Here is a 57671-nt window from a genome sequence, read left to right as displayed (position 1 = left end):
GCTCCTGCTTGCCGGGGAGCGTGGCCATGCAGGCGGCTCCCGGGGGACCCACGCGCCCATCGCCCGTCGGGGGCTTTCCGCCGCCGTCGGTGACGGCCGGGCCGCCGTCGGTGGGGACCGCCGCGCCTCCGTCGGTGACGGGGGTGATCGGCCCGCCCGCCTCGCTCCGCCGGATCGGCTCCTGCTGCGTGCCCGTCTCGGCGCTCCCGCCGTCCGAGCGGCCCGCGCTCGAGGGGAGCGTGCCGCCACAGCCGGCAGCGAGCAACGCGAGGACGAGGCCCGAGGTGACGCGTCTGAACATGCATTCCTCCGGTTTTGGGCCGGGGAGTGCACTGGTCGTGCCGCGCACAGCAGGTGGCTCGCGACCGGTCCGGTCGAGCGCTTACGGCCGGTTGCAGGTCCGACCGAGGCCGGCCCGGTCCGGGGTGACTTCCCGGGCCACCGGAGGGCTCGCGCACCTTCGGACCAATGGATGTTGGAGGGGGGCTAGATCGTGAGGAGGAACGAGGCCACCGCCGTCACGCCGCCGGACACGTAGTTCGGCGTCAGCGGGAACACGAGCTCGAGCTTCGCCCCGAGGCCCACCCGCCGACCCGGACCTCGGTAAAGCCAGGAGAACGAGGGGGCGAGGTTGAAGATCTGAGCGCTGGGGCCCCCGTAGCCGGTGAAAATCTCGTACTTCGCTCCAAGGCCGGGAAGGAGACACGACCGAGCCAGGTAGATGGGCAGCGCTATCTCGGGCCCGAGGCGCAGCGCGAAGGCCGGGTTCTGGCTGGCGATCAGCACGCCGAAGTTTGCCGTGAGGATCGTCAGCGCGAACCAGCGCCAGCGGAGCAGAAAGAAGCTCGTGCCTATGTCGGCGGTACCGAAGGCCGCCCCGCCGAAACTGCCGCCGCCCCCTCCAAGCCCGAGGAGAAAGTAGATCGTTCCCATGTCGGGCTCGTCGGGTGACGGCGAGGGGGCGGGGGACCGCGTCCGTTCGGCCTCGCCGGTAATCTGTACCTGCGGTGTCGCGCTGGCGACGGAGGGCGATGTCGGAGGCGACGCGACCGGCGCAGGTGCCGGCGTTGGGGCGGGCGCTGGCGCGGGCGCTTGGGCAGGTGCCGGTGAGCGCGCCGCGCTCGCGGGGGTGAGCTGCTTGACGGCCGTCTCCAGCGCGGTGACCAGCGCGTCCTCGGTGCACTCGGCGCTCCCCGTGGCGGCGCTCTCGGCGGTGGAGGTCTTCAGATCGTAGAGCGTGAGGCTGATGCGGCAGCTCGTGCCCAGCTTGATGAGCTGCGTGGTGAGCGCCTTCTGCGCCGCCAGCTCGCGTCCGATGTCGATCTGGCAGGATTGCTCGTAGCACTTCTTGTAGGAGTCCTGCTTCTGCTGCCCGAGCCGCGACTTGATCTGGCTGCGCGGCACGATCTGATAGCGCCCGGTGGCGACGAGCGTGGAGCCGAGGTAGTCGCTCAGCCGATCCAGCGTCTCATCCGCGAGCGCCACGCCCTTGGCCTCGACGTTGAACACGGCCACGATCGGTTGCCGCGCCTCTGCGGCTCTCGTCGCGCACAGGACGAACCCGGCGGCGGCCATCGTCGCGAATGCAGTCCTCATGGAGTCCTCGGATGGTGAGTGCGAAGGAGAGCCCAGCATGCGGGTAGCCACGGACCGGGAACAAGCACGTGAGTCGGGCAGATCGTGGGTCGGGCAGGTGGCGTCAGACGCAGCGCCCTCGACGACGACGCCCTAGCGCGCGACGACGAAGGAGACCAGCCCCTCGAGACCGTCCCCGGCCGCACCCGTCGACGCGACCGGGACCACGAAGTCGAGCTTCACCCCGAGGCCGGCGCGCCACCCGGGTCCGCGATGGATCCAGGACACCGAGGGCACCAGAGGGAAGAGCCCGAGGCTTTCGTGTCTGAAGCCGGAGAGGAGCTCGTACTTCAGGCCGAGGCCGAGCAGCAGACACGAACACCCGAGGTAGATCGGAAAGGCGGCCTCGGGACCCAGGCGGACGACGAAGCCGAGGTTTCCGCCGCCCGCCGCCGCATCGACGTGCACGCCAAAGGCTGTGAAGGCGAACCACCGCCAGCGGACCTGATAGAAGCCGAGGCCGGGGCTCATGGCCACGAAGTTGGTTCGCTCGAAGCGCCCCACGCCAGGGCCTACGGCGAACAGTACGTAGATCGTGTCCAGGTCGGGCTCGGCGGTCGTGGCCGGCGGGATCGTGGAGCCCGTGGTAGCGGTGTTCTTCGCCGCGGCCGGTGCGGAGCAGAGCAGGAGTCCGGCGAGAACGAGCGCGACGACGGCCTTCGACGCCGCCGTCATGGCGTGGAGACGAGCGGGTTCGCGCCCCGCCCTCAGGGGAGTTTCCGATGAACGATGGTTCCCACGTCACCGACCGCGAAGAGCTCCGTGGAGAAGGGGAACATCGCGCGGACGGGGGCCTGCGTGGCGGTGCGCATTGGGGCCGGGTCCATCGGGTAGCGCCGAGGTCCCCACCAGATCTCGTTCGGGCCGAGGGTCACGCAGGTCTTCGGCCCCGTGCCGAACGGGGATGGCAAGAGTGAGCGCGTGCTCCACGTGGTCCCGTCAAAGACGAGAATCCGCCCGTTGTCGCCGACCACGGCCAGGGTCGCTGCACCGTCGCTGCACACGGCGGTCAGCGGGTTGCGCGTTCCCGCGAAGCCGCTCACGCGGTCGTACGGATTGACGTCCGACCAGGATGTTCCATCGAAGGTCACGATGCGACCGTTGCGACTGAGCAGCACGAGCTTCTGGGGCGCGAGCCCCGTGACACTCACGAAGTCGTAGCTGTAGTAGTGCGGGATACGCGTCCAGCTCTGCCCATCGAAGCGCGCCAGGAACCCCGCGTCGCCCACGGCGTAGGCCTCGTTCGGGCTCCGGGCGAAGAGGTCGTTGATCGGGACCCCCGGGGAAGGCAGGGCCCGGGCCGAGCTGCTGTCGGAGAAGAACACGTGGGCGGCGCTGCCAGGTCCTGCGTGCCCCCAGGCGAAGGCGGAAGACGGCCCGCTCCCCCTCACGCGGTCGAAGGTCGCGGTCGTCCCCGACGGGATCAGCCGCCAGGTCTTGCCGTCGAAGCGTGCGAGGGTGCCGCTCGTACCGGCCGCGTACACGCTGCTCGCGCTGGCGCCCCAGACGTCGTGGAAATCCTCGAGCGTGATCCCTGAGCGGAGCCACGTCCACCGCGTCCCGTCGTACCGATAGAGCCCGCTGCGGTTCACGTTCCCGCCGGCGGCGAGGAGATCTTTGGTGCCCTTCCCCCAGACGAAGCTGCACGGCATCGGTGCGTCGAGATAGGTCCAGCCCGTTCCATCGAAGACGCTCGGAGTACTCGGAACCGCACTGAGCAACGTCGACGAACCTAGCATCCAGAGGCGCTGGCCTGGCGGACGTGCGCTGGCACGGACAGTCCACGAGACCCCATCGTAGTGCCACAGACGAACACCGCTATCGGCGTAGATGTCGGTGGGAGAGGTGCCCGCAATCGATTGGAAGAGATCCGACGTAGGCACCGTGACGAGCTGCCAGGCCTGGCCGTCGAAGCGTCGGAACTGCCCCGCAGGCTGGACGAACGGGTTCTGAGGAGACGGAGACGGGCCCCCACTGACCCACAGGTTCGTTCCGGAGGTCCCCCAGATCCCTCTCAGGTTCCAGTCACGGGTATCGGGCATGGGCAACCAACTCGTGCCGTCGAAGCGGTGGACGGCGGCCGTGCCGTTGGCGCATCCGGGAGTCGAACACAGGGCATACACCTCCGATGGCGAAAAGCCGAATACGCGGCTCGGGCCTGTGCCGGCGGCGGCGGCGCTGAACGTGGACCCGTCGTAGTGAAGGACGGCGTTGGACGCATAGTCCGGGACAAATATGTGACCTGCGGCGCCCCAGATGTCGCCGTACGAGCCTGGCCGTTCGTAAGCTACGCTCCACGTCGTGCCATACCGGAGGAAGGAGTGGGTTTCCTGGCCTTGGGCGTCCGTTGCCCCGGAGGCGACGACGAGGACCTCCGAGCCCGAGAGACCCCACACCAACCTGTAGTTCCACGCCGGGGGAGTAGGGCTCATCCAGCACCAGCCACTCCCCTCGCAGATCTCGCCCTGGGCCGGCGGCAGCGAGCCGTCGGCGGAGACGCCGGCCTCGTGTGGTGCGGCGTCGTGCGCACTGGCGTCGAGGGGCGAAGCAGCGTCGAGGCGCGAAACGTCAGGGATCGCGAGATCGCGGGGCGGGGCGTCGGTAGGCACGGTCTCGCGCCAGAGTGCGTCGCGTGGACCGCCGTCCAAGGCGCGCACGTCGGGCGCCTTCGCGTCGTCGACGCGGCCATCGTGTATGGACTGATCAGCCGGTGTCCCATCGCCCAGGCGGCCATCGGGGCGCTGCCCGTCTCCGGGGTTTCCGTCGGCGCGCGGCCCATCGCCCGGCGTGAGGTCCGCGGCCGCGATGGCGTCGCGACCCGGCGACCCGTCTCTCGAATCGCAACCGCCGCCAAGGAGCGCGAGGCCGAGCACCACGAGCGCACGTGTCGCTGCTCCGTGGCGACGCAGGTTGGGGGCGAACTTGTGTGCCATGTTGATTTCTCGCCTATGGTCCCTTGCCCGGCTATTGACCCTCGATCGCGGCCCATGCCCGAGGCGCAGGGCCGCCCCTGCCGCGAGGTGCCACCCGCTACGCGGGGACACCGTTCACCCAGCGCTCGAAGAGCTCGCGTGCGAGCTCGCGCCAGACGATCAGGTTGTCCGCGCCTCCCGGCCAGAGTCCGGACGCTGCCCAGCCGATGATGTGCGAGACGTGTCCGTTATGGGATCCAACGCCGTCCGCGCTCGTGCCGTACGCGGGATCGACCTGTTCATTCGCACCGCCATTGTAGCACTATGATGGTCATATTCAATGCATGACAATCCCGATGAGGGTCTACTCTGAGTGCCGGACGTGATGCTCCATGCAGGGGCGTTGGCGTTCGACACAGTGGTCGAGCCTCGCAGCTCCGCGAGAGGTTTCGATGGCGGATGCCGCCGTCAGCCCGAGGAGATGAGCGGGTTCGCGCAGCTCGGTCGGGGGAGCGTGGGCTTGCCGCCGACCCACCAGTTCCTGGTGTAGCCGCAGCGATAGATCACAAGCCCGTCTTGACCCGGGGTGACGATGTCCAGCTCGGACCGCTCGAAGGTGAGATCGAAGCGGGCAGGGGTGCCACCCGGGAGCTGATACAAGCCGTCGAGCGGCTGACCGCCCGGGGTCGCCACGCTGCTCGCGAGGGTCAGTCGCAGCCGCTGCGAGGGGTCCCAGAGGGGCAGGGTGTGGAGCATGAGGCCCGTCGAGCGAACGGCGGGGCCGCCCGGGTAGAGCGCCGGCGCGATGCTCTGCCCGGTCCCGAGGTTGGTCAGCGTCAAAGCCCCCGCGAGCGACAGCGAGGAGACCGCCTCGGTGAACTCGATGGCCACCGTCGTTTGACCCGGGCCCGCCTTGCCCGAGCTGCCTCCGCCCCCCGACTTGAGGATGATCTCGCGCACCCGCAGCCGCGAGCCGACGTAGAAGTGCGTCAGCTCGCCGTTCGCGGCCCCGTAGACCTCGTAGTCCGGGTGCGGTGCGAGGCGGACCCCGTACTCGTGCTCCCTCACGAGCGGCGCGGCCGGGGAGAGCTTGAGCATCGTCCATCCCCTGTCGCCGTCCGGCGTGCCCACGCCGAGGCTCGTGGCGACGGCCTGCCCGGTGGTGAGGTCCCAGAGCTCGAGGTGCTTGGCCAGGGCGGTAGCGGCCTGGGTGGGAATGCTCGCGTTGCCCAGGCCGCCGGCCAGGGTCACGAAGAGCTGGAGCTCAGGTGCCTGATCCGAGGCACCAGCGACCGGCCCCCACACGCCGACCATCGCCTTCCCCGAGGAGCTGCTGCTGCCGCCGCTCCCGCAGCCGGAGCCGCACGCGACAAGCAGCATGGCCGCCAGGGCGCTTTGCCGCAGCCAGGACCGCGAGAGCAAAGGAATGGGGCGAGCGCCGTTGAGTGTGCGACCCATCGCATGGCTCCAGAGCTGAAGAGGAAGCGTGGCGGAGTGGACCCCCAGATCCGCCAGACGAGACTCTTTCACCATAGCGGGCTATGGGAGAGCGTTCAACGCGATATCGCCCTGGACCGAGTGATCCCGCCCGTCACAAAGCGATCCAAACGCCGCCGCACGCCTACTGCGGCTCCGGCGTGGCGCAATTGCTAGCGCCGTAGGAGCTTGAGGGCACGCAGCGCGTCTCGGGCTGGACGGGGCCGGTCGGTGTCCACCACCTGTTCGAGATGCAGAGGTAGGCGACCATGGCGCAGGGCTGCTCTCCGAACATCGCGCGTGCATCGGCCTTCGAGAAGCGCAGCACGAAGTCCGAGGGCGGTTGGCCTTCGCCGCGGTAGGCGCCGTCGAGGCGGTGGCCGGTCACGGACCTCGCGGTCGACGCCACCCGCAGGGTGAGGGGATGTTCGGGACTCCACGCGCCCTGGAGCGGCGGGCCGATCTCGACTCCAGCTATCGCGCCGCCGCGCGCCCGGACCGCGGCGGGCCCGCTCTTGCCGGTGACGTCGTCCACGAGGGTGATGGCTCCGAGAGTCGTGGTGATCTCCATGGGCTCGGAAAAGACGATGTTGGCTTGCCGTTTCTGATCCTCGAGTGGTGGTACCGGGATGAGCATCGCCTCCACGACCCGTGGTCGCGCTCCGACGTAGAAATGGGTCATCTCCGTAGGCTGGTCCGGCCCGTAGAAGTACTCCGGGTTGGGCTCGATGCGGAGGCCGTAGGCATGTCCCGTGACGAACGGACCGTCTTTGGGCCGGAACGACACTTCCCCCTCGTGGTACTCCTCGTCGTACCAGAGGAGCTCGGCTGTAAGCGCGAGCTTCATCCCGGTCGTGAGGTCCCAGAGCTCGAGATAGCGCAGCAGGTCGGCAACCAGCAGCCGGGCGCGCGGATCGACCCTCTTGTAGAAGCTGAAGCTCACGCGGAGGTCGGCCTCCGGACGCACGGCGGAAGCCGCAAACCCCGGCACCTCGATGCTGAGCCACGCCTTCGTGGGCGAGGGTGGCACTGGGACCTCGGGGCTACCGCAGCTAACGACGCCGCATACACCGCCGCAAACAACCCCGACGAGTAGCAACCGGTCTAGGCGCTCCGATCCACCACGGCGCACGCTTGAAGGACTCCCCCCCGAGGGAAACAACGACAGTTCCACGATAGCTGGGCTGCCGGAGGCGTCAAGGGCGAGCGCTGCGGGTGCGATCAGAGTGAGAGGCAGGTCCGGCAGCTTCGCGTGGGTCGTAGCGGCTCGGATTTCATTTTGGCGCTCCGGGGTGCAGCCAAGTGAAACTGGCGATTGCCGGCATCGCAGTGCCCCATCAAGGCTCCGGCGTGGGGCAGTTCCCGCCGCCCGGCCCCTGGTTGGCTAGTACGCAGCCCGTCTCGGGGACCGTCGGACCGTTGGGAGTCCACCAATCCGTCGAGATGCAGTAGTACCGGACCGTGGAGCAGGGTTGTTCACCGAAGATCGCGTGCGCGTCGGCCTTCGAGAAGCGCAGCACGAAGTCCGAGGGCGGCTCGCCTTCGCCGCGGTAGGTCCCGTCGAGGCGACGGCCACTGGCAGAGGTTGCCGTGGAGGCTACCCGCAGCGTGTGCGGATGCTCGGGGCTCCACGCGCCCGTGATAGGTGGGCCGAGCTCCACCGCGAACATTTCGGTCCCACGTGGGACTACCTTGCCTGGCCCACTCTTGCCGGTGACGTCGTCCACTAGCGTGATCGCCCCGAGGGTCGTGGTGATCTCCATGGGCTCGCTAAAGAAGATGTTCGCCTGTCTCTTCTGACTCCCGAATTGCGGGACAACGTTGATCATCGCCTCTACGACCCGAGGGCGCGCCCCGACGTAGAAATGGATCATCTCCGTAGGCTGGCCCGGCCCGCTAAAGTACTCGGGGTTGGGCACGATGCGGAGGCCGTAGGCGTGTCCCGTCGCGAACGGACCGTCCTTCGGACGCATCGACACCTCCCCTTTTCGGTACTCCTCGTCGTACCAGACGAGCTCCGCCGTCAGCGCAAGCTTGGCGCGGGTCGTCAGGTCCCAGAGCTCGAGGTAGCGCAGGAGGTCGGCGACCAGCATTCGGGCGCGCGGGTCGACCCTCTTGTAGAAGCTGAAGCTTACTAGGATGTCGGTATCCGGTGTTACGGCGGAGGCTGCAAATCCCGGTCTTTCGACGCTGAGCCAGGCCTTCGTGGGCTCGGGTGGCACTGGGACCTCAGGGCTGCTGCAGCTCACTAAGGCACTGGCGGCTGTGAAGATTAGGGCGCTTGCTGCTCGGAACGATGGAGCCGCTCGGTGGATCATCTGGCTCGCTCACGGTGTGGCGGAGACACAGACGGGGCTCCGCGCGACGGGCGCGTTGCCCGTCCACCAGCCGAAGCGGCTGCAGTGAAACAGGGCCGTGCCGGTGGACGGAAGAACCTTCTTCAGGGTTCCAGTTGAAAGAACATACTCGAAGGCCTGAGGGGTACCCGCCGGCTGCTGCGCTTTGCCGTCGAGACCCGCGCCCTTCGCCGAGGTTGCGGAGGCCTCGACACGAAGGCGGTGATCTTGGCCCGTATCCCAGCCGACCGAGGCGCCGAGCACGACCGTGAAGCGCGGCGAGGGGTCTGCCCCTTCGTTCGACGGTACGAGGGTCAGCCGCGTCCCGGTTAGCGTGTTCGTGATGCTCATGGCAGTCCGCACCGCCGTGCTGCGCATCGGCTCGGAGAAGCGCACGCTCAGGGTCGCCTGAACCTGAGGCAGGTAGGTCGGCGGCCGTCGAACGGCGCCGCGTTTGAGGATGACCTCGGCCACACGGGGACGCGAGCCCACGTAGAAATGGGTCAGCGTGCCATCGCTCGCGGCTGTGCTGTACTTCGGGTGGGTGGCCAGCCGAACGCCGTACTCGTGACTGACCTGCAGCGGCGCGGAGGGCTTCAGAGCGATGACCCACCAGCCCGAGTCGTGGGACAGCGTCGCGGCACCGAGCACGTGGCCGAGCTTCGTGCCGGAGGTGATGTCCCAGAGCTCGAGCGACGCGCCGAGGTCGGCCGCGGCCTGCGTGACGCGTTGGCGGTTGCGGAACGCTCCCACCGTCAGGAGAACCTGAGTGTCGGGTTCTAGCCCGGAGGCCCCCGGCGACGGGCTCATGATGCCGAGTCCAACCACATCCGCCGGGATAGGCGTCGTCGCGTGGGCGTGCTGCACCAATCCGGTCGTGGCGATCAGAAACAGGGCAGCACCGTAGGCTCGCAGCACGGTCGTTCTCCTTGACGGGGTCGCGTTGGCCGAGTCGTTCATGGCGTCGATCTCCCGCTCACTGTCCCATGGTCGTGTCATCGGGCCACTGGGAGGGGCTGCAGCTACTCATCTCCTGATTCGTGCACTCATAGAGTTCTACGTGGCGGTTGAAGGGGTACCCTCCGGCGCGGGGTATGCCGCTGAGATGGGCTGGCCAGTAGCGGGCGGGCGAGGCCGGCGCATCGAGCCCAAAGTAGAGCTCAAGGTTCGCATCGTTCAGCAGTCGCGACCAGGAGGAGACGAGGTGCTCGCCCCAGAACAACTGCCGGGGGTGGTCCCAGTTGCGCTCGCTGCCACCGTTCCAGTCACCCGCCGAGCTATAGCCCCAGTTGTAGCTCGTGCACGCGACGGCCAGGTAGTCGTTGTGGTCGTTCGACACGAAGACGGCGCTGTGCATGAGGGAGTGGCCGCAGGTGGGTGACCCATCGCTCGATCGGAACTCGTCCTGCAACCACAAGAGGCAATGACCCCATTCGTGGGCCATGACGGTGCCGGCGTGTTGAAGCTGCTTCTTCGTCGCGTCGTCGTAGAGATATTGCCCGTTGTAGTACTGCCCGTTGCAGCCGAAATTCGATTCGGCGATGGCTGTCCGGTTGGCCCGGTGTCCAAGCACCCGGCAGTAGCCCTCGGCGTTCGCCGGTAAGACCGCGCCCCCTGGGTTGTCCACGACGAGCGAGTCCTTGTGGGCGGTGCTGAAGGCGCCCACGTCCTGGACGTTCCAGTGCAGGTAGAAGCGCGGGATGAGCGACGTGCCGTTCGTGAAGCCGTAGTAGGCCTGCGCGGCCGCGAGGAGGCTCCTCCGCACGTTCTTCACTCGCATCTGGTTGCAGGCGTTGTTGACGTCGGTGAAGTTCGTCGGTGGCACGGCCACGCGGATGGCGCCGCTGGCAGGCAGCGGGGGATTGGTGGTCGTCTGGCGGTTAATGCGCAGCCGGAAGTGGCCCGCGCCGCCCGCCGGGAAGGCGTTCGGGGAGGACCGGATCGTCACGTAGACCCACCGGTCGTAGCCCGAGGGGTCGACGCGGCGCATCACATCACAACCGCCGGGTCGCTCCTCGATGGGGCAGTCTGTGAATGGGGTGTGGGTGCCCAGCAGCGCGTGGCCCGCGTCGGCCTCCTGAACCGGGTCGATGTACACCTCCGGCGCGAAGCCGCGCGTCAAATCCGTGGGCGTGGTGCGCAGGACGTGCACGTAGTAAGCCGAGTCTGCTCGTTGCCAGAACTTCACGTAGATGGCGTCGGTCGGTCCGATGAGCACGCCCTGATAGGGCTCGTTGGCCAGGACCTCCACGGCGCGGGGCTGCTGCACGTCCTGTACGCAGGTAGCGGTCACGTTCTCGAGGGTCCACCCCTGGAAACCACTGACGCTCGTATCGGTAGTGAAGATCAAGCGATAGCGGCCCGTGGCGCCGCTCTGCGAACGGAGGGGCGCGTAGGGGCCGAGTCCCCACGGCCCGAAATATCCGGTGAACTCCGAATAGCCCGGGCCCGTCGCATGCTCCAAGGTCAGATTGTCCCAAAGAACCTCGATGTAGTTCAGCACCGGCATGCCGAAGGTCATTGTGGCGACGGCCGGGCTCACCAGGATGTCCGTGCGCGCGACCTGGTTATTCTGGTACCAGCCGCCGTTGCCCTGGTACGGATGCCGCGTCTCGAACTCGCGGTGGGTCAGCCTGAAGGGGATGCCGTCCGTGGGCGTACAGGTGGTGAGATGCCAGGTGGCGGCCTTCTTGCTGCTAATGGCGAGAGGCGCGTCACCGCAGCCGGAAAGCGCCAGCAGGAGCAGGGACACGCCAGGGAGCGTAGCCCTTACCGCACGACGGGCCGCGTAAACACGCGAAAATCCCGAGGGGGGGGGATAGGTTAGCTTCATCTGGATTCTCCCCAAGGCAAGAATAACGACAAACTCATGATACACGGCGTAACACGTAGGTCAAGCGTTTTCCTACGAGCATACGGTGACCTGCGGCGCCGTTAATCGCGCAATGTTTGCGTGATAGCCGCTGCGCTATGGCCATATGGCACTGCCGGCCGCGTGCACTACCCCGATTTGCCGCTCCCCCCCACGCCCCCATCCCGGCTCCCGCCTCCGTCGGCCCCGCCACTCACGCCCCCTACGCCGCCGTCGGACTCCATCTCCTTGTCGAGCTCCTTATCGATCGCGGAGTCGTCGCAGTCGGGGTCGTTCGGGACCTTCTCGTCGCAGAGGCCGTCGGACTTGGCCCCCGCGCCGGGCTTCTTGCCGTCCGTCGACTTGCCGTCGGCGGGCTTGCCGGCCTTGTCGGGCGTGGCCTTGCCCTTGGCGGGGGTCGCGGCGGGCCCACCCTTTGGCGTCGTGGCCTGATCCTTGGGCACGCCGAAGAGCGAGAGGGGTTCGACGTAGGTGATGACGGCGAGCGCGACGATCGACAGGAGGAGATAGATCTGCACCGCCTTGTAGAGCCGCATGATGGGCTGGCGGAAGCGGAAGCTGGAGATGAAGAGGTTCATTCCGACGGGGGGGGTGTTGAAGCCGATCTCCAGGTTGATGAGGAAGATGATCGCCAGGTGGATCGGGTGCACGCCGAAGTCGGCGGCGAGCGGCATGATGAGCGGCACGACGATCACGATGGCCGAGAAGATGTCCATCATGCAGCCGACGATCAGCAGCAGCACGTTCAGCGCGAGCAGGAAGACCACCTTGCTGGTGATGAACTTGCGGAAGAACTCCACGATGAGCTGCGGGATCCCCTGGTCGACGAGGAAGTTCGTCAGGCCGAGCGACGCGCCGACGATCACCAGGATCGCGCCGCAGAGGACCATGCTCTCCTTCGTGATGCGCGGCAGGTCGCGGAGGGGGTGCACGTCGCGGTAGATCAGCACCTCCACGATCAGCACGTAGAGCGCGGTCATGGCCGCCGCCTCGGGGACCTTCAAGATACCGGTCAGGATGAAGATCGTGAGCAGGATAGGCAGCAGCACCTCGGGGAGGGCCTTCCAGAGGGCGACGAGGGCCCCGGGCCCGTCGAAGGGGACGCGCGGCACCTTGTACTTGATCCCGACGTAGACGCAGAAGAGGGCCACGATCCCGACGTCGATGAAGCCCGGCACGAGTCCCGCGATGTAGAGGCGCGTGATATCCACGCCGGCCACGTAGCCGTAGACGATGACCGGCAGGCTAGGCGGAAAGATGAGGCCGCGGCTGCCGCCCGTCGTGATGAGGCCGAGCGCGATATCCCGCGGGTACTTCTGCTGCAGGAGCACCGGCAGGAGGAGGCCACCGAGCGCCACGATGGTGATCCCCGAGGCGCCCGTGAAGGTGGTGAAGAAGGCGCAGGCGAAGAGGGCCACGATGGCCATGCCGCCGGGCATCCAGCCGAGGAGCGCGCGACTCACCGCCACGAGCCGCCGCGGCGCCCCGCTTTCGGCCAGCAGATAGCCGGCGAAGGTGAAGAAGGGGATCGTGATCAGCGTGTCCATCTGGACCAGCTTGCTGATCTCGCCCGTCACGTCGGCGGGGGGGCGCCCGTGCGTGAGAAAGCCGTAGAGCGCGACCCCCGAGATGACGAGGAAGAGCGGCGCGCCGAGGAGTCCGAACAGCGCGAGGAGCGGATAGCCCAGGATCATCGCTTCTCCCCTCCGTGCCCGTCACCGCCGGCCTGCCGCTCCATCTCGTCGAGCGCGTCGTCTCCCTCGAGGATCGTCTCGTCCTTCAGCTCCCAGGGGCGGTTGGTGACCAGGCTCCCCGCGTCCCGCACCAGCCGGAGCAAAAAGTGAAACCCGACCAGGCCGAAGCCGATGGGGAGCGCGAGCTGCGCGAGCCACGGGGGAAAGGTCCCTTCCGTGAGCTGCTGGCCGAGCTGCCGGCCGGACGTCCAGCCGGTGGGGATGGTGTCCTTCCACGAACCGAGGGTGGCCTGGTAGGCCTGCCAGCCGCCGCGCACGAGAAATCCGCAGGCGACCACGGAGAAGAGGTTGAGCAGGACGCGCAGGCCGTACTGCGCGCGCCCCTTCAGCGCCCGCGAGAAGAGGTCGATGTTCAGGTGGCGGCCTTCGCTCGTGGCGATCGCCGCGCCGAGGAGGCCGAGAAGGAGCGTCAGGTGCTGCAGCGAGATGTCGGCCCAGTCGAGGCCCGTATCCCAGACGTTGCGCAGCAGCACCTGGAGCGAGGCGAGCAGCACCATGCCCACGAGGAGGAGCGCGAGGATCACCTCCTCGGTCTTGGCGAGCGCACGGTCCAACCGGGTCAATAGGTGCACGGTTCACCTCGGACGAGCGGGAGGGCGGGCTGGAACGCCGAACGGTGTTCCAGGCGTGGGGACTACTTGGCCAGCTTGAGCACCTTGTCGTAGAGCTCCTTCGGGTAGTAGCGCGGCACGAAGGAGAGTCCGACGGCGGTGGCCGCCTTCCGGAAGGCCTGCTTGTCCGCCTCGGAGACCTGCACCACCTCGAGCCCCTCGGCCTTGAGGGTCTCGAGCGCCTTGTCGTTGTCCTGGCGGATGCGCTTGATGAGCACGCGGTGGGCCTTGTCGGCGAGGGTCCTGAGGATCTTCTGCTGCTCGGGGGTGAGCTTGTCGAAGACGGCCTTGGTGATCACCGTGGCGCCGTTGGCCACGCCGAAGGACGCGTCGAGCATGTACTTGACCTTGGTGTGCCACTGCAGGGCCATGCAGCCGTAGGGCGAGGTGTAGACCGTGTCGATGATGCCGGTGTTCAGCCCGGGGAGGACCTGCGGCACGCCGAGGAGCCGCGGCGAGACGCCGAGCGCGCGCAGCATGGCCTTGGGGAGCGGGTCGTCGGTCCAGGCCCAGACCTTCTGCTTCGCGATCTCCTTCAGGCTGCCGATCTTATTCTTGGAGAAGAGGTAGATCTTGCCGATCTCCCCCCAGCCGAGGAGCACGTAGCCCTTCTCGAGGAAGGTGGCCTCGAGCTCCGCCCGCAGCTGGTCGCGCACGCGGTCGAGCAGGGCGTAGTCCACGAAGAGGGTCGGGATCTGCAGCACCAGCACCTTCGGGTTGAGCTGCTGGAGCCCGACGGTGGTGAAGGCGCCGCCGTGGACCTGCCCCGTGCGCATCTTGCGCACCACGTCCACCTCGTCCCCCTGCACCTGCCCCGGGTAGAAGTGGAGCTTCACCTCGCCCTTGGTCTGCTGGGCCACCATGGCCTTCATCTTGTTCAGGACCTGCATCCAGACCGAGCCGCGAGGCGCGAGCGTGGCGATCTTGATCTCGGTCTCCGCGCGAGCGGCGGGGGCGAGCGCGAGGCACAGCGCCAGCGTCGCGCCGAGGGGGGACAGGGTGCGCATGATCATTCTCCCAGTGCGGCTAGAACATCTCGTCGATCTTGGCCAAGGCCCGGCGGGCCCGGCGCTGGGCGACGACGTTCGCGAGTTTCTGGTCGGGGTCGATGGAGAGGTCCGCGTGCACGACCTCGTCGAGGAGCTTCTTGTAGAGGGCCTTGTCCTGGAGCTGCACGGCGAGGGTCGTCGCGTACATCACGTGGATGAGGAGAAAGCGCCGCCCGGTGAGCGAGAGCGCGCGCTCGAAGTGCTTGCGCGCCTCCTCGGGCTCGCCCCCGAGCATCTTGGCCGTGCTGCCCTTCATCGCGCCGAGCACCATGTGGCTGCCCGCGTGGTAGTAGGCCTCGTCGAGCTCGACCGCGCGCCGGACGAGGGCCTTGACCTTGGGGAGCCGCGAGATGAGCTGCACGTCGTCGCGCCCGAGGTTGATCGCGCTGCCGAGGGGCATCCCGGTCCAGAAAAGGCCCACCGCGTCCTCGGGCTCCATCTTCGCGAGCGCCGCCAGCAGCTCCGGCTCGCGCCCCTTCTCGACGACCTGGGTGATGCCGGGGTGGCGCAGCTCGAGGAGCTGCAGGCCGTAGCGGTAGCCGCGGAGGTAGGTGTTCTTGGCGCGCAGGCGCAGCTCCTCGGCGGCGGGGCTGTCCTCCTCGGCGGACTCCCAGCGGTCCTCGAGGACCACCATGGCGTAGGAGGTGAAGGCCTGGGCGGCCATGAGCAGCAGGTCCTCGCTGTCGGGCCCGGTCTGAAGGAAGCCTTCGATCATCTTGACGTTGGGGGGGAGCGCCGCGGCGGCGAGCTCGTAGTCCCCTTCGCGCTCGAAGGCCGGCATCCCCTTCTTGAGGATGGTGGCCGTCTGATCGAGGGCCATGCGTTGAAAGCTGCAGCCGGCACTGCCGGCGAGCCCGAGGAGGGCGAGGGTCGCGACGCGTTTCATGGTTCAACCAGGCTGGTGGCGGCGCGCATCATGGGCCGACCGAAAGCGGGACGTCAAGGGCCGAGGGGGCCTTCCGCAGGGCGGACGGGGCGTTCGTGGGCGGGGACGCCGAAAATCGGTCGCGAGCCGCTCGAACCGTGGCGAAGGCACCGGCGCGGGCCGACGCGGACGCGCGTGGCCGAGGAACAGTCTCCGCGGCTTACGGCCGTGGGCGCGGGGGGAATGACCTTTGCACAGTGGGCCCGACGCAAGCCACGTTCGTGTGGAGGAGGTAAGCGTCATGGGACTCGTGCGCCGTCGCGTGGTCGTGTGGACGGGAGCGCTCGCGCTTTTGGCCGTGGGGCAGCCCGCCTCGGCGAGGCGGGTCGTCTCGCGGGCGTCGTCAGTCGAGGCGCGGGAGCTCGCGCGCTTCGTCGTGCGAAACCTCGCCGGGCTGCAGCTGCCGGAGGCGGCCCCTGGAGGCGTGCACCTGACCTCGCGGGCGATCGAAGACATGGTTCGCGGCGTGAACCCCGCCGGACAGCCGATCCGGTTCAAGTTCAACGACCACGGCCGGGTCGCCTCGTACCGGGTGGGCGATGTGATCTTCGACCCGCGGCCGCAGGACGTCTGGCAGCTGGCGGCGCAGCGGCTCTTCGACTTCAGCCTGCGGGCTCCCGGGGAGACGGTGGAGCTTTCGGCCAGCAAGCACGGCGCTGCCTGGCGCGTGACCATGACCGACGGCCTGGCCGCCGTCGCGCGGGACATCGACGCTCGCGGGCGCGTGGTGCGCACCCGGACGCTGTCGCTCCCCTGAGGGCCCGCGGTCCTCGCTCTCCGATTCGACGTCAGCCCCATCGACCCGCGGAGACTCTCGGGTGGCCACCCTGCGGCCAGGTGTGCGGATCCTCCGACACATGTTGGGGCCTCCGACTGGCACCTCGATTGCTATGGCGCTCGTTGAACGGCGGGATAGAGGTCGGTTCACGGCGACCGCCGGCACGGGAGAGGACAATGCGAAAGCAAGCGAAGATCGTGATGGTGGTGGTGCTGGGCTGGGCGAGCGGCTGCGGAGACGCGGCGTTCGAGGCGACGGGGGAGCTGACCCGACGGCGCATGGACACGTCGACCTACCCCTGTGTGATCAAGGGGAGCGGCTGCACCTGCGCCGCCCCGGCGTGGGATGCCAATCCGTCGCGCGAGCCGGGCGGCTACTGCGCCTACAACGCGATCTGGTCCAAGCTCTGCGACGGGAACTGCGTCGGTCAGACGATCCCCGCCTGGGCTCCGCAAGGGACCCCGGTGGCTCCGGCCTACGTGCCGCCTCCCGCGCAGGCCAACGGTTGCGTGCTGGACTCGGCCGGCTTCGTGAAGCACACCTGCCGCGACCCGTACTTCTGCTACGAGAACGAGTGCTGCGGGAACCGCGACGCGAACTGGTGCTTCTGCGTGGCGAATCAGACGGGACTCGCTCCGGCCGGCCGCTGCGTCGCGGGAGCCGTCGCTCCTGCGCCCGCCACGGCGACCTGCGATTCGCTCCTCGGGGGACCGGGGCTGAGCTGCTCCACCGGCTTCATCAGCGGCGCCACGAACTGCCCGGTTGGTAACGGGGCCTGGTCGTACTGCTGCCCGAAGGGGGCGCGCATCGAGAACGGCGCCTGCACCTTCGGGCCTTCGCAGCCGACGCCGCAGCCGATCATTCCGCCCTACACGCCGCCCGGTAGCTCGGTGGGCGCGAGCTGGGTTCAGTGGGTCGAGTGCCAGGGCACGAACTGCCCCGTGTACCGCTCCTTCGATTTCTCGGCCCCCGGCAACAACTTCACCATGACGGTGCAGGAGCAGGCGACCTACGGCAAGGTCATCCCGGCCTACGTGCGCAAGAGCCTCGGCGGCGGCGCTTACCGCTACGCCGTGTCGTGGGCCAACCAGGGCCCGGCGGGCAACGAGTTCCTCTTCCTCGACATCGGCGCGGGCTACGGGCAGTGGGCCTTCCGCCCCGACCTGGCCCGCTCGCAGGTCCAGGTTCCGAGCACGCTCCCCGCGCAGACCAAGCGCCACTGCCGCGTGCAGGGCGGCTGCCAGGTCGGCTACACCAACGACCTCGCCGACACCACGACCCGCGTCCTCGACAGCAAGGTGGACTGCGGCAAGTGGGTGAACGTGCTCTACCAGGATTCGCAGCTCCAGAAGTTCGTCGTCTCCGGACCGCAGGACATGCGCGAGCTGCAGGCGGCCGTGATGACCATCCCGATGAACTCCAGCGACTGGTCCACGGACCAGCCGACCGCGCAGCAGTGCGACCCGCTCGGCCAGACGGCTTTCGGCAAGTGCATCTACACCGGTGGCGTGTGGACCAATTGCCCCTGCGCGCCGTCGCGCTGCCCGGCCGAGGATGCGGCCTACGAGAAGTGCCGGACCGACAACCTGCACGTCTGCGGGCAGGGAACGGCCAAGGACAGCTACAACGGCCGCTGCGTGTGCTTCCAGCCCAAGCAGTACTGGAGCGAGGCCACGGGGTGCGTCGGCTCCAACGTGGCGAGCTGCACCGCGCCGGCTCCGAGCACCGGCCCCGGCGGCAACCCGCCCGCCGGTGGCAATCCGCCGAGTGGCAGCAACGGCAGCGGCGGAAACTGCGCCAGCCGCGGCGGGACCTGCGTGGCGGCAGAGTATGCGATCTGGTTCTGGCCCACCTGCCCCTCCACCATGTCGCACGTCGACTTCGGCACCTGCGACAACGTGGGCGGCAAGACCATGAAGTGCTGCAAGTAGCGCCTGCTCGTCGAGGGTCGGCGGTCTGCTGACCCTCGTTCTTCCTCCCCTCCGTCTACGAAGGTCCTCACGCGCCGCGCGTCGGCGGCTCGCCGGGCTTCTGCTGCGACACCGTGAGGTGCGCGAGATCCGCCGCTCCGAGCGCCGCGTAGCGGGCGGCGTCCGCCTCGCCGAGCAGCCTGTGCGCCTCGGAGACGGCTCCTTCGCGGGGGGCGCCGAGCTCGAGCGGAGTGCCCGCGCGTTCGCGAGCCACGCGCACCACGTCCTCGAGGTGGAGCGTCTCGGCGGCTCGCGCGAGCACGTAGCCTTCGGGCTGCACCTCCGTCAGGACGTGCTGTTCCACCAGCAGGTCGAGGGCCGGCAGCACCACCGACAGCATGGTTCCGGCGCGGTCGGCGAGCTCGGCGGCGGTGGGGGCGGGCTTGCCGGCGGCGAAGTCGTCGGCCACCTCGACGGTCAGCCGCACGAGGAGCTGCTCGCGGAAGGCGGCGGTGGGCGTGACGCCGTAGGGCTGGAGCGGCGCGTCGCTGTTGATCATCTGGTTGGCGAAGGTGAAGGTCACGCCGAAGAGGGTGATGACCCAGCTGTAGTAGAGCCAGAGGATGAGGAGCGGCAGGGCGCTCAGCGCGCCGTAGACGGCGCTCTGCTTGGCCGAGCCGGCGGAGGCCCAGACGAAGAGCACCTTGCAGCCGCTCCAGAGCAGCCCGGCTACGAGGCCGCCGACGAGGGCGCTGCGCCAGCGCACGCGAATGTTCGGCACGATGAGGAAGATGAGGAAGTAGGCCAGGCAGACGGAGACGAGCCCGGCCCCCGAGACGAGCCAGCGTCCGAGGCCGAAGGGGAGCCAGTGGGTCACGGCGGTGACGAAGGACGAGCGCTGGAGCTGGGCCGAGATGGAGAGCGACACGCCGATGAGCGGCGGCGCGAGCGTGATCAGGCACCAGTAGATGGCGAAGCGGATGGGCAGCGCGCGCACGCGCTGGATGCCCCAGATGCGGTTGAAGGACTGCTCCACGCTCGAGAGCAGTCCCACGGCCGAGTAGAAGAGGATCAGCACGCCGACCCCCGCGATGGCCCCGGCGTTGATGCTGGTGAGGAAGCGATCGAGCCAGAGCCCCACCTCGGCCTGCTGCGCCGGAGCGAGGTTGTCGACCACGAACTGGCGCAAGGGGCCCTCGAGCGCGCGCAGGCCGCCGAAGGCCTTGAAGAGGGCGAAGCCCACGGCGAGGAGCGGGACGAGCGAGAGGAGCGTGTAGTAGGTCAGGGCGGCCGCCTGCCGCGAGATCTCGTCGTCGCGCAGCCGCCGCACGGTGAGCAAGAAGATCGCGAGCTGCCGTCGCCCGTAGATCGCCGCGCCGTGCTGGCCGCGGCTCTCGCGCAGCCAGAGCTGTAGCTGCACCGGGTCCCAGAGCCTGCGGAGGTGATCGAGGGCGGTCGGGCCCTTGTGCGTCGTGGAGGTGGTCATTGCGGCCATGGTAGCGCATCTGCGGGCGCTCTCGGCGGAGAGCCCTGGACGACGACGGCTAGCGGCCCCGGGGGTCCCGGGGACAGCGCGCGTCAGCGACGGGCGTTCTTGCAGGCCAGATACTTCTTCGTGCCGAGGCCCACGCCTCCCACGGCCAGCGCGCCGTAGCGGCCGCCGCCCAGGTGCGGCTGCGTGAAGCGGATGGTCTGGTAGTAGCACTTGTCGGCGCTCTCCTGCTGCGCCACCGCCGCAAAGATGTTCTTCTCGATCGGCTTCCCCGTCACCTTGTGGTGCTCGACCGTCCAGCCGTCGGTGATCACCACGCTCAGGATCTTGTCCTTGGAGAGGTGAGAGGACTTCTTCGCCAGGCCGAGCATCTTCCCCTCGAGCGCCTTGTTGCGCATGGCGGGCTTGGGAAGGGTCTCGGTCCCCATCGTCGAGGCCTCGGCGGCCTTCGCCAGCTTCTCGAGCTTGTCCTTGCCGTCGGCACCGAGGGTGATCTTGAAGGTGGACTTCCCCCAGTTGCCCATGTCCACGGCCACCTCGTGGGTCCCCTCGGAGAGCTGCGAGGTCAGCACCTCGGCCAGCACCGCACGCTTCTTGGTCTGCGTCTGGACCATCTGCGGCGGTGTGCCGGCCTTCGGGAAGAGGTGCAGGTCGGCGAAGGGACGGCCGAGCTCCTCCTTGGTCAGCTCGAGCGCGTAGTAGTTGATGCGGTTGCCGTCCACGGAGAGGGAGAAGCCGACCGGGTTCCCCTTGATGTTCTGATGGCTGAGGATGCTCTGGCCGCTGGTCGTGTAGATCCGGGCGTAGATCGGGTCACCGGCCTCGAAGGTGGTCGTTCCTCCCGCACCTTCGGGCTTGGGGCTCTTGATCGGCTGTTTCGAGAATACGACGGTCATGGTGGGCGCGGCCTCAGCGGGCGCTGCGTAGAGCAGTCCGAGGCCGAGCAGGGCGAGCGTGCGGGCGAGGGGGCGAATCATCGGCGTCTCCTTGGGTGCGGGATGCGCGGACGATACTCCGGTGCAGGGCGCGGCACCAACAATCGGTGGCCCGCACGACCTCGTGATATACCAGGGACCCATGGAGCGCGACCGACGGACGGACTCGCCGTTGCCTCTGGCGCTGGTGGCCGTGTGCTTCTTCGGCTCGGGGCTGACCGGGCTCGTCTACGAGCTGATCTGGACGCGGCGGCTCTACGCCGTCTTCGGCAGCACGACCTATTCGGTCACGACGGTGCTCGCGGCCTTCATGGCGGGGCTGGGTATCGGGAGCTACGTCGTCGGACGGCGCGTCGACGCGGTGCGCTCGGGCTTCCGGACCTACGCCTGGCTCGAGCTCGGAGTGGCGGCCTTCGCGCTCGTCTCGCTCCCGCTCCTGGACCTGGTCGAGACGCTCTACGGCGGGCTCCAGCGCGCGTTCGAGCTCGGCCCCGTGGCGTCGGCCGTGCTGAAGCTCGTCCTGGCCTTCCCCGTGCTGGCCTTCCCCGCCGGGATGATGGGGGGCACGCTCCCCGCGCTCGCCCGGGCCATCGTGCAGCGCCGCGCCGAGCTGCACCGGGACGTGGGCCGGCTCTACGGCATCAACACCATCGGCGCCGCGGCCGGCACGCTCCTCGCGGGGACGCTCCTCATCGAGCGACTGGGCCTCTATCGCTCGATCCTCCTCGCGGCCACCGTGAACGCGCTCATCGGCGCGGCCGTGCTCTGGGCCCTGCGTCGCGCCGGGGAGGAGCGCGAGCCCTCCGCGCCGCCCGCGCCCACCGCCGCGGCGGGCCCCGAGGTGGGGCTGCGGGCCCATCTACGCCGTCCGACCGTGCTCTTCTGCGCCGTGGCGGTCTTTCTCACGGGCCTCCTCTCGATGTCCTACGAGGTGGTCTGGACCCGCCTCCTCTCGCTGCTCATGGGCAGCTCGACCTACGCCTTCACGCTGGTCCTCGGCATCTTCCTCGTCGGGATCGCGCTCGGCTCGCTGCTCTATAGTTACTTCGCCCGCGGGCGCCTCCCCACGGTCTTCAACCTGGCGCTGGTCCTGCTCGCGCTCGTGATGTGGGCGGCCGTCTCGCTGGCGGTGATCCCCGAGTTTCCCGGCGCGCTCGTGCGCCTCGCGCAGGTGCCGGGCCTCACCTTCTACCGCGTCCTCTCCTTCGAGTGCCTCTTCGCGGCCGTGCTGCTCTTCGTTCCGACGCTCCTCCTCGGCGCCGCGCTCCCCATGGCCATGGGGATCATCTCGCGCGCCCTCGGGCAGGTGGGGCGCGACGTCGGCGGGGTCTACCTCGTCAACACCGGCGGGGCCATCCTCGGGAGCGTGCTCACGGGCTTCGTGCTCATCCCGTGGCTCGGCACGCGCACCACCCTGCTCGTGGGCTTCTGGATCAATCTCTTCCTCGCGGCGGTGGGCCTCTTCGCCTTCGCCGGGACACCCGCCCGCCGCACCGGCGCCCTCGTGCTCGTGCTGCTCGTCGGCGGCGCGGCGCTTTCCCAGCCCCCGTGGCCGAGCCAGGTGTACGACGCGGGGCTGGCCTACCGCCTGGACCGCGTCGCGGCCAAGAACCCGCTCGAGCTCGAACAGCGCCTGCTCCGCGCCCCCAGCAAGGCGCTCTTTCTGCGCGAGGGGGTGAACGCCACCATCTCGGTGCGGCAGTTCCGGCAGTCGCTCTCGCTGCTCATCAACGGCAAGCCCGACGCTTCGAGCTCGCTCGACATGCCGACGCAGGTGGTCCTCGGCGCGGTGGCGATGCTGGCCCACCCGCGGCCCGAGCAGGTGGCCATCGTGGGCTGGGGCTCGGGGGTGACCGCCTACACCACCACCTTCTTCCCCGAGCTGAAGCGCGTGGACGTGATGGAGATCGAGCGCGCCGTGATCGAGGCCGCGCCCTTCTTCCACCCCGTGAACGGCAAGGTGGACCAGCACCCGAAGCTGCGCGTGATCTACGACGACGCCCGCAGCCGGCTGCTCACCAGCAAGCAGCAGTACGACGTGATCGTCTCGGAGCCGTCGAACCCGTGGATGACCGGCGTGAGCGGCCTCTTCTCGCGCGACTACTACCGCCTGGTGAAGAGGCGCCTCAAGCCCGGCGGCGTCTTCGGCCAGTGGCTGCAGCTCTACCGCATCGACGCGGCCTCGGTGGCGCTCGTGCTGCGCACGCTCCTCGACTCCTTTCCGCACGCGCAGCTCTGGTTCAGCGACCTGCACGACGTGCTCCTCCTCGGCTCGGAGCAGCCCTTCCGCCTCTCCCTCGATCGGGTCCGCCGGGCCTTCGAGGCCGACGCGCGCCTCGGCGTGCACCTGGCGGCCTACGGACCGGGGGCGCAGCCCGAGCACGTCTTCGGCTGCTTCCTGCTCGACCGTCCCGCGATCGAGGCGCTCCTGGCGCGCTTTCCCACGGAGGTGATGCACGACGATCGGCCGACCCTCGAGTACCGCGCGGTGCGGAACCTCTACGGCGCGCACCCCGACCACATCGACGCCCTGCTGAAGCTGAAGATGGAGCGCGGCAACTTCCTCCCCCCCCTCGAGGGGAGCCCGCCCCCGGTGGGGCTCGCGCTCTCGGGTACGGCGCGCCTCGTGCACCTCAAGAACGACCTCTCGGACCGGTTCACCTCCTGGGCGCTCCAGCGCTTCGGCGACGAGCCGCAGCTCCGGCTCGAGCGCGCGCGCACGCTCCTGCGGCACCGCAAGTTCGGCGAGGCCATCGCGCTCGCGCAGGCGCTGCCCAAGGAGCCGGGTTTTCTCGCCGAAGGGGCGCTGGTCGAGGGGCGGGCGCTCCTCCGGAGCGAGCGGGCGGGCGAGGCGCTCGCGAAGCTCTCGGCGATGGGACGCTTCCGGCCCACGGCGCGGCGCTACTACCAGCTCGAGGCGGCCACGACGGTCGGGAACTATCCGCTCGGCTGGCAGCTCGCCGAGGAACTCCTCGGCACGATCGACGACCGCACCGACCCGGACGCGCTGCTGCTCGACCGGCGCATGATTTACGAGCGGATCTTCGAGCTCGCACGCCGCAGCAAGGAGTTCGACCGCTCGGTGCGGCTGCTCACGCGCCGCAAGGAGACGACGGGGGGCGAGGTGGAGCGTCTCGCCGCGCTCCTCGAGGCGTATCGCGGCGCCGGGATGCCCAAGCAGGCCGCGCGGACCTTCGATGCGCTGCTGGAGTTCGACATCCTCGACGAGCGGCACCTGAAGAGCTGCGAGGCGATCTACCGCGAGGCGGGCGAGCCCGATCGCGCGAGCGCGTGCCGCGAACGGCGCGAGCGGCTCCTCGGTCCGAGCGAGCCGGAGACGCTCTGGAAGTAGGCTGCGTCGGCGTCGGCCGTGGATGGCTCGAGGGCACCGCTACGGCGGCGTGTCGCACTTCGCCGTGCCCCAGGTTCCCACCTCGCGGCAGTTCGAGCGGCACGCCTCCTCGTTCGACCAGAAGCCCGGACCCGCCTTGTAGTAGGTCGCGTAGGCGGCGACCTTGCAGCGCTCGTCGCGAGCTTCTTTGGTCGTCTTCTCGAAGGCCGCGGCGTCGCCCGGGTAGCTCACGCAGGCCACGTGGCCCTCGACGAAGCAGATCATCCAGACTCCATCTCCCGTGGGAGGAGGAGGCGTCGTCGGCGCGGCGGGCGGCGGCAGCTCGAGGGGCGCTGCCTGGTTCTCGCTCACGGCCACGGGCTTGGGGCTCGCGGCGACGGCCTTTCCTTCGCCCAGGCTCACGGCGCGCACCTCCTCGCCGCTCGGCACGAGCACCTTCTTCCCGGCGGGCACCTCGCCGTTGCGCACCCGAAGGTGGCCCGCCTGGCGTGCCGTGTCCTTGCTCACGAGGATCGTTCCGCTGACCTTGCCCTGCGGCTTGAGCTCCACCGCGCCCGTGCCGGACCCCTCGCCGAAGGCCTTGGCGGTAGGGTCGGCCTGCCCCGCAGACCCCGTGTGCTGCGCGAAGGTACGCACGGCCTTCGCGAGGTCCTTGCCCGTTTGTTCCACCTCGGCGGGTGGAGTCTCGGGCGCCTTCTTGGCGAAGAAGTCGCGTACGCGGCCGATCACCTTCTGCTCGGCCTGGGTCTTGAGCCAGGAGATCGCGTCCTTCGCCTTCTCCTCGGCCTTGACCACGACCTCGACGGCCTGTGCGGCCTTCTCGACCGATGCGTGCACCACGTTCCCCACCGTTTCCTTGAGCAGGTCCACGCCGGCGGCGACGGCGGAAGCGCCGGTCTTGTAGGCGTTGTCGAGCGAGGGGCGCCGCTTCTCCTGGGCTGCGATGGCGCCGTACTCCGTGGATGCGTCCTGCGTGAGGTCCTTGTGCAGGTTGAGCATGGAGATCTTGCCGTCGAGCTCCCCGGCCTTCAGCTTGCTGAAGAACTCCTCCTTGGTCGCGCCGAGGCTCACGGAGGGCTGGTCCGTCTGGCGCGACGTCGTCAGATCCAGGCGCCCGGCGGCCTGCAGGTTCTTGGTGGCGTCGTAGACCTCGGTGGCCACGTTGTCGCCCCCTTTCTCGACGATGGCGAGCACGTTGTCCCGAGCCTCCTTGGCCGCGCCGCGCGTCGTGTCCCAGAAGAGGCCCTTCAGGCTATTGAAGAAGGGGATGCGGTCCCCGAAATCGGCCTTCGCCTCGGCGGGCAGCTTGGCGCCGAGGGAGGCGAGCGCGCGGTCGGCGAGCCAGTACGCGCTCGCCGCCTGCTCGAGGAGCTCGAGGACCCTGGCGGCGCTCTGCTCGTACTTCGCGCTGCCCTTCTCCCCGAGGTCCAGGCTCGGATCGAGGAGCGGCTTGGCGCCGTTCTCGGTGAAGAGCTGCAGGAGTCCCGCGTAGGCCTCCATCTGCAGGTCCGCCGCCTGCTCGAGGGCGGCCAGGTCCGCGGTGTTCTCTCTCGCGCCGGCGGGGGGTGGCGTGCTCGAGGTCGAGTTGCTCGAGCAGCCCGCGGCGACGAGCACGAGACCGAGCGTGGCGGGCGCGAACGAGATGGTGTGGCCGATGGTCCTCAGTCGCGACATAGGTACCTTTTCTGGCTGTGGGTCGAAACCGCGTCTGCTTGGAATGCAGGATTTTTGCACCCAGTGACGCGCGGGTAAAGAAACGCGCCGTCGCGCCGTCGGGGAGAACGGCAGGGGGGATCAGCGGGGGAAGGGCGGAGGGGAGGACGGCCGCGCGGCTACGCGGCCTCGATCTTGACCGCCGAGCGGTAACGCTGACTCTGGCGCCGCTCGGAGCGGCGGTTGAGCTGCACGCGCAGACGCTCGGCGGCGATGTGCACGGCCGAGACTACCTCGTGGCCCGAGGACTGGGCCGTGAGCTCCACATCGCGGTAGGCGAGGACCAGAGTGACCTTGCACTCGGGAGGTCCACCCTCGACCACCGCACGCAACGTTGCCGGCTCCTCGGCGAGGCGCTCGAGGCGCCCCATGCTGCGCTCGAGGGCACGTGTCGCGGTCTTGACCTCGGCGCGCTCGAGAGCCCGGAACGTAGTTGCTAGCTGCATCGCTGACTCCTTTCGGCGTAGAAACCCATCCCAACGCAAAACGACCTACCCACTCTCAAGCTAGCTAGGGCTTAGGCAGAAGGAGATAGAAGGCAGAACCTTGCCGATAGACGAGCACCAACACCCGACCCCTCGCCGCCGCATAGAGCTGCTGAAAGCGGCTCACCGAGTTGATGGTAACGCGATTGAGCTCCAAGATCACGTCCCCCGGTTGCAGGCCGGCCATGGCCGCGGCGCTGTTCGCGTCCACCCGCTCGATGATCACGCCCTGCGTCAGACGCTCGGGGAGACTGAACTTTTTGCGGTGCAGGGGGTTGATGGGAGCAAGACTCATGCCGCCCGATTGCCCGGTCCCGCCCACCACCGCGCCGGTGCCGCCCAGGTTCGAGGGCAGCTCGCCCAGGGTGAGCGGCAGGTTCTTGAGCGCGTTGCCGCGGTAGTACTCCACGGTGACCTTGGCCCCGGCTCCCGACGCGGCCACGAGGTTTCGCAGCGCGCCCGTGCTGTCCACCGTCTGCCCGTTGATCTTCACCACCAGATCTCCGCGCTGCAGCCCCGCCTTGTGCGCCGGGCCGCGCGGGTCCACGTCGGAGATCAGCACGCCGCGGGTGGTGGGGAGCTTCATCGCCTTGGCCAGCTCCTGGTCCACCTCCTGGATGATCACGCCGGCCCAGCCGCGCACCACCTTGCCGCTCTTCAGCAGGCTCGTCACGATCGGACGCACCATGTTGGTCGGGATGGCGAAGCCGATCCCCTGATAGCCGCCGCTGCGCGAGAGGATCGCCGTGTTGATCCCCACCAGCTCGCCGCGCAGGTTCACGAGCGCGCCGCCCGAGTTGCCGGGGTTGATCGCCGCGTCGGTCTGGATGAAGTCCTCGTAGTCGACGATGCCCACGTTCGCGCGCCCCTTGGCCGAGACGATCCCCATGGTCACCGTCTGCCCCACGCCGAAGGGATTGCCCACCGCCAGGACCAGGTCGCCGAGGCGGAGCTTGCCGCTGTCGCCGAACTCGAAGGGCTTGAGCCCCTTGGCCCCCTTCAGGCGAATCACGGCCAGGTCGCTCTTCGCGTCGGTGCCGACCACCTTGCCCTCGAACTCCCGCTTGTCCGACGTGGTCACCCGGATCACGTCCGCGTTCGCCACCACATGGTTGTTCGTGACCACGATGCCGTCGGCGCTGAAGATGATCCCCGAGCCCATGCCGCGCTCCTGGCGTTCGCGCGGTCCGTGGGGGCCGTGCCCCCGGAAGAAGTCGCGAAAGACCGGGTCCTGACCAAAGGGCGAGTCTGAGACGGGCACCTTGCGCGAGGAGGAGATGTTCACCACGCTTGGGACGACCTTCTCCGCCACATCGGCCACGGAGGTCACGACCCCGCCGCTGGCCGCGAAGGCCGGGTGCGGGGTGAGCGTGACCGAGACGGCCTCCGGGTGGGTGAGCCGCACGAGGGTGAAGGCGGCGGTGAGCACGAGCGTGATCCCCGCCACAAGTAGGCCGGCGCGAAGTCGAGAAGCTGCCACGATGATCCTCCTGAGCGAGTCACCCCGAAGGTGTGTCGGGGGCTCGTGGGGTCAACCCCATCCTGGGGCGGGTCATTCCCGCCCATCGGTGTAGAGTCTAGGGACGGCCGGGTCACGGTTGCCCGGCCTGCGGCCCGGTCTGCGGGCGAAGGCGATCATATAGATGGATCGAGGCGCGCCAGGGGGACGAATCGCCGGGCTCGTGCCGGCGGCCGGGGCCTCGCGCCGGCTGGGGCAGGACAAGCGCCGGCTGCCGTGCGGGGAGAGCACCGTCCTCGAGGCCACGGTGGCTTCGCTCCGCGACGGAGGGCTGGAGCGCGTGGTGCTGGTGCTGGAGCCGGACTCGCCGTGCGTGGGCCTACCGGGGCTCGCTGCCGTGGAGCGGGTGGTGAACCCACGGCCGGAGCGCGGGATGCTCTCGTCGGTACGCGAGGGGCTGCGGGCGCTGTCCGACTCGGTGCTGGGGGTGGCGGTGCTGCCGGGGGATCACCCCTTCGTGCCGGCCTCCGTCGTGGCCACCCTCGTGGCGCGCTTTCTCGAGGCCGAACCGGACCTGCTGGCCCCGCGCTACGGGCTGCGGCGCGGGCACCCCCTATTCGTGCACCAGAGGCTCTTTGCCGAGGCGATGGCGTGCGACGACGCCGTCGGCTTGCGCGAGCTCGTCTGGCGGCACGAGGCGCGGCTCCTGGCGGTGCCTATCGAGGCTCCGGGGGCCGAAGACGACCTGGACCTGCCGGAACACCTCGCGCGCCTGCGCCACTGAACGGGCCGCGCGCACCGCTCGTGCGTCACCTCGCGCGCTCTTTTCTACGCCGCCTAATCCCTTCTGCGTGCGTGTCAAGGCCTTGCTATGAGCCGGGGCAGCTCCACATTGACGGGCGTACGAGGTAACCAACACCGTCTCTGGAGGTGATGTCATGTTGATCCGTTGGAATCCGTTCAGGGCCATGCCGCTCTCTTCCGAGTTACAGGAGCTCCTGCGCCCCGCGACGGGAAATGGCGGGACGTTCAGCTTCGCGCCGGCTCTCGATCTCGAGGAGCATCCGGACAGGTTCGTGCTCAAGGCCGACCTGCCAGGGATGAGCGAAAAAGAGATCGAGGTGAAGCTGGACGAGGGCCGGCTGGTGCTGACCGGAAAGCGCGAGTTCGCCCAGGAAGAGAAGCACGAGGGGATGCTGTATCGCGAACGTCGCTCCGGGAGCTTCTGCCGGACCGTGACGCTCGGCGAGGCCGTGGACGTGACCGGCATCGAGGCCACGTACAAGGACGGCGTGCTCACCGTGGTGCTTCCCAAGCGGCCGGAGGTGCAGCCGCGGACCATCCCGGTGAAGGCGTAGCCAGAGGGGCCTCGCGGCGGGGGCCCGCTCAGTCGAGCAGTCCATCGGCGCGGGCGGCGCTCTCGACGGTGGCGTAGTCGGCGGGGCGCACGGGCACGAACCGGTTGACCCGGTAGATGTGTCCGAGGGTCTTGCGGCCGAGTTCTCGCTGGGGGTCGAGGGTGAGCAGCGCTGCGCGGAGCGCTCGAGTCACGTCGGAAGACAGGCGCGTCGAAGCGCAGATCACGTCGTAAGGCAGCCGACCGGTGACCGAGAGCACGCGCACGCGCGAGCCCGCGATCCCCAGCGAGGTGACGCTCAGCAGCGCACCGGAGTAGACCGCACCCGCGTCGCAGTGGCCGGCGATCACGTCCTCGAGCACGCGCGAGTGCGTGCCGCTGAAGCGCACGGCCGAGAAGGCCTTATCGGGGTCCAGCCCCTGACCGCGCAGGAAGTGCCGCGGCAAGAGGTAGCCGCTGGCCGAGCCGCGTTCCACGTAACAGAAGCGCTTCCCCTTGAGGTCCGCCGGGGCGCTGGCCGCGCTGTCGTCGCGCACCACGAGGTAGCCCTGATAGGTCTCGGCCCCCTCGTAGCTGTGCGCGGCGACGGGGGTGAGGCCCGGAGCCTTGCGCTGCGCCTGGACGAACTGCAGCGGGCCGAGGTCGCCGAAGTCCAGCTCGCCGCGGAGAAGCTGCTCGGTGACGGTGCGGTAGTCGCGGGGCACGCTGACGGTGATCGGACGCCCGAGCTTGCGCTCGAGGTAACCGACGAGGCCCGCCACCTCGCTGCGCACGACGTCGGCGGAGAAGGAGGGGACGACGCCGAAACGCAAGGGCGGTCCCACGAGCGGCGCGGGGCGAGTCCAGCGGCGGTAGGCCACGCCGGCCGCGGCGCCGGCGAGGACGATGCTCAGGCAGGCCCAGACCAGGGGCCCGCCGAAGAGGCTTCGGGGTCGAGGGGACGGCGCGCGACGGCCGAGCCGCACGCCGGGTCGCGTCTCCGCGGGGTCGGCGTCGGGCCTGTCGGCGGGGTCGGGAGTGGCGCGGGTCTCGAAGCCCGCGAGCAACGGGACCTCCGCGCTCGCGCGGGGAGGTCGCGTTCCGAGGCGGCGCACGGCGCTCGTGCGCAGGGCCACGAGGTCCTGGCACCCGTCGCGCACGTACTGGTCGAGGAGCTCCGGCGAGGAGGGGCGACCGAGGTCGGCCATGGCGGCGCGGAGGTCGATCCCCAGCTCGCCGGCGGTGGCGTAGCGCTCCTCGGGCTCGCGCGCGAGGGCGCGCAGCAGGATGCGCTCGAAGACCTCGGGGAGGCCGGGCTCGAGGCTGCGCGGGTCGGGGAGGGGTTCCTCGGTGATGGCCTTCAGCGTCAAGAGGTCGCTCGAGCGCTCGAAGAGGCGGCGCGCGACGAGCAGCTCGCAGAGCACGATGCCGAGCGAGAAGAGATCGGAGCGTCGGTCGAGGGGCTCGCCCTGGCACTGCTCGGGGGACATGTAGGGGAACTTGCCCTTGATGTTCCCCGTATGAGTGCGCACGGCGGTGTCGTGCGCCTTGGCGATGCCGAAGTCCACGAGCTTGACCCGCCCCTCCTCGGCGAGCACGAGGTTGTGCGGGCTCACGTCCCGATGCACGAGGCCGAGGAGGTGCCCGGCGTCGTCCCGGAGCTCGTGCGCCGCGTGCAGCCCGTCGCAGGCCTGCGCCGCGATCTCCGCCGCCACGGCCCAGGGGACCGGCGTCTCGGAGAGGCGTGCCCGGCGATTGATCGCCGCCACGCCGGGGCCCGCGAGGTACTCCATGGCCATGAAGTACTCGCCCCCCTCGCTCGACACGTCGAGGACGCGCACCACGTTCGGGTGGTCGATGCGCGCCGCGAGCCGCGCCTCCTCGAGGAACATCTGCACGAACTCCGCCTCCTCGGCGAGGTGCGGGAGCACGCGCTTGACGACCACCAGATGCTCGAGTCCCGACGTCCCCTCGGGGCGGGCGAGATAGATCTCCGCCATGCCGCCCTTGGCGAGACGGGCGAGGAGCTCGAAGCGGCCGAGCCGATGGGGCCTGGCGGGGAGCATGAAGGCGCGGAAATGATGGCACGGTCGCGCCGCGCGCCGCAAACCGGCGGCAATTCCTTGCCACCCGGCGTGGCGGCCGCGTAGCCTCGAGGCCTCGACCCACAACTGGAGATGTCGCGCTCGGTCACGAGCACGGTGGGTTCGGGTCCATCACGCGGCGGGAGAACATGCGACGACACACGAGATGGCTCTGCGCGCTGGCCGTCCTGGGCGGCTGCGCCACGACCGGGGAGCGACGCGCCGACGATCTGAAGGTCACACGGGCGGTGCTCTATCAGAACGGCATCGGCTACTTCGAACGGCAAGGGACCGTCGAGGGGCAGGAGATCCGGCTGCGCATCTTGCCGGCGCAGATCGCGGACGTGCTCAAGTCGCTGACGGTCGTGGACCTGGGCACGGGCCGGGCGGTGAACATCGCGCTGCCGGTGGAGAAGACGCGGGCGCGGCTCCTCGCGGCGCTCCCCGAGCAGGTGCGCGAGAGCGGCGGGCTCGTGGGCATCGCGCGGGCCTTTCGCGGGGCGCGGGCCACCGTGCGGGGCAAGGAGGGGAAGGCCACGGGCCGCCTCGTGGGCGTCGAGCAGCTCGGCGACGAGGAGCACGCGACCTGGCGCCTGACGGTGCTGACCGACGACGGTACGCTGCACAGCTTCGACGCCACGGGCGTGACCGAGCTGCAGGTGCAGGACCGGACGCTCGAGGTCGGCCTGCGCAAGGCGCTCGACGTCTCGCTCGACGAGGGGAGCTGGAAGCCGGTCGAGCTGGTGGTGCACCTCACGGGCCCGACGCCGCACCAGCTCCTCGTGAGCTACGTGGTGGAGATGCCGACCTGGAAGCCGGCCTACCGCGTGGTCCTGAGCAAGGGGCAGGCGAACGGGCTGCTGCAGGGCTGGGCCGTGGTGGACAACGTCTCGGGCGAGGACTGGAACCGCGTCTGGCTCTCGCTCACCGCCGGGACGCCGCTCACCTTCGCCTACGATCTCTACACGCCGCGCTTCGTGCGCCGCTCCGACCTCTCGCCGCAGCAGGAGGCGGTGGCCGAGGCGCCCCCTCCCGCGACGGGGAGCGCGGGTCCCGCCGACCAGCCGGCGGCCGAGCCCGAGGCCGAGTCCAAGGTGGCCGAGGCCGACGAGGGTCGCAAAGAAGAGGGGGACTACCGGCGGTACAAGAAGAAGGCCAAGGGGGCGATGCGCTCGCCGGCCCGCCCGAGGGGCGCGGGTTCCGGCGCCGGGATGCGAGGCGACATGATGGCGCGCGCCGAGGCTCAGGAGAAGCCCGCTGCCCCGCCGCCGCCGCGCATGAGCTCGGAGCTGCTCGAGAAGAGCTTCTCGGCGCTCGTGGCGGGGGCGCAGGTGGGGAGCCTCTTTCGCTACGACATCGAGGCGCCGGTGACGATCAAGGACCGCCAGAGCGCGCTCGTGTCGATCCTCAACAAGCGCGTTCCCGCCGAGGACGTGCTGCTCTTTCGCGTGGACAGCTCGGCGAACACGCCCTACCGCGCGGTCCGGCTGACCAACACGACGGGCTACGTGCTCGAGAAGGGGCCGGTCGCGATCTACCGCGACGGGAGCTTCGTCGGAGAGGCCGTGGGGGGCCAGGTCGAGGCCTCGAGCTCCACCTTCATCCCGTACTCGGTGGACGGGCGCGTGCTCGTCACGCTCGACGACCAGGTGCGGGACGAGAGCGCGCGCCTCGTGCGCATCGTGAACGGGCAGCTCACCGTCGAGGCCAAGCAGGTCGCGGTGCACAAGTACACCGTGCACAACCGCACCGGCGAAGCGGCGACGCTCTTCGTGCAGCGCCAGCACCGCGTGGGGTGGAAGCTCACGCAGCCCGACAAGGGGGTCCTGATCGAGAAGGACTACTACTTCGCGCCGGTGCGCCTGGCCGAGAAGGGGAAGACCACCTTCGAGGTGCGCGAGGAGACGCCCGTCCGACGGTGGGCCGAGATCTTCTCGCACGAGGGGCAGCAGGCGATCCGCCTCTATCTGAAGGACCCGAGCGCCGACCCCAAGCTCACCGAGCAGCTCAAGCAGGCGCTGAAGCTTCAGGAGGAGCTCTCGAAGCTCGAGGACGAGCTCGAGCGGCTGCGGCGCGAGAAGAACGCCTTCAGCGAGCGGCAGACCCAGGTGCGCGAGAACCTCAAGCTCCTCGGCAAGGCGCTCCGCAACCAGGACCTGGCGAAGAAGCTCACGGCGACGCTCCTCGAGCTGGAGGGCAAGCTCAACGACGTGACGCGCAAGCTGGTGGCCAAGGACATGCAGCGGGCCACGCTCCGGGACCGGGTGACGGTGATCCTGAAGTCGGTCACGCTCGAGACGAAGTAGGCCCCGCCCGCTCGAGGCGCAACGCTCGGGGCGCAACGCGCTTGCCAGGCTGCGCGGGATTTGCCATAGCTCTGCCCGTGAGCCACCCCGCGATCAATTCGATCTTCTCTCTGACGAACCACGAGGTCTGGGCGGTGAGCGCGCACCATCGCGGGCTCGACAACGCCATGATCGCCACCTGGATCGTGCCGGCCACGCTGGTCTACGACGAGCTGCGCCTGGTGGCCGTGCTCTCGGTCGAGAACTACACGGTGGAGCTCCTGCGCGAGAGCGGGCGCTTCGCCGTGCAGATGCTCGCCGAGGGGCAGCACGAGCTCCTGCCGCGGCTCGGGCTCCATTCGGGGCGCGCGAAGGACAAGCTCGCGGGCCTGCCGCTCGCGCGTAGCCCCGGCGGACTCGCGCTGCTCGAGGGGACCTGCGGCTGGGCCGAGTGCGTCGTGGTGAACGCGATGGACAGCGGCGACCGGCTCGTCTTTCTCGCCGACGTGGTCGCGCAGGGGATTCATCCCGGGCGCAAGCCGCTGCACAAGCGCGACGCGTTCGAGCGGCTCTCACCGGGGCAGGCCCTCTCGCTGGTCGAGAAGGCGCTCCTCGACGCGCAGCGCGATCGCAAGCTGCTCAAGCGCTTTCGCTAGCGCACGGCACCGCACGGCGCACGGCACCGCACCGCACGGCGTACCAGACACCCCATTCGAGCAGCTGGAGACACGCATGACCCCTGTCGAACCGAAGGACGCCGCGACCGTGCTCCTCGCCCGCGACGCGCCGGGAGGAGCCCAGCTCTTCATGGTGCGCCGGCACAAGGGCAATCGCTTCATGGCCAACGCCCACGTCTTCGTCGGGGGGCGCGTGGACGAGGCGGATGCCGATCCGGCCACGCTCGCCCGCTGCACCGGGCTTCGGCCCGAGGAGGCCGCGGCGCGGCTCGGTCTCGAGGAGGGTGCGCGCGCGCTGGCCTTCTACGTGGCCGCCGTGCGCGAGGCCTTCGAGGAGGCGGGGGTGCTCCTGGCCGAGGACGAGCCGGGGTACTCGCGCTCCGCGCCGCTACGCCTCGACGAGCTCCGAGAGCAGCTCAACGCGGGGAGCCTGGCCTTCGGCGATTTTCTCGCGCGCGAGCGCCTGGTGATCCCCGCCGACCGGCTGCGCTACCTGGCCCACTGGATCACGCCCACCTTCGAGCCCAAGCGCTTCAGCGCCCGCTTCTTCATCTGTCAGGTGCCGGCCGACCAGCAGGCGCGCTTCGACCCGCGCGAGACGAGCGCCGGCGAGTGGCTGACGGTGCGCGAGATCCTCGACGGCAACCGCGAGAAGCGGCTGCAGCTCGCGCCCCCCACGCTCTGCATCCTGGAAGCGCTCCTTCCGTCGTCGGCGACCGCGGGCGCGCTCGTGGCGGCGGCTGGGGATCGACCGCTGCCCAGCGTCCGCCCCGAGCCGCTCATGCAGTCCACCGCGCTGACCCTCATCCTCCCCGAGGACCGTCGCTACGGCGGAGGCGCCGCCGAGGCCGGTCCCGAGCACTATCTCGTCCTCGAGGACGGGGTCTGGGTCCGCTACCGCCGCGACTGAGCCCGGGGATCTCGGCTCGGGGAACGGGCTCCCCCTCCGGCCACTTCCCGAGCCGGGGCCTCTTCGAAAGCGAGAGGCCGGGGCAGGCAGGTGTCTCGCCGCCGGAGAGGGGGGGCGACCAAGACCCCACGATCTTCGCTACTTCGCCTCGGCACTGGCGTTGCTTTCCTCCCTGCCCGCGCGACATCTCATGGCCAGGGGCGGCGCCAGCCGGCCCGCGGAGGAACGAACGATGCGTCAGGCTCACCTTACCCTCGCCCGCTGGCTCGGCACCGCCGCGGGTCTTCTGCTCCTCGGCGTGAGCAGCGGTGCCGGCGCGCAGCGAGCCCTGCAGGACGTGCAGGCGTACGCGCGCGCCAACGGCTTTCCGACCAAGGTCGTGCAGTGCGGCTCGCCCAACCGGCCGGTGCAGCGGGTCTTCGTGCCGATCACGCCGCAGAGCTGGAACGACTTCATGACCCGCTTCACGTCGGGGCGAGGCTACGCGGCGCTCAACTTCGACGGGGGTAGCCACCTGGCGATGGCCCTGCAGCCGAACGACTGCTACCTCTGGGCCCGCAACTACAACGGGACCGTGCCGGGGCTCGGCGACTATCGCGCCAACTACATGGCCCATCGCGGCCTCGGGTATGTCTTTCCCATCGATCTGCAGGGCGGGCGACTCGAGCACCTTTCGGCATGGCTCGGCGCGCGCGCCAACCCGAACGACGGCCTCTACCGCGGCGGCAACTGCATGGAGTGGCTGCCCAACGCCGAGGTAGGGCCCGGACAGGCGCTCTTCCACCTCCTCGGGCTGAAGCGCTCGCGCGACGGGCGCAACATGAAGGCCAAGCTCCTCCACGCCGCGAACGCGAACGTGCAGGTGGTCGGTTACCACGTCTACGACCTCGCCTCCTTCAACAACCTGGGGGTGAACGAGCTCCTCGGTCCGCCGCCGGCCGGCGGGGCCCTGGACGCGGCGCGCTGATGGCGATGAGCGCGCGGCGCGGACGAGCTGGGTTTCTGACCGGGGCGGGGGTGCTCTGTGCGCTGCTCGGCCTGCGTGCGGCAGCGTTCGCCGAGGAGAGCCGTATGGTGCGCGAGGCGCGGGCCTACGCGCGGCAGCACGGCTTCCAGGTGCGCGCGGTGCAGGCGGGAGACGCCGCGCAGCCGGTGCAGCGCCTCTTCGTGCCCGTGACGGCGCAGACCCAGGACGACTTCCTGCGGCGCTTCACGGCGCCGCACGGCTACGCCTGCCTGCGCTTCGACGGCGGCTCGCACATGGTAATGGCGCTCCAGCCGAACGATTGCTACCTCTGGGGGCGCAACTACAACGGCACCGAAGGGCGCTTCAACGACTGCCGGCACATGTACATGCGGCACAACGGCGCGGGGTACTTCTTTCCGCTCGACCTGCAGGGCGGGCGGCTTCAGCACCTGACGGGCTGGCTGGAGGGCAGGAACGCTCCCAACGACCCGCTCTATCGCGGGGGCAATTGCATGGAGTGGCTGCCGAACGCGGAGGTGCGCCCCGGGCAGCCGCTCTTCTACGAGCTCGGCCTGAAGCGCTCGCGCGACGGCCGGAACATGAAGGCCAAGCTCCTGCACGCCGCCAACCACGAGGTGCAGGTGGTCGGCTACTGCACGAACGACGCGAATGCCTTCATCGGGGCCGGGGTGCAAACTCTGCTCGGACCTCCCCCGGCGGGCGGCATCCCTGACGCGCGGCGTTAAGTTCGCCAGACTAAGAACCGCTTAGAAGTGGTCGATGGATCGCGGGGGGGTCACTATCCCGGAAGGACCTCCCGGGTGGAGGGCGGCGCGCTGATGAACCGACGGATCCTCGTCATCGACGACAACCCGGCGATCCACGACGACATCCGCAAGGTGCTGATGCCGGCGACGCCGCGCCTCGCCGAGCTCTCCGCCCTCGAGGCCGAGCTCTTCGGCGGCGAGCAGGTCGCCGGACCCGAGGCGAGCTTCGAGCTGGAGTCGGCGTTTCAGGGGCAGCAAGGACTCACGCTCCTCGAGGACGCGGTGGCCGCACATCGCCCGTACGCGATGGCCATCGTGGACGTGCGCATGCCACCGGGCTGGGACGGCGTGGAGACCACGGGCCACCTCTGGAAGGCGGACCCGCGCCTCTACGTGGTGCTCTGCACCGCCTACTCGGACTACAGCTGGGACGAGACGGTGCGCGCGCTCGGCCAGACCGAGCGGCTGCTGATCCTGAAGAAGCCCTTCGACACGGTGGAGCTGCTCCAGCTCGCCCACGCGCTGACGGAGAAGTGGAACCAGAAGCAAGAGAGCGAGGCCCAGCTCGCGAGCCTCAAGGCCGAAGCCACGGAGCACGAGGAGCGGCTGCAGTCGCTGAGCACGCAGCTCCAGGCCGCGGCGATCAGCCACCTCGAGCAGGAGCTCTCGATCGCCACGCGCATCCAGACGCAGATCCTGCCGCGCGTGCTGCAGGCCCCGGGCCTCGAGGTCGCGGCGCGCATGGCGCCGGTGAGCGAGGTGGGCGGCGACTACTACGACTTCGTGCCGACGGTAGACGGGGCCTGGATCGGCATCGGGGACGTCGCGGGGCACGGGCTGACGGCCGGGCTCGTGATGCTGATGCTCCAGAGCAGCATCTCGGCGCTCGTCAGGCGTCAGCCCACCGCGATGCCCGACGAGCTCCTTGCGGTGGTCAACGAGGTGCTCTACGACAACGTGCGCCAGCGGCTGAAGAAGGACGACCACGCCACGCTCACGCTGCTCCGCTACACGCGGGACGGGACGGTCTGCTTCGCCGGCGCGCACGAGGAGCTCATCGTCTGCCGGCGCGAGACGGGCGCGTGCGAGCAGCTCGAGACCCCCGGAGCCTGGGTAGGAGTGCGCCGCGACATCCGCAAGGTGACCACGAGCCAGACGCTCACCCTCACGCCCGGCGACATCCTGCTGCTCCACACCGACGGGATCTCCGAGGCCCGCTCGGCCGGCGGCGAGGAGCTGGGCGTGGAGCGCCTGTCCCGCGAGGTCTCGCACGTGAGGCACCTGCCGGTGACCGAGATCCTGGACCACCTCTTCGACGTGACCGACCGCTTCACCAAGCAGCACAAGGACGACCGCAGCCTGATGATCCTGCGGTACGTGGGATAGAGCGAAGCGGAAGGGGAGAGGGGGCAACGGGGGCACGAGGCGACCCGGCGGAATGCGCGGGCCTGCCCCGCCGTTCTGACAGACGGGCAGATCCTTCGGGGGGAATCACATGCAGAGCACGAGGCACGGGTGCGGCGTGGCCGTTGTCGCGGTGGCCGTCGCGGTCGCCGCCGCGCTGGGCGGCTGCGACGCGGGCGGCGGTGGCGCGCAGGAGGCGTGCGCACCGGTGCGCGACCGGGGGGTCACCCCGCAGGTGGATGCGGCGCGAACGAGCGATCTGGGCGCGTGCGTGGCCGACCCGGGCAGCCTCGCGGGCTGCTACGTGGGAGAGCGGTGGGCCGAGTGCCCGGGGGCGGGGCCGCCCGGGGCCTACTGCGGCCGGGAGGGGGGCTGCAAGTGGCTGAGCGGGGGTCAGCCGCGCGGAGGCCTGCAAACGCCCCTCGCCTTCGACTGCCGGTGCGCCTGGCCGAGCTGGGGGGCCGAGGACGAGGCGAGCATGGCCTCGTTTCTCCTCGGCTGGGGCAGCGAGCCATGGACGCGCGAGCGGGCCCTGGCCCTGCCCGTGACCTTCGACGCCAGCCTGGCGGCCGGGACACCCAAGGTGAGCTGCACGGGATGTGCGGGGAGCTGCGCGCTTCCTCCGGGCCTCTGCGAGGCGACGACGTTGCGGGTGAGCAGGAACTATCCTGGGACCCTGGTCGTCGTGCTCGGGGAGGAGCTGGCCATGGCCGGCTGGAACCTCCACCTCGAGTTCGACGTCGCGCGCAGCCCGCCCCGCGCGCGGGCCTGCCGCATCCCCTTCACCGACGCGCCGAGGTGCCAGGCGGCGGAGCCGGTCTGCGCGACCGAGGGGAGGGCCACGCTCTCAGCGAGGCCCTGCCGCGAGCGGCTCGGCGAGCTGCACGGGCGCTTCGAGGCGAAGTTCCCCGATGGGGTGACGATGAAGGGCGCGTTCTAGAACGATCTATCTAGAATGGCGAGGTCCCGAGGCGCCTTCCCGGCGTCGTCGGCGGTCAGCCGGCCTTCGCGCCCATGGCCTGCTTGAGCGGCTTGTTGAAGGCCCAGATCGCGACCCCCGCGGCCACTCCGAGGGCGAGCAGGAGCAGGAAGAAGTAGTCCTTGGGCATGCGCGTGTAGAGCGCCCCGATGTAGCCCGAGAGCAGGTTGCCGAAGAAGCTGGAGAGGAACCAGGTGCCCATCATCATCGACACGATGCGGGCGGGGGCCACCTTGGTCACGAGCGACAGGCCGACCGGGGAGAGGTAGAGCTCGCCGACGGTGAGCAGGAGCGTGCAGAAGACCGGCCAGAAGACGCTCCCCTTGCCGGTGCCGACGACGCGCGAGCCGACCACCATCACGATGAAGGAGAGCCCCAGGATGAAGCAGCCGATGGCCATCTTGGCCACGCTCGAGGGCTCGCTCCCGCGGCGCGCCTGCCAGGCCCAGATGATCGTCGAGAGGGGGGCCATGATGAAGATGAAGAGCGGGTTGAAGGACTGGAACCAGGTGGACGGGACCTGGAAGCTGCCGAGGGTGGGCCACACGGTCTGCTCGTCGGCCCAGGTCTGCATGGTGTTGCCCTGCTGCTCGTAGACGGCCCAGAAGATGACGTTCAGCCCGCAGAGGATGATGAGCGCGAAGATGCGGCGCCACTCCTCCTTGGTGAAGCCCTCGGGCGGGGCGGCGGTCGCGGCGGCGGCGGCGGCCCGGCGGTGGGCGAGGGTGTCGGGGGCGAGGTGCTTCACGCCGACGAGCTGCACGGCGAGCCCGACCAGCATGCCGATGCCGGCGGCCAGATAGCCGTAGCGCCAGCCGTAGAGCGCGGCGAGCGTGCCGCAGACCAGGTTGCAGATGAAGGCGCCCAGGTTGATCCCCATGTAGAAGATCGTGAAGGCGCCATCCCGGCGCGGGTCGCCTGGCGGATAGAGGCTCCCGACCTGCGTCGAGATGTTGGGCTTGAAGAGCCCGTTGCCGAGGATGAGCAGGAGCAGCCCGACGAAGAACATGTTCTCGGCGCCGAAGAGCACGAACTGGCCGCAGGCCATCAGGATGGCCCCGAGGTAGACCGCCTTCCGCTGACCGAAGTAGCGGTCGGCCAGAATCCCGCCGAGGAGCGGCGTGAGGTAGACGAGCCCGCTGTACCAGCCGTAGACGACCGAGGCCTGCTCGTTCACCCCGCTCGGCAGGAGGTTCCGGATCACGCTCCAGCCGAGGACCGCGTCGGGGTCGCCGGGGGCCCGCGTCGTGCCGCCCTGGAGCACCTGCCGCGTGGTGACGAACAGGTAGTTGGCCATGTAGAGCTTCAGCAGCCCGCGCATGCCGTAGTAGGAGAAGCGCTCCCACATCTCCGTGAAGAAGAGGACGAAGAGCCCGACCGGGTGGCCGAGGAAGGTCTTCTTCGTGCGAGGTCCGGACCAATCTGCGTGCGTGGTTTCCGTCGACATGGCGCGTCCCGTGTTGGCGGCCGCAGCCTAGCCGCCCGGAGGGGCGCAAGTCAAAGGGGGGCGCAGGTCAAAAGGCGTCGAGGGGGGCGCTACTTCCGGGCGAGGAGGGCGGCGAGGCCGAGGCAGCCGAGCGCGTTGCCGGCGAGCCAGAGCGATTCGAGGCCCAGGTGGTTCGGGATCCAGGTCAGGTCCGCCGTCGGGAAGAGCGCGGCGAAGGCCAGGTGCGCGCCCACGCCGACGCTGAGCCCGAAGAGCAGCCCGCGCAGCCGGGGGACGCCGTAGAAGAGCCCCGCCAGAAGGAGCGGCACCCCCATGCTGTAGAAGATCGGGTTGCCGTGGCCGGCGGCGCCGAGGAGGGCGCTGTCCCAGGCCGGCAGGCCTTGCGTGGCGAGCGTCCCGAGCGCCCCGGAGGCGCTGACCCCGAGGACGGGCAGGAAGAAGAGCCCCGCCGAACCGAAGAGCAGGCCGAGGAGGACCGTGGGGCCGAAGCGGAGCACCTGCGCTCCGCCCGAGCGCGCTCCGAGGAGGAGGAGGAGGCCGAAGAGCCCCGCGAGGCCCACGCGGTAGCCGCCCCAGGTGGTGCTGGTCTTGGTGAGCGCGGCCCCCGCGTCCACGATCCCCGCGCCGTAGTGCTCGTCGCTCGCCACCTTCTTCGGGTGACGCGCGGTGCTCTTCAGGAGCTTCAGCACCGCCTTCGGGTCGGTCACGCCGCTTTGCATGACCAGCGCCGCCACGCCGGCCACGTGCGGGCTGGCCATCGAGGTCCCCATGAACATCAGGTAGTCGTTCTCGTCGGGGTGTCCGGGGACGATCGTGTTCTGCAGCACGCCGTCGGGGAGCCCGTCGCCGTTCTGGTCCACGCGTGTGTTCCCCCCCGGCGCGGCGAGGGCGATCTCCTTGCCCCAGTTCGAGTAGAAGGTGGTGCTCTCGTCGAACTGCGTGGCGGCCACGGCCACGGCGCCCGGGTAGGCGGCCGGATACGAGACGTGCCCTCGGCCGTCGTTCCCGGCGGCGCAGACCACGAGCACGCCCTTGCCCGCGGCGTACTTCACCGCGTCGGCGAGCACCTTGCTCGAGCGACCGCCGCCGAGGCTCATGTTGATGATCTTCGCCCCGTGGTCGGTGGCGAAGCGGATCGCCTCCGCGATGTCGGCCACCGAGCCGAAGCCGCGCGAGGAGAGCACCTTGAGCGGCATGATCTTGGCCCCGAAGGCCACACCCGCCACGCCTACGCCGTTGTTCGTGGCCTGCGCGATGGTCCCCGCCACGTGCGTGCCGTGTCCGTGGTCGTCGAGCGCCAGCTCGTTGTCGTTGACGAAGTCGTAGCCCGGGACGATCTCGGTGCCGGCCAGGTCGGGGACCCCCTTCACGCGCCCGTGGTTCTTGTAGGCTACGCCGGTGTCGATCACGGCCACGATCACGCCGGCGCCCTGCGCGCGCGGCCAGGCCTTGTCGAGGCCGATCTGGCGGAGGTGCCACTGGTACTGGAACTTCGGGTCGTTCGGGAAGCCCTTCCAGGCCGGAGCCGCGCCGCGCTCCACCCGCGCGGGCGCGTGCTCGAGCGGCGGCAGGCCGTAGAGCTCGTCCAGCTCGGCGCGTTCCACCGCCGGTTCCTGGCGCAGGCGTGCGAGGAGCCGCGAGGCCGGCAGCTTGCCCAGCGCCGCCCGATAGAGCCGCTCCACCAGCGAGAAGCGGCTGTTCGGCCGCAGCGTGAGGCCGTAGCGGCGCTCGAGCGCCTTGACCTCGGCGTCCCCCACGTCGTTGCGGAGGTCCACGATCAGGTGGTCGGCCGCCGACCCGTCTGCCGGTGCGTAGGTTGCCGGCGCCGCCACCTCGGGCTCGGCTCCGGTATCCAGCCGCCCCGTGTACCAGAGGTAGACCAGCGCCGCGAGCAGCACGAGCAGCAGAATCAGCCAGGTCTTGCGCTTCATGCTCCACCTCCGGCGCGGCAGGGCCCGAAGCAACCTACGCCCGATGGGGCGTCGGAGCTTCCCGGTCGCACGCGCTGGTTAAATGTAGCAGGTTTCCGGGCGCGACCAGGAACGCGGCGCCGCTGGCCGAGGGAGGCCCGCCAGCCGGGCTACTCCCCCTCGTGGCTCTCTTCGTCCTCGTCCAGGTGGAAGTCCTTCCCCGGCCCCGGCCCCGGGCCGGCCGCCGCGGCGGGGCGTTGCTCGGGACCCGTGCCGGTGACGGCCGCCACCACCTCGAGGCTCGGGGTGCGGTCCACGCTGTCCAGGGGAGGGCGCGTCGCCTCCGCGGGCTGCTCGCCCTTGCGCCCGCGCAGGCAGCCGGCCTTGATGGTCACGCCGAAGGCCCGCTCACCGAAGTAGGCGTCGATGGCCTCCTTGATCTGCCAGAAGATGTCCTGCATCTCCTGCCCCTTGCCGATTACCTCTTTCCACGCCGTCAGGGGGCCGTATTCGATCACCGGGGCGAAGAAGAACTCGCGGGCGCTCTGGAACAGGAGGTTGAACTCCTCCATCTCGACCTGCACGTCCTCTAGACCGCTCTGCTCCATCCAGCGCGCCGCCTGCTCGGCGTCGGGGGTCTCAAGGATGTGACGCTCGAGGCGCTCGAGCGCCTCGTGCTTGTCGTTCTTGACCAGCACCTCGCGGTAGATGTCGTAGAACTCGGCGAAGGAGCCGAGAAGCGGCAAGGTCACGATCACGCGGCCCCCGGCCTTGGTGACGCGGGCGAGCTCCTTCAGCGCCTCGGCGGGGTCCTCGCGCTCGAGCAGCCCGAGGTTCGAGACCACGAGGTCGTAGACCTCGGAGGCGAAGGCGAGCTTCGCGGTGGCCGGCTCGGAGCGGAAGAAGATGCGCTTGCCCGAGAGCGCCCCGGCCTTCTGCCGCGCCACGTCGAGGAGCGCGCCCATGGACTCGATGGCCACGATGCGCCCCTGCCCCTGCATCAGGTTGAGCAGCTCGAGGGCGGGGTAGCCGGTCCCGCAGGCCACGTCGAGCACCATGGCCTTCGGGGGGAGCTCGAGGTCTCGGAGCAGCATGCGACCGAAGCGGTGCGACCAGATCGGGAGGATCTCGTCGTCGTAAACCCGCGCCATCTTGTCCGCGCGATGGCTCCGCTTCTTCATCACCGGAGACTATAGGGTACGCGGCCGCAGAGCGTCAAAAACAAGATCGACGTGGCGCGTCGTCGACCTGTCGCCGCGCGCGGGGGCTATGGTCCCGTGCGACGCTTGCCGCGTCCGGCCTTTCGGGTTCAGATGGCGCGAGGCGGATCGCGTCGCGAGGAGAGCACCGTGTTCGAAGCGCTGGGCGTGGATGTCCCCGTGGTGTTGCGCACGGCGTTGCGCGGCGGCGGCGAGTTCGCCGACCTCTTCTTCGAGCGCGTGCGGCAGTGCTACGTGCTCTGCGAGGGGGGGAGCGTCGCGAACATCACGCAAGGCGTGAGGCGGGGCGTGGGGGTGCGGGTGATCTACCGCGGGCGCACGGCGTACGCCCACGGAGAGGTGCTCACCACGCGAAGCCTGGTCGAGCTGGCGGAGACGGTCGCAGCGATGGCGCGCGAGAACGCGCCGGGGGTCTTGGCCTCGGTGGAGCGCCCGCTCTCGAACCCGCTCGCGTTCGAGCCGACGCACCCTTCGAGCGGCCTCGAGCTCGCGGGGAAGATCGCCCTCTGCCAGCGCGCCGACCGCGCGGCCCACGCCGCGGATCCGCGGATTCGCTACATGGAGGTGCTCTACGTCGATTCGCAGCGCGAACTAGCCGTCGCCAACTGCCTCGGTGAGCGGTCGGAGGAGACGCTGCACTCGCTGCGGTTCTCGGCGTGGGCCACGGCGCTCGGCGACGACGGGAAGCGCTGGCGCAGCTACCACGGCGAGGGGGGCGTGGGCGGACTCGAGCGCTTCGATGAGGTGTCGCCCGAGCAGATCGGCCGGGAGGCGGCGCAGCGGGCGGTGCTCAACCTCGACGCGCCGCCGGCGCCGGCCGGGCGCATGCCCGTGATCCTGGCGGCGGAGGCGGGGGGGGCGCTGCTTCACGAGGCGGTGGGGCACGGGCTGGAGGCGGACCTCGTGCACGGCGGAACGAGCTGCTACGCCGGCCGCCTCGGCGAGAGGCTCGCCGCGTCCAAGGTCAGCATCGCCGACGATCCCACCCTGCCGGGACTGCGCGGCACGTATCGGTTCGACCACGAGGCGGTGCCGTCGCGACGCACGCTCCTCATCGACCGGGGGATCCTCGCGGCCTACCTCTACGACCGCGTGCACGCCCTGCGCCACGGCGCGTCCTCGACGGGCAACGGGCGGCGCGAGAGCTACCGCTTCCCGCCGCAGGTGCGCATGTCCAACATCTTCGCGCTGCCGGGGGACGACGACCCGGAGGCGATCCTGCGCGGGACGCCGAGTGGGCTCTACGTGCGGAAGATGGGGAGCGGCCAGGTGGACACGCTGAGCGGGGACTTCGTCTTCCGGGTGAGCGAGGGGTACCTGATCGAGAACGGGGCCCTCGGTCCGGCCGTCCGCGGCGCCACGCTGACGGGGAACGGCCCCGAGGTGCTGCAGGCCATCGACGCGGTCGGCCCCACGCTCAAGTTCTCGCCGGGGATCTGCGCCAAGGGGGGCCAGGACGTCGCGGTCTCCGACGGGCAGCCGATGTTGCGGATCCAGGAGCTCTTGGTCGGCGGGGAGTCGGACTGAGGGCCTGGCCCATCTTTCAGCCGGCGACGAAGACGCCTTCGACGAGCAGGCTCGAGCCGCCGTGGTTGTTGAAGAAGCGCAGGTCACGGCCGACGGCCCGGGCGCGGTCTAGCAGCTCGAGGAGGGTTCCCGAGATCGTCACTCCGGTCACGCCCTCGGCCGGAGCTCCGTTGCGGACGCGACGCCCGGTCACGCCGAACGAGAACGCGCCGCTCGTCGAATCCGCGGCGTCGATGTCCAGGATCTCGTCGATGAGGAGCCCCTCGCCGAGCCCCCCGAGGAGCTCTGCGGGACCGTCGGGGCCGGGCCGGAAGTAGAGGTTCGTCGGGCCAAGCACGGGAGGGCTGCCGTAGTCCTCGCGCTGCGTGTTGCCGGTGGACCGTCGCCCCTCGGCGCGCCCGTAATCGCGGTTGTAGAGGAACGACCGGAGCTCGCCCTCGTGGGCCACGACGGTCGTCTGCTGCGGGGTTCCCTCGCCGTCGAAGCACGCCGCTCCCGTTCCGCGTGGATCGAGGCCGTCGTCCACGAGCGTGAGGGCGCGGGAGAAGACGCGCTGGCCGAGCCGACCCGCCAGGACCGAGCGCCCGCTGCGCACGGCCTCGATCGATATGAGCTTGCCGAGCGCCTCCATGAGCTGCGCCGTCGGCCAGGGCTCGAAGAGCACGTCGTAGCGGCCGGTCGGGACGGGGCCCGCGCCGAGAGCTGCCGCGGCCCGCGCGCCGACCCGTGCGCCGAGCTCCTCGAGGGGGAGCTGGTCCCAGAAGAACCCCGACGCGCCTTCCCAGCCGACGCGATCGTCGTCGGCGCGACGCGCCACGGCCGACACCTGGAAGCTGAGGATCGAGCGTAGCTGCGCGAGGTCCACGCCGCGCGAGGTCACGAGCCGCTCGCCCTGCCAGTCCTCCTTGAGCCGGACCTCGCGGACCCCTTGCACGGCTGGGTCCGCACCGCGGGCCGCGCGCTCCACGGCGGCCAGGCGCGCGACGCGATCGTCGGTGGTGAGCGAGAGGAGCGCCGGGTCAAATAGCTCGAGCGAGGGGAGGTCCCGCACCTCGGCCGGGCCGACGAAGTCCATGCCGAACGAGCTCGCCGACGCGGCGGCTGCTTCGAGGGCCATGGCGACGGCCTCCTCGGCGTCGCTCTCCTCGAGACAGGTGGTGAAGCTCGAGCCGAGGCGTCCACGCCAGAGCGTGCGCACGCCGACGCCCTGGGGCCGCGCGACGATGAGCTCCTCGATCTCGCCTTCCCGGAGGGCGAGGGTCAGCTCCCGGCCGAAGCGCAGGTAGACCTCCCAGCTGTCGGCCCGGCTGGCGGCGAGGGCCGCGAGGAGCGCATCGATGGAGGGGGGCGTCACCTGCTGCATGGATCCTTTCGACGGCGCGTGCTCACTCCGGGGGCGGCGGATCTCCCGAGAGCTGCATGCGCGGCGCCTTCACCCCCTGCGTCAGGGCCCAGCCCGTGCCGAACAGGTAGTAGCAGGTGGCCAGGCCGAGCAGGTATTCGGGGAAGAGGCGGGTGAGGCCGCAGAGGTAGACGGCGGTGATGTTGACCCCCATCACGACGTTGATCGCGAGCGACCGCCGCTTGACGAGCTTGGGCAGCGGCAGCCGGCTCACCATGAGCAGCGCCAGCACCAGCATGAGGATGGGCATGGCGAGGCGGTGCTGCCACGGGACGCCGTACTTCTCGCCGGTGAGGAAGAGCGTGGCCACGAGAGCCCCCGAGTGCGTGGTGGGGATCCCGAAGAAGAACTCCTTGCCGTACTCGCCGGTCATCACGTTGAACTTGGCCAGCCGGAGCGCGGCTCCGACGGGGAAGGCGAGCCCGCCGGCGTAGGCCAGGGTCTTGAGGAGGGTCGCGGAGACCGGGAGGGTCGGCGCCGACGGGCCGAGCACGGCGGTGAGCATGAGCACCGCGGGAGCCACGCCGAAGGTCACGACGTCGCTCAGGCTGTCGAGCTCCGTGCCGAACTTCGAGGACGCGTTGAACAGGCGCGCGACCGTCCCGTCGGCCTTGTCGAGCAGGACGCACAGGAGGATGAACCACGCCGACGACCCGAGGCGCCCCGCGATCGCCTCGCCGATGGAGAGCAGGCCGACGCTCAGGCTCGCGCAGGTCACGAGGTTCGGCAGCACGTAGCGACCGGGGAACGGCATGGCCCGAGCATACGCAAGGACGGGCGGGACGGAAGCCTTTTCCGTGGCGGGCCCGCCGCGGCGGGGGCCCCTCCGGGAAGCCGGTGCGTCTCGACGACGGCGCGTGAGTTGCCGTGCCCCGACACCCGGGGCATCCTTCTTCGCTCATGCCCCAGGTGCTGCGCTTCGTCCTCTTCATCGGCCTCATGCTCGCGTGCGTGGTGGGCATCCACTACTACCTGTGGGTGCGACTCATCCGCGACCCCGCCCCGGCCTTGCACGGGCGCATCCTCCTCACGGTGCTCCTCGTGGCGCTCGCGGTGTCGCTCCCGTCGGCGTTCTTCCTCTCGCGGGCGCTCCCGCTGCCCGCGGCGCGGGCCGTGCTCTTTCCGATCTACTTCTGGATGGGCTTCATGTTCGTGCTCTTCGTCTGCCTCCTCGGGGCGGAGCTCGTGCGTCTCGGCAGCGGCGCGGCCGTGCGCCTGGCGCGCGGAGCGGGAGAGGTCGCGGACCCCGAGCGGCGTTTGCTGCTGGCGCGCCTCGGCGCGATGGCCGTGACCACCACGGCCGGGAGCCTCGGAGCCTTCTCCGTGCACACCGCCCTCGGCCGCGTGGTGGTCAAGCGCCTGAAGGTCGAGCTCCCGCGTTTTCCGCGCGAGCTCGACGGACTCACGGTGGTGCAGCTCTGCGATCTGCACATCGGTCCGACGCTGGGGCGCGCCTGGCTCGAGGGGATCGTGGCGCAGACGAACGCGCTGAAGCCGGACGTGATCGCCATCGTGGGCGACCTCGTGGATGGCTCGGTGGAGCGGCTGCGACACGAGGTAGCCCCCCTGGCCCAGCTCAGGGCGCGCCACGGCGTCTTCTTCGTCACGGGGAACCACGAGTACTACTCGGGGGCCGTGGAATGGGTGGCGGAGCTCGAGCGGCTCGGCCTGCGGGTCCTGCGCAACGAGCGGGTGCGCATCGGCACCGAGGTGGCGAGCTTCGACCTCGCGGGGGTGGACGACTACGGCGCCGAGGGGCTCGCCCCGGGGCACGCCCACGACCTCGAGCGGGCGCTCGCCGGCCGCGACCCGACGCGCGAGGTGGTGCTCCTCGCGCACCAGCCGCGCAGCATCTTCGAGGCTGCACGGCTCGGCGTGGGGCTCCAGCTCTCCGGCCACACCCACGGCGGGCAGATCTGGCCCTGGCGCTATCTCGTCTACCTGCAGCAGCCGTACGTCTCGGGGCTCGCGCGGCACGACCGGACGCTCATCTACGTGAGCGAGGGGACGGGGTTCTGGGGGCCGCCCATGCGGCTCGGCACGAAGGCCGAGATCACGCACCTCACGCTGGCCTCGCCGTCGGGACCCGCGGAAACGCGTCCAGCCTGAGCCTTGAATGAACTAGTGGCAGTCGAGGCGCACCGTAAGTATCATGGCTCAAACGCATTCTGAGCGGGGATGACCAAGCAGGGAGAGCAACAAGCGCAGGCGTTGGTACAGGCGCTGCGCCGCCATCCGCGGGTCGGCTTCCAGGGCCTCGCGAGCGGCGAGGGGCAGGTGGCTCGCATGGCCGAGACCCTGCCTCTGCTCGTGCCGTTCAACCAGCCGAGCTACTTCAAGCTGCTGCCGATCCTGGACTGGGATCACCGGCTCCCCTCGCGAACCGGGATCCTGCGCATCTACGGCTACTACAGCGAGGCCACGCTGCGCCTCGGCGAGGCGGAGGTGGCCGAGCGCCAGGCGCAGATCCGCAGCCTCGATAAGTTCCCGGAGTTTGACGTGCCGGACTATGCCGGGATCAGCGCCGACGAGTCCTACGAGGGGGAGGTGGACCTCACGGGGGCGGTGGCGCGCCTTCGCCTGGCGAGCAACTGGCGCCGGGAGATCGGCTTCGGAGACTCCCGCGCCGCCGTGAAGGCCGCGCGCCGCTCGGAGCAGTTCCGCGAGCTGATGAACGAGGTGCGCGGACGCCCGGATTACCTCGGGGACCTCGAGGCCGTGAGCTGGACCCCCCCCTGCGAGACCGACTACGCGAGCTGGACCATCGACGTCTGGTACCTGATGTACCTCGACGCCGCCGTGGGCAAGGGACGAAGCTTCCTCGTGGACCCGCAGGCCCGCCGCGTGGTAGGCGTACGAGAGTTCGTCGTACGAGCGAGTTGAGCGGAGCGACCATGACGCTGAGCGAGCTGAACCTGGACGAGCGAGCCCTGATGATCGGGCTCTTCAAGCTGGTGATCGGCACCGACCAGAAACTCTCGGGCGAGGAGTCGGCGGCCTTGCTGCGCGTGGCCGACGAGCTGGGGAGGGCCGAGTTCATCGAGGCCCGGCAGGAGGCCCAGGCGCGCTTCACCACGACGGGGTCGATCCGCATGGCGACGGCCGACCTCGACCGCCAGGCCGCGCGCGAGCTGATCTACGATAGGGTTTTCCAGGTAGCCTCGACAGAGGGCCTCCAGTCCCGCGAGCGCGAAGAGCTCGACTGGCTCGGCGATACCTGGGAGCTCCCACGCGACCGGGTGACCGGGGCGCGGCTCGTGAGGGATCGGAGATAGGGGCGAGAGCGTTCGGCCTCGCCTCGCAAGATCCCGCGTCCGAGGGGCGCGACGGCGTCTCCCCCGTCCCGTTCCGTCCTATGTGCCCGGAACGACGCTCGTGGGAATCAATCCCCGCAGCTTCCAGCCCGTCTTGAGCAGCCAGGTCCGTGGTTCGAGCACCGGCGGGTCTCCGTCGGGGCGCAGCGGCGTGCGGTCTTTCCAGCCGTCGAAGTAGCGCGCCGAGCTGCACGCGTCCAGGTCGCGTCGCGGGACCCACTTGCCGCGCGCACGTGCGTGCTTGCGTCGATTTTGAAGCACGTACGCCAACGTCGCCTTCACCTCGCTCGGCGTCTTCAGAATGTGCTGGTGGTAGCGGTCCCGAAAGACCCGCCCCTTGCGGCCCACCGTGCGGTTCAGCGCGTGCGCGAGGCGGATCGCCAGCGCCCGCAGCCCCTTCATCAGCACGCCCCGGTCCTTCGCCTCTGTCACGAGGTGCAGGTGGTTCTTCTGGATCGAGTAGTGGGCGAGGTTCATCCCGAACCGTCCCGCCGACTCCACGAACGCCTTCTCGATCGCGCGTAGCTGCTTCTTGCTCCGCAGGTTCGGCAGCCCCTGCACGACCTTCATCGTGACGTGCACCGGGAAGCGGCTGGCCAGAAGCGGTCGCGTCCGATGCGGGAGCCCGCTCCCCGGCTGCTTCTTCCGCCCCGCGCCCGGGCGCTTTCCGCCCCACGGCCTCGTCTCCCGCGTAGGCAGTGGAAGCTGCGTCGCAGAACCCGCCGGCAGACGTGTGCCCGCGGACCGGCCTTTTGCCGAGGAGGATTTGCACGTTCGTGCCAACATGAATAGGGCCAATACTAGCAGCTCGCTGGTCTGACGTCAAGCGATGTCCTTGCACGAACACGCCCACCTCCCGTCGACAGCCATCCTCCCCGGCGCACCGATTCCCCACGACCGCCCGCGTGTGCACCCCCAGCGCCCGCGCGCACCACGACCGCCCGCCCGCGGTCTCCGTGCAACGGGGCCAAGTCGGTGCGTCGTCGTCGCTTGCTAGATCGTCGGAGGTGTCCGGTCGCTACCCGCGTCCGGTCGCTACCCGGCTCGCGCCGCGAGGAGCGCCTGGGCCTCCTGCTCGGCGGCGCGATAGGAGCTCCGGACCAGCGGCCCGGCGGTAACGAGGGGAAAGCCCAGCTCTCGCGCGCGCGAGGCGAGGGCCTCGAACTCGGCGGGGGGCACGAAGCGCGAGACGGGGAGGTGCTTGCGGGTGGGGCGCAGGTACTGGCCCATCGTGACCCAGTCCACGCCGGCGGCGCGGAGGTCCACGAGGGCCCGGTCCAGCTCCTCCGGAGCCTCGCCCAGCCCGAGGAGGAGCGAGGACTTCACGAGCGCGCGCGGGGCGAGCTCGCGGTAGAGGCGGAGCGCCTCGAGGGTCTTGCCGTAGCCCGAGCGGCGGTCGCGCACGGTACGGGTGAGGCGCTCGACCGTCTCGAGGTTCTGTCCGAGGACCTGCGCTCCTGAGCGCGCGACGCGTTCGAGCGGCTCCCGCTGGAGGTCGAAGTCGGGGGTCAGGAGCTCCACCACCACGGCGGGGATGCGCTGGCGCACCGCCTCGACCGTCCGCACGAAGTGCCCCGCCCCACCGTCGGGGAGGTCGTCGCGATCCACGGAGGTGATCACGACGTAGCGCAGCTCCATCGCGGCGGCGGCGTCGGCCACCTGCGCGGGCTCGGCCGGATCCGGCGCGAGCTCCGGCTTGCCGCTGGTCACGTCGCAGAAGCGGCAGGCCCTCGTGCAGACCTTGCCGAGGATCATGAACGTCGCCGTGCCGCCCCCCCAGCACTCGGCCACGTTCGGGCAGCGCGCCTCCTCGCAGACCGTGTGCAGGCCGCCCTGACGGAGTCGCTGCTTCAGCGTGGCGTAGTGGCCGCCCCCGGGGAGGGGGACCTTCACCCAGGGGGGAAGTCGCTCGGCCACGGGACTACAACTGGGCCATCAGCTCGACCCCCGCGCGCTCCCAGGCGATCCCCTGCTTCATCCAGTCGATGAAGCGCGAGACGAGCTCCGGCTTGAAGCCAAAGGCCTCGGCGGTCTGGTTGATGAACGACAGCTCCTTGGCCGTGATCTGCTCGTCGAGGAGCGAGGCCGCCACGACGCGCCGGAAAAAGAAGGTCCGCATCGAGCGGCTCGTGATCTCACCGAGCAGCTCGGCGTAGGGCGCACCGTCGCGCATCGTCGCCTGCAGGGTCTGGATCTCCTCCGAGGCCAGCCCGAGCTGGAGCGCCGCCTGCGCGACGAAGTTCACCTCCTCGTGACTCAGCTCCCCTTGCGTGCGCAGCATGGCCGCCAGAGCCTTGCACACGGCTAGCGATTCGCTCATCGGTCCCTCCTTCGTCGGGGTGACGTCCGTTCTCAGGGCGTTTCGCGGCGAAGCATACCCCCGCGGTGGTCGGTCGTCGACCTACGACACCGCACGACGCGGGCCGGTCGCCCCGCGCCCTCCGTCACGTCACGGCCCAGTCTGGGCTACGCTCCCTCCCTCGTCGAGGAGGAGCTCCGCCACCATCGCGCTCCAGATGTAGTTCGCCATCGAGCGATTGGGAGCGTCCTGGTCGTCCGGGTTGTAGTGCTCGCGAAACTGGTGGTGGCGCCGGAGCTGCGCCGCCACGGCGTCGTAGGTCCGACGCGTGAGCTGCCGCGCGAGCTCGGGCTTGCCCGCTCCGCGCAGCCCGCGCGCGAGGAGGAGCTGCCACGGGACCCAGACCGGACCGTTCCAGAGGCAGCAGGCCGACGAGGCCGCTGCGAAGTACGGGTCGTCGGCCGCGAGCCCGGGCACGCCGTACCGTCGCCAGAACTTCCGCGGGTCGGTGAGATGGGCGAGGAGCGCCTCCTTTCGTCCCTCGGGGACGATCCCGGCCCAGAGCGGCAGGAGCCCCGCGATCTCGAAGCGCCGGAGGTCGCCCGGTTTGGCGTAGCCGAAGGTGTTGTCTTTGCGCGCGACGTGGAAATAGAACTTTCGTTCGTCATCCCAGAGCGTCGCGTTGATGCGACGCGCGCGCTCGTCGGCCTGCCTGTCCCAGTCCGCGGCGTCGGCGCTGCGACCGAGGAGCCGCGCGAGCGAGGCGAGCGACTTCTCCTCCATCACGAGCTCCACGTTCAGGTCGAGCCCCTCGACCTCCTCGGGCGGGGCGACCTCTTCCCAGATCGCGTTCGCCAGATCGCGCAGGGATTCGGTCTTGCCGAAGCCTCCCCACTCGGAGAGGCCGTCCTGGTCCACGTCCCGCTGCGCGACGTAGAAGCGGTGGAGCTTGGCGCCCGTCTCGTAGAGCTGCCGCGCGAGCTCGAGGTCCTTGGTGCGCGCGACCACCTCGTGTCCGACGTAAGCCAGTAGCGGCGCCGTCGCGGTGCGCAGGCGGGTCTGCTCCGCCACCGGCCCGAAGTTGTAGGGGAGATAGCCGTCGGCCTCGACGCGGTCGACGAAGTTGCGCAAGACCTCCGCTGCGGCGCGCGGGTCGAGCCGCGCGAGGGGGAGGAGCGACAGGCCTTCGTGGATGTGGACGCCGAGGCGCGCGAACCAGAAGGTCGGCTCGCGGGCGAAGAGGAAGTAGTCGTGCTTGAGGCGACCCTCGGCGGGCATCAGGAGCTGATCGAGCAGCACGAAAGACGAGCGGTAGACGTGCTGCTCCTCGCGCGTGAGGCCCGCGAGAGGCGGCAGCTTGGCGAGTCGGTTCTGCCCGTCGGTGAGGAGCGGGGCGAGCTCGAGCCGCGAGGCCGTCTCCAGCTCGGCGCCGAGGGTGGACTTCTCGGCCTCCGCCACGGCGGCACGGTAGACGCGGAGGCTCGTGCGCGCGCCGGCGGGCAGGGTCACGCGTCGCCGGAGCGCCACGAGGCGAGCGGGAGTGGCGAGCGGCGCCGGAGCGGCGAAGATGGACGCGAGGTCCTGGGCCAGGCCGCTGCCGCAGGTCGCGCGCGAGGCCGTCTCGGCGGCGCCGTCGAAGGCGAAGGCCCCGCGCCACCTCTCGGTGAAGGTCCCGGCCCCGAAGAGCCGCTCGAGCGGGTCCGGCGCCTCGACGTGCGAGAGCGCCACGCCGCGCCCGTCGAGCGCCTCTACCTCGTTGTACAGCGCCGCGCAGTGACGCAGCCAGGGGATGAGCTCCACTTCTACCGCGCTCTGTCGCTCGTTCGCGAGCTCCACGCTGAGCAGCGCCACGCGTGAGGTGGCCGTGACGAAGCGGACCTCGACCCGCAGCCCCTGAGCCGGGGAGAGCTCGAGGACCAGCGCGTCGCTCGCCGTGTGCCGGATGGTGGCCGGGGTGGCGTAGTCCCGCTCGCCGACGAGGAGCTTGCCGTCCACGCGAAAGGCGAGGCCGAGCTCGCCGGCGGTGTCGGTGGCGAACTTCAGGGTCCCGTCGCTCTCGCGCGCCAGGCCGTAGCCCTGGTCGACGAGGTAGCGCGTGCGAGGCCGTGCCGCCGCGACGGTGAGCAGGAGCGGGTCGTCGAAGGTGGCTGCGAGGCTCCCGCCGAGGGGGTTCAGGTCACGCAGCGGCAGCGCCGGTTCGGGGTCACCGTCGCAGCTCGCGACGAGAAGCAGCGCTGCCAGCGCGAGCAGGCGCGTCGTGAAGCGGCTCCGGCCTCGTGCGCTAGGGCTTCTTCGCATAGCCGGTGAGCTCCACGTAGGCGTCGCCTCCGATGGGCTTGCCGGCGCGCGTGCCGCTGATCCGGCAGAGACCCTCCCAGTAGATCGGAGTGCCGCCGATGCTCTGGTGGAACTCCTGGTCGGCGACGAGCGGCGTGATGGTCACGTCGAGCTGCTGCGACGGGATGGTCACCGTCCAGCCGTGCGGGTAGGTGCCCTGGGTGTGGGGGCTCACCCACTGCCCGGTGGACTTGACGCTGAAATCGGTGTCCTTCAGCTCGAGCCCCTTGCCGGCGGCGTCGATGACGGTGCCCCCGTTGAAGCCGGGCTTGCCCGGCCGGCGCACGGTGAAGAGCATCACGTCGGTCTGGTCGTCGAGGCGCAGGCTGAACCAGTCCCACCCCGTGTAGTCCTGGCCCATGGTCCCCCACTGGTGATCCATCCAGGTCGTGCCGGTCACGTTCTTCTTCACCCCGTCCACCGTGATGGAGCCGCTCACGGCCATGTCCGTGTACGAGTAGTAGTAGAAGGGCTTGGTGGAGCCCACGGTCATCCAGCCCTTGCCGTACTGCAGCACCACCGGCTTCTTCGCGGCGAGGTTCAGCTCGATGGCGTAGCCCTTCATGCTGGCGGCGAGCTGGTCCTTGCCGTCGTGGCCGGCCACGCGCCAGCCGCCCACGGTCAGGTCGAAGCCGGCCTTGGCGGGCGGCTGCGGCCCGAGGCTGAGCTGCGTGTCCAGGGCGAAGCTCTTCTTGGCCAGGTCGGTCACGGCGAAGTGTGAGAGGTAGGCCGGCTGCCCCACGATGAAGGCCTGAAAGACCACCAGCTCGAAGCCGTAGCTCTCGCCGCTCTCGGCCTTCAGGACGCCCGTGTAGTACCACCACTCGACGGGGTCCTTGTGCGGCGCCTCGTCCTCGGGGAGCGTGACGGGCTTGACCGGTGCGGCGTCGCCCGTGCTGCCGTCGCGCAGCGCGTCGCCCCCGCGTCCGTCGGAGAGGCGCCCGTCGAGGAGCGCCGCTCCTCGGTCCACGGCCGCTCCGTCCGGCGTCCCGGCGTCGGGCTGCGAGGTCCCCGTCGTGGACGAGCAGCCGAGAAAGACCAAGCCCAGCAGACCGAGCGCGAGAACCCTGGAACGCAGCATCGTCGGAAGCCTCCACCTCGCCCGGTGCCATCAGGCGGCGAGGGCCCTGTTACTGCAGAGCGGCGGGGACCGCAAGAGGCTGTCTTGACTCTCGTCATGGAGAGTCGCCGCGGCCGCGTGGTAGGCGCGTGCTCTTCGCGCGCGGAAGCCCTATGGGTGGGCGGGTGCGGCATTCCAACGGTCGGACGGTCGAGGTCGAGCATGGAGAGTCTTCCGCGCATCGCGCTCCCCGAGCGCTTCAACGTGGCGAGCGAGCTCCTCGAGGGGGCTCGCGAGGCCGACCGCGGCGCGCGCACGGCCTTCGTCTGCGGCGACCGCAGCCACAGCCTGGCCGAGGTGGCGGAGCTGGCCGACCGCGCGGGGAGCGCCTTCGCCGAGCTGGGCCTCGAGCTGGAGCAGCGGATCGTGCTCCTCTGCCTGGACTCGATCGAGTTCGTGGCCAGCTTCCTCGGCGCGATCGGGATCGGCGCGGTGCCGGTGCCGCTGAACACGCTCTGGCGGCCGCGCGACCTGGTCTACGCGCTCAACGACAGCCGCGCCAAGGTGCTCGTGGTGCACCGGGCGCTCTGGGAGCCGCTCGCGCCGCTACGCGACGAGTTGCCCTTTCTGCGGCACGTGCTCGTCGTCGGAGAGCCCGCAGATGGTACGCGCGCGTTTGAGGAGCTGCTCGCGGGGCGCGGTGCGTCTCCGGCCCCGGATCCGGATCCGGCCCGGGCCCGGGCCCGGGCCCCGCTCGCTCCCGCGCCCACGCGGCGGGACGACCCGGCCTTCTGGCTTTACAGCTCCGGCTCCACTGGCGCTCCGAAGGCGGCGGTGCATCTGCAGCAGGACATGATCTTCTGCGCCGAGCTCTACGCCCGCGGGGTGCTCGGGCTGCGCCCCGACGACGTGGTCCTCTCGGCGGCCAAGCTCTTCTTCGCCTACGGCCTGGGGAACAGCCTGACCTTCCCGCTCCGCCTCGGCGCCACGTCGGTGCTCTACCCGGAGCGCGCGACCCCGGAGGCGATGTTCGAGCTCCTCGCCGCGCACCGCGCGACGATCTTTTTCGGCGTGCCCACCCTCTACGCCGCGATGCTACAGGTCCCCGGGGCCGAGACGCGTTACGACCTCTCGGCGCTGCGCCTCTGCGTCTCCGCCGGCGAGGCGCTCCCCTCCGAGCTCTACCACCGCTTCCGCGAGCGCTTTGGCGTGGAGATCCTCGACGGGATCGGCTCGACCGAGGCGCTCCACATCTTCATCTCCAACCGCGCGGGCGAGGTGCGCCCCGGAGCCTCAGGCAGGCTCGTCCCCGGCTACGAGGCCCGCATCCTCGACGACGACGGAGCGCGAGTGCCCCCGGGAGAGATCGGGAACCTCTGGATCAAGGGGCAGAGCACGGCGCCCGGCTACTTCGGCCAGCGCGCGAAGAGCCAGAGCACGATGGTGGGCGAGTGGCTCAACACGGGGGACAAGTACGCCCAGGATAGCGAAGGCTTCTTCCATTACGCGGGGCGCAGCGACGACATGCTGAAGGTGGGCGGGATCTGGGTCTCACCCGTCGAGGTGGAGAACACCTTGATCCAGCACGACGCGGTGCTCGAGGCCGCGGTGGTGGGGCAAGCCGACGGCGACGAGCTCGTCAAGCCGAAGGCCTTCGTGGTGCTCAAGCCGGGTCGCTTCAGCTCGACGGCGCTCGGCGAGGAGCTCCAGGCCTTCGTGAAGGGCCGTCTGGCTCCCTACAAGTACCCCCGCTGGGTGGAGTTCGTGGCCGAGCTGCCCAAGACCGCCACGGGCAAGATCCAGCGTTTCAAGCTGCGCGGGTAGCGCCGCCGTCGAGCTCCGCGGCCGGGCCGTTCGCGGACTACTCGCCCCCGATGGGGAGCCGCGCGACGAGTGGCCGGCGGCCAGAGCGGGTGAGATCGATGGAAGGGTCTATTCTGCGGCGCTCGCGAGCTGCGCCTCGATGGCGCCGAAGAGCGAGGGGAGCTCGACCGAGCCCACCCGGCGGTTCTCGAAGCTCGAGCCCTTCTTGCCGGCGGGCAGATCGGGGAT

45 protein-coding genes and 1 pseudogene (1 of these 46 running past the window's edge) are annotated in these 57671 nt (G+C 69.9%); 17 read left to right on the top strand and 29 right to left on the bottom strand.

Translation table 11 applies throughout. The features are described from left to right. From IT371_09265 to IT371_09205, 13 genes and pseudogenes are all read right to left on the bottom strand, one after another. Positions 1-301, bottom strand: the 5' portion of a protein-coding gene (locus IT371_09265) for a hypothetical protein (GenBank protein MCC6747833.1). The gene continues 755 nt to the left of window position 1, outside the view; 301 of the gene's 1056 nt are visible here — the first part of the coding sequence; the start codon lies at positions 299-301; the stop codon falls past the left edge of the window. 185 nt (positions 302-486) lie between these two features. After that, positions 487-1596: a hypothetical protein gene (locus IT371_09260; GenBank protein ID MCC6747832.1), complete on the bottom strand. Its 1110-nt coding sequence runs from the start codon at positions 1594-1596 to the stop codon at positions 487-489. A 132-nt stretch (positions 1597-1728) separates the two neighbouring features. After that, a complete protein-coding gene (locus IT371_09255) occupies positions 1729-2310 on the bottom strand; it encodes a hypothetical protein (protein ID MCC6747831.1) in 582 nt (193 codons plus the stop codon). Between the two features lie 32 nt (positions 2311-2342). Next, entirely contained in the window at positions 2343-3677 is a 1335-nt protein-coding gene (locus IT371_09250) for a hypothetical protein (GenBank protein ID MCC6747830.1), read from the bottom strand. Between the two features lie 1338 nt (positions 3678-5015). Then, positions 5016-6005 carry a hypothetical protein gene (locus tag IT371_09245; protein MCC6747829.1) on the bottom strand — a complete coding sequence of 330 codons (990 nt, stop codon included), beginning with the start codon at positions 6003-6005 and terminating at the stop codon, positions 5016-5018. Positions 6006-6168: 163 nt separating this feature from the next. Beyond that, positions 6169-7053 (bottom strand): hypothetical protein, encoded by an 885-nt coding sequence (locus tag IT371_09240; GenBank protein ID MCC6747828.1) that lies wholly within the window; start codon positions 7051-7053, stop codon positions 6169-6171. Positions 7054-7360: 307 nt separating this feature from the next. Further along, complete coding sequence (locus IT371_09235; GenBank protein MCC6747827.1) at positions 7361-8116, bottom strand: hypothetical protein; 756 nt, start codon at positions 8114-8116, stop codon at positions 7361-7363. A 234-nt stretch (positions 8117-8350) separates the two neighbouring features. Beyond that, complete coding sequence (locus tag IT371_09230; protein MCC6747826.1) at positions 8351-9277, bottom strand: hypothetical protein; 927 nt, start codon at positions 9275-9277, stop codon at positions 8351-8353. Between the two features lie 58 nt (positions 9278-9335). Next, positions 9336-11111, bottom strand: a complete 1776-nt coding sequence (locus IT371_09225; GenBank protein ID MCC6747825.1) for a hypothetical protein — start codon at positions 11109-11111, stop codon at positions 9336-9338. Between the two features lie 566 nt (positions 11112-11677). Continuing rightward, positions 11678-12925: pseudogene (locus tag IT371_09220) on the bottom strand (TRAP transporter large permease). Further along, entirely contained in the window at positions 12922-13557 is a 636-nt protein-coding gene (locus tag IT371_09215; GenBank protein ID MCC6747824.1) for a TRAP transporter small permease, read from the bottom strand. Before IT371_09215 ends, IT371_09220 begins: the two are co-directional and overlap by 4 nt. A gap of 62 nt (positions 13558-13619) precedes the next feature. Beyond that, a complete protein-coding gene (dctP, locus tag IT371_09210; GenBank protein ID MCC6747823.1) occupies positions 13620-14603 on the bottom strand; it encodes a TRAP transporter substrate-binding protein DctP in 984 nt (327 codons plus the stop codon). Positions 14604-14622: 19 nt separating this feature from the next. Further along, complete coding sequence (locus IT371_09205; protein MCC6747822.1) at positions 14623-15531, bottom strand: hypothetical protein; 909 nt, start codon at positions 15529-15531, stop codon at positions 14623-14625. A 280-nt stretch (positions 15532-15811) separates the two neighbouring features. Here IT371_09205 and IT371_09200 point away from each other — a divergent pair, with 280 nt between their 5' ends. Together IT371_09200 and IT371_09195 are read left to right on the top strand one after the other, a co-directional pair. Continuing rightward, positions 15812-16327, top strand: a complete 516-nt coding sequence (locus IT371_09200) for a hypothetical protein (protein ID MCC6747821.1) — start codon at positions 15812-15814, stop codon at positions 16325-16327. A gap of 197 nt (positions 16328-16524) precedes the next feature. Then, complete coding sequence (locus IT371_09195; protein ID MCC6747820.1) at positions 16525-18279, top strand: hypothetical protein; 1755 nt, start codon at positions 16525-16527, stop codon at positions 18277-18279. 67 nt (positions 18280-18346) lie between these two features. On the opposite strand, the gene IT371_09190 is transcribed toward IT371_09195, so the two are convergent. Both IT371_09190 and IT371_09185 read right to left on the bottom strand, forming a co-directional pair. Then, a complete protein-coding gene (locus IT371_09190) occupies positions 18347-19744 on the bottom strand; it encodes a YihY family inner membrane protein (GenBank protein MCC6747819.1) in 1398 nt (465 codons plus the stop codon). Between the two features lie 92 nt (positions 19745-19836). Beyond that, complete coding sequence (locus IT371_09185; GenBank protein MCC6747818.1) at positions 19837-20727, bottom strand: hypothetical protein; 891 nt, start codon at positions 20725-20727, stop codon at positions 19837-19839. Positions 20728-20827: 100 nt separating this feature from the next. On the opposite strand from IT371_09185, the gene IT371_09180 reads away from it, so the two are divergent. Continuing rightward, entirely contained in the window at positions 20828-24037 is a 3210-nt protein-coding gene (locus IT371_09180) for a fused MFS/spermidine synthase (GenBank protein ID MCC6747817.1), read from the top strand. A gap of 39 nt (positions 24038-24076) precedes the next feature. Here IT371_09180 and IT371_09175 read toward each other — a convergent pair whose 3' ends face one another. The 3 genes from IT371_09175 to IT371_09165 all read right to left on the bottom strand — a co-directional run bounded on the left by IT371_09175 (position 24077) and on the right by IT371_09165 (position 27715). Further along, complete coding sequence (locus tag IT371_09175; GenBank protein ID MCC6747816.1) at positions 24077-25711, bottom strand: hypothetical protein; 1635 nt, start codon at positions 25709-25711, stop codon at positions 24077-24079. A 158-nt stretch (positions 25712-25869) separates the two neighbouring features. Beyond that, positions 25870-26196 (bottom strand): hypothetical protein, encoded by a 327-nt coding sequence (locus IT371_09170; GenBank protein ID MCC6747815.1) that lies wholly within the window; start codon positions 26194-26196, stop codon positions 25870-25872. Positions 26197-26260: 64 nt separating this feature from the next. Continuing rightward, a complete protein-coding gene (locus tag IT371_09165; GenBank protein MCC6747814.1) occupies positions 26261-27715 on the bottom strand; it encodes a DegQ family serine endoprotease in 1455 nt (484 codons plus the stop codon). 163 nt (positions 27716-27878) lie between these two features. On the opposite strand from IT371_09165, the gene IT371_09160 reads away from it, so the two are divergent. Further along, positions 27879-28478 (top strand): nucleotidyltransferase family protein, encoded by a 600-nt coding sequence (locus tag IT371_09160; GenBank protein MCC6747813.1) that lies wholly within the window; start codon positions 27879-27881, stop codon positions 28476-28478. A 154-nt stretch (positions 28479-28632) separates the two neighbouring features. After that, complete coding sequence (locus IT371_09155) at positions 28633-29052, top strand: Hsp20/alpha crystallin family protein (protein ID MCC6747812.1); 420 nt, start codon at positions 28633-28635, stop codon at positions 29050-29052. A 28-nt stretch (positions 29053-29080) separates the two neighbouring features. Here IT371_09155 and phnD read toward each other — a convergent pair whose 3' ends face one another. Next, a complete protein-coding gene (phnD, locus tag IT371_09150; protein MCC6747811.1) occupies positions 29081-31096 on the bottom strand; it encodes a phosphate/phosphite/phosphonate ABC transporter substrate-binding protein in 2016 nt (671 codons plus the stop codon). Between the two features lie 167 nt (positions 31097-31263). Here phnD and IT371_09145 point away from each other — a divergent pair, with 167 nt between their 5' ends. From IT371_09145 to IT371_09115, 7 genes are all read left to right on the top strand, one after another. After that, positions 31264-33420, top strand: coding sequence for a DUF4139 domain-containing protein (locus tag IT371_09145; protein MCC6747810.1), 2157 nt, complete (start codon positions 31264-31266; stop codon positions 33418-33420). A 77-nt stretch (positions 33421-33497) separates the two neighbouring features. Next, a complete protein-coding gene (locus IT371_09140; GenBank protein ID MCC6747809.1) occupies positions 33498-34055 on the top strand; it encodes a flavin reductase in 558 nt (185 codons plus the stop codon). 76 nt (positions 34056-34131) lie between these two features. After that, on the top strand, positions 34132-34986 hold the full coding sequence (locus tag IT371_09135; protein ID MCC6747808.1) for an NUDIX hydrolase: 855 nt from the start codon (positions 34132-34134) through the stop codon (positions 34984-34986). 232 nt (positions 34987-35218) lie between these two features. Beyond that, entirely contained in the window at positions 35219-35953 is a 735-nt protein-coding gene (locus IT371_09130; protein ID MCC6747807.1) for a hypothetical protein, read from the top strand. 5 nt (positions 35954-35958) lie between these two features. Further along, on the top strand, positions 35959-36699 hold the full coding sequence (locus IT371_09125) for a hypothetical protein (GenBank protein MCC6747806.1): 741 nt from the start codon (positions 35959-35961) through the stop codon (positions 36697-36699). Between the two features lie 93 nt (positions 36700-36792). Beyond that, entirely contained in the window at positions 36793-38106 is a 1314-nt protein-coding gene (locus tag IT371_09120) for a SpoIIE family protein phosphatase (GenBank protein MCC6747805.1), read from the top strand. Positions 38107-38215: 109 nt separating this feature from the next. Continuing rightward, positions 38216-39064 carry a hypothetical protein gene (locus IT371_09115; protein MCC6747804.1) on the top strand — a complete coding sequence of 283 codons (849 nt, stop codon included), beginning with the start codon at positions 38216-38218 and terminating at the stop codon, positions 39062-39064. Between the two features lie 55 nt (positions 39065-39119). Here the strand turns inward: IT371_09115 and IT371_09110 are convergent, their stop codons facing one another. The 3 genes from IT371_09110 to IT371_09100 all read right to left on the bottom strand — a co-directional run bounded on the left by IT371_09110 (position 39120) and on the right by IT371_09100 (position 43641). Next, positions 39120-40550, bottom strand: coding sequence for a peptide MFS transporter (locus IT371_09110; protein MCC6747803.1), 1431 nt, complete (start codon positions 40548-40550; stop codon positions 39120-39122). An 89-nt stretch (positions 40551-40639) separates the two neighbouring features. Then, a complete protein-coding gene (locus IT371_09105) occupies positions 40640-42481 on the bottom strand; it encodes a peptidase S8 (protein MCC6747802.1) in 1842 nt (613 codons plus the stop codon). A 149-nt stretch (positions 42482-42630) separates the two neighbouring features. Next, a complete protein-coding gene (locus IT371_09100) occupies positions 42631-43641 on the bottom strand; it encodes a methyltransferase domain-containing protein (protein ID MCC6747801.1) in 1011 nt (336 codons plus the stop codon). A 168-nt stretch (positions 43642-43809) separates the two neighbouring features. On the opposite strand from IT371_09100, the gene IT371_09095 reads away from it, so the two are divergent. Then, on the top strand, positions 43810-45207 hold the full coding sequence (locus tag IT371_09095) for a TldD/PmbA family protein (GenBank protein MCC6747800.1): 1398 nt from the start codon (positions 43810-43812) through the stop codon (positions 45205-45207). A gap of 16 nt (positions 45208-45223) precedes the next feature. Here the strand turns inward: IT371_09095 and IT371_09090 are convergent, their stop codons facing one another. Beyond that, positions 45224-46570: a TldD/PmbA family protein gene (locus tag IT371_09090; GenBank protein MCC6747799.1), complete on the bottom strand. Its 1347-nt coding sequence runs from the start codon at positions 46568-46570 to the stop codon at positions 45224-45226. 22 nt (positions 46571-46592) lie between these two features. Further along, positions 46593-47363, bottom strand: coding sequence for a CDP-diacylglycerol--serine O-phosphatidyltransferase (gene pssA, locus IT371_09085; protein MCC6747798.1), 771 nt, complete (start codon positions 47361-47363; stop codon positions 46593-46595). 146 nt (positions 47364-47509) lie between these two features. Between pssA and IT371_09080 the strand changes: the two genes are divergently transcribed. The 3 genes from IT371_09080 (at position 47510) to IT371_09070 (ending at position 49884) form a co-directional block, all read left to right on the top strand. Continuing rightward, complete coding sequence (locus IT371_09080; protein ID MCC6747797.1) at positions 47510-48718, top strand: metallophosphoesterase; 1209 nt, start codon at positions 47510-47512, stop codon at positions 48716-48718. Positions 48719-48787: 69 nt separating this feature from the next. Beyond that, positions 48788-49492, top strand: coding sequence for a hypothetical protein (locus tag IT371_09075; GenBank protein MCC6747796.1), 705 nt, complete (start codon positions 48788-48790; stop codon positions 49490-49492). 11 nt (positions 49493-49503) lie between these two features. After that, entirely contained in the window at positions 49504-49884 is a 381-nt protein-coding gene (locus tag IT371_09070) for a hypothetical protein (protein ID MCC6747795.1), read from the top strand. Between the two features lie 78 nt (positions 49885-49962). Here IT371_09070 and IT371_09065 read toward each other — a convergent pair whose 3' ends face one another. The 5 genes from IT371_09065 to IT371_09045 form a co-directional block, all read right to left on the bottom strand. Continuing rightward, positions 49963-50505 (bottom strand): hypothetical protein, encoded by a 543-nt coding sequence (locus tag IT371_09065; protein ID MCC6747794.1) that lies wholly within the window; start codon positions 50503-50505, stop codon positions 49963-49965. A gap of 453 nt (positions 50506-50958) precedes the next feature. Continuing rightward, a complete protein-coding gene (gene lipA / locus IT371_09060) occupies positions 50959-51840 on the bottom strand; it encodes a lipoyl synthase (protein ID MCC6747793.1) in 882 nt (293 codons plus the stop codon). A 4-nt stretch (positions 51841-51844) separates the two neighbouring features. Then, positions 51845-52243 carry a hypothetical protein gene (locus IT371_09055; protein MCC6747792.1) on the bottom strand — a complete coding sequence of 133 codons (399 nt, stop codon included), beginning with the start codon at positions 52241-52243 and terminating at the stop codon, positions 51845-51847. 129 nt (positions 52244-52372) lie between these two features. Then, positions 52373-54520, bottom strand: coding sequence for a hypothetical protein (locus IT371_09050; protein MCC6747791.1), 2148 nt, complete (start codon positions 54518-54520; stop codon positions 52373-52375). Then, positions 54504-55640, bottom strand: a complete 1137-nt coding sequence (locus tag IT371_09045; protein ID MCC6747790.1) for a hypothetical protein — start codon at positions 55638-55640, stop codon at positions 54504-54506. Before IT371_09045 ends, IT371_09050 begins: the two co-directional genes overlap by 17 nt. A 201-nt stretch (positions 55641-55841) precedes the next feature. On the opposite strand from IT371_09045, the gene IT371_09040 reads away from it, so the two are divergent. Continuing rightward, positions 55842-57443, top strand: a complete 1602-nt coding sequence (locus IT371_09040) for a benzoate-CoA ligase family protein (protein MCC6747789.1) — start codon at positions 55842-55844, stop codon at positions 57441-57443. The last annotated feature ends 228 nt before the right edge of the window (positions 57444-57671 follow it).

This window comes from Deltaproteobacteria bacterium, assembly GCA_020848905.1.
GTDB lineage: Bacteria > Myxococcota_A > Polyangia.
Note: the sequence above shows the minus strand (reverse complement) of the source record. Positions and strands in the feature narration are given on the sequence as shown.

Coding starts and splice junctions, on each gene's coding strand:
- IT371_09260 (MCC6747832.1), bottom strand. CDS start 1,596: ATGAGGACTGCATTCGCGACGATGGCCGCCGCCGGGTTCGTCCTGTGC.
- IT371_09255 (MCC6747831.1), bottom strand. CDS start 2,310: ATGACGGCGGCGTCGAAGGCCGTCGTCGCGCTCGTTCTCGCCGGACTC.
- IT371_09250 (MCC6747830.1), bottom strand. CDS start 3,677: ATGCCCGATACCCGTGACTGGAACCTGAGAGGGATCTGGGGGACCTCC.
- IT371_09245 (MCC6747829.1), bottom strand. CDS start 6,005: ATGGGTCGCACACTCAACGGCGCTCGCCCCATTCCTTTGCTCTCGCGG.
- IT371_09235 (MCC6747827.1), bottom strand. CDS start 8,116: ATGCTGGTCGCCGACCTCCTGCGCTACCTCGAGCTCTGGGACCTGACG.
- dctP (MCC6747823.1), bottom strand. CDS start 14,603: ATGCGCACCCTGTCCCCCCTCGGCGCGACGCTGGCGCTGTGCCTCGCG.
- IT371_09205 (MCC6747822.1), bottom strand. CDS start 15,531: ATGAAACGCGTCGCGACCCTCGCCCTCCTCGGGCTCGCCGGCAGTGCC.
- IT371_09200 (MCC6747821.1), top strand. CDS start 15,812: ATGGGACTCGTGCGCCGTCGCGTGGTCGTGTGGACGGGAGCGCTCGCG.
- IT371_09195 (MCC6747820.1), top strand. CDS start 16,525: ATGCGAAAGCAAGCGAAGATCGTGATGGTGGTGGTGCTGGGCTGGGCG.
- IT371_09190 (MCC6747819.1), bottom strand. CDS start 19,744: ATGACCACCTCCACGACGCACAAGGGCCCGACCGCCCTCGATCACCTC.
- IT371_09185 (MCC6747818.1), bottom strand. CDS start 20,727: ATGATTCGCCCCCTCGCCCGCACGCTCGCCCTGCTCGGCCTCGGACTG.
- IT371_09180 (MCC6747817.1), top strand. CDS start 20,828: ATGGAGCGCGACCGACGGACGGACTCGCCGTTGCCTCTGGCGCTGGTG.
- IT371_09175 (MCC6747816.1), bottom strand. CDS start 25,711: ATGTCGCGACTGAGGACCATCGGCCACACCATCTCGTTCGCGCCCGCC.
- IT371_09170 (MCC6747815.1), bottom strand. CDS start 26,196: ATGCAGCTAGCAACTACGTTCCGGGCTCTCGAGCGCGCCGAGGTCAAG.
- IT371_09160 (MCC6747813.1), top strand. CDS start 27,879: ATGGATCGAGGCGCGCCAGGGGGACGAATCGCCGGGCTCGTGCCGGCG.
- IT371_09155 (MCC6747812.1), top strand. CDS start 28,633: ATGTTGATCCGTTGGAATCCGTTCAGGGCCATGCCGCTCTCTTCCGAG.
- phnD (MCC6747811.1), bottom strand. CDS start 31,096: ATGCTCCCCGCCAGGCCCCATCGGCTCGGCCGCTTCGAGCTCCTCGCC.
- IT371_09145 (MCC6747810.1), top strand. CDS start 31,264: ATGCGACGACACACGAGATGGCTCTGCGCGCTGGCCGTCCTGGGCGGC.
- IT371_09135 (MCC6747808.1), top strand. CDS start 34,132: ATGACCCCTGTCGAACCGAAGGACGCCGCGACCGTGCTCCTCGCCCGC.
- IT371_09130 (MCC6747807.1), top strand. CDS start 35,219: ATGCGTCAGGCTCACCTTACCCTCGCCCGCTGGCTCGGCACCGCCGCG.
- IT371_09125 (MCC6747806.1), top strand. CDS start 35,959: ATGAGCGCGCGGCGCGGACGAGCTGGGTTTCTGACCGGGGCGGGGGTG.
- IT371_09120 (MCC6747805.1), top strand. CDS start 36,793: ATGAACCGACGGATCCTCGTCATCGACGACAACCCGGCGATCCACGAC.
- IT371_09115 (MCC6747804.1), top strand. CDS start 38,216: ATGCAGAGCACGAGGCACGGGTGCGGCGTGGCCGTTGTCGCGGTGGCC.
- IT371_09110 (MCC6747803.1), bottom strand. CDS start 40,550: ATGTCGACGGAAACCACGCACGCAGATTGGTCCGGACCTCGCACGAAG.
- IT371_09105 (MCC6747802.1), bottom strand. CDS start 42,481: ATGAAGCGCAAGACCTGGCTGATTCTGCTGCTCGTGCTGCTCGCGGCG.
- IT371_09100 (MCC6747801.1), bottom strand. CDS start 43,641: ATGAAGAAGCGGAGCCATCGCGCGGACAAGATGGCGCGGGTTTACGAC.
- IT371_09090 (MCC6747799.1), bottom strand. CDS start 46,570: ATGCAGCAGGTGACGCCCCCCTCCATCGATGCGCTCCTCGCGGCCCTC.
- pssA (MCC6747798.1), bottom strand. CDS start 47,363: ATGCCGTTCCCCGGTCGCTACGTGCTGCCGAACCTCGTGACCTGCGCG.
- IT371_09080 (MCC6747797.1), top strand. CDS start 47,510: ATGCCCCAGGTGCTGCGCTTCGTCCTCTTCATCGGCCTCATGCTCGCG.
- IT371_09075 (MCC6747796.1), top strand. CDS start 48,788: ATGACCAAGCAGGGAGAGCAACAAGCGCAGGCGTTGGTACAGGCGCTG.
- IT371_09070 (MCC6747795.1), top strand. CDS start 49,504: ATGACGCTGAGCGAGCTGAACCTGGACGAGCGAGCCCTGATGATCGGG.
- IT371_09055 (MCC6747792.1), bottom strand. CDS start 52,243: ATGAGCGAATCGCTAGCCGTGTGCAAGGCTCTGGCGGCCATGCTGCGC.
- IT371_09050 (MCC6747791.1), bottom strand. CDS start 54,520: ATGCGAAGAAGCCCTAGCGCACGAGGCCGGAGCCGCTTCACGACGCGC.
- IT371_09045 (MCC6747790.1), bottom strand. CDS start 55,640: ATGCTGCGTTCCAGGGTTCTCGCGCTCGGTCTGCTGGGCTTGGTCTTT.
- IT371_09040 (MCC6747789.1), top strand. CDS start 55,842: ATGGAGAGTCTTCCGCGCATCGCGCTCCCCGAGCGCTTCAACGTGGCG.